This is a genomic window from Plantactinospora sp. KLBMP9567 (assembly GCF_033446045.1).
Taxonomy (GTDB): domain Bacteria; phylum Actinomycetota; class Actinomycetes; order Mycobacteriales; family Micromonosporaceae; genus Plantactinospora.
Genome location: NZ_JAWQRR010000046.1, coordinates 1 through 57671 on the forward strand (window position 1 = coordinate 1; position 57671 = coordinate 57671).

The following is a 57671-nucleotide window of genomic DNA, read 5'->3' on the forward strand; positions in this document are numbered from 1 at the left end:
CCCCCCCCGACGGGTCGACCCGGGCGGTATGGCGGCCGATCTCGGTGTACGCGGCGACGCCGAGCCGGTCGGCCGCCCGGGTGCTGTCCACGGCTCGCAGCAGCCGCCAGTGCGCGGCATCCCACCGGCTCAGGTCGGTCAGCTCCGCCGGGACCCGGGCACCGACCTGCTCGGCGTAGCCCAGACAGGCGTGCACGTACGCGAGGACGAACTCCCAGTCCGGAAGCGACTTGGCGTTCAGCTTGTCGCTGAGTGTGGTCCGGGCGAGCGGCTTTCCCGACCGGGCGGCGACCGCGACCAGGTTGTTCAACGACGGCGCACCGGCGAGTTGCCGGAGCCGCGTCAGTTCGGCGACGAACCGGAGCAGTGCCCCCCGACCGGTCTCCCGCATCCCGCACCTTCTCCCGGCGTACCGCACCTTCGCTCGGCGTACCGGCACCCCGACCGGGCTTCGAGGAAGGTGCACCCAGGATAGTCCGGGCCGCCAATCGCATCGATCAGCGTCGTACCAGGCCAGCAGCGAGCGGAAGATCACCAACAGCAGCAGGAAGGCCGGGCCGAGCACGCCCGGCCCGAGGTCGGCGGCCAGCACCGGCCCGCCGACCTCCACCATGCGGTTGAGGCTGAAGGTTCAGTCGGGGACGCCGAGCCCGGCCAACTCGCGGCGCAGGTTGTCCCGGGCCGGCCGTTCGCCCCGGCGGGCCAGTTCCGGTGTGTGGTAGAGCGCCGGAAGGGCGAGCAGGTTCCGCAGTACGGCCGCACGACCGGCCCGGAACGACGAATCGGGGACGTGCGCGTACTCGGCGCGGATCGCGGCGGCGTAGCGGTCGTACTCGGCGGCGGGGGAGGCCAGGATCGCCAGGTCGGCGTCGCAGAGCAGGGTACCGTCCCGGTCCTCCGGCGCGGCCCGGTGCCCGGCGGTGAGCAGCACCAACCGGACCACCTCGTGCACCGCCTCCGCCGGTATGCCGAGCCCGGTCAGCAGGCCGGCGGCGAGTTCCGCGCTCGCCCGCTCGTTGGCGTCGCCGCCCGCCCGGGGGTCGTAGACCGCGTCGTGGCACCAGGCCGCCAGCCGGACCAGGTCGGGCCGGGCGGCCTGCCCGGCCGCCTCGTCCACCACCGCGAGTACGGCCGCCAGGTGCCGCACGTCGTGGTAGCGCCGGTGCGGCTCGCGCCAGCGCTGGAGCAACTCGGCACCGGCGGCGGTGGTGGTCGCCTCGTCCCGGATCGCTCCGGCCGCCACGGCCGCCGTACGCCACCGGGTCAGCAGTCCGGTCACCCGCCGAGTCTGGCAAGCTGTACCCGGCAACGGCAAGCACCCGCTGCCCACGGCGCCACCGCTGCCGGGCAGCCAGGACTGGGTACGGATGCTCAGGTACGCCCGGCCGGGCCGGCCGACACTGCTGTGATGACCGAGACGTTGCGTCGGTACCCCGCTCCGTCCACATTCATGTCACCAGGTCTGACCCTCCGCGAACGCTGGTGCCGGGCCCGCCTGTCGCTCGCCGGGCGGCTCCGCACAGCCGTGTTCCGGCTCGCCCTCCGGCACCCGGTCGGCTGGCGGTGGCTGGCCGGCCGGCACCACCCGGTCCTCGACCGGATCGCGGCGGCGAACGCGCGGGCGGTCTGCGCGCTCGCCGCGCTGGACGTCCCGGCGTACCGGGCCTTCCTGCGGGCCCGGCCGGCGCAGGGACGGGTCCGCCGCCGGCTCGACGAGTTCCCGGAGACCGACAAGGAGAACTACGTCGTGCCGCACGACGCCGCCCGACGCTGCTGGGGCGGCCGGCTACCGGCCCGGGGCGTGGTGGTGGACGAGTCGGCCGGCTCGTCGGGCCGGCCGTTCAACTGGCCGCGCGGCGAGCGCGAACTGCGCGCGGTGCACCACGACATCGCCGGCTACACCAGCCTGGTCTTCCCGATGCGCCGGCCGTTCGTCATCAACGCCTACTCGATGGGCGCCTGGGCGACCGGGACCACCACCGGCGCCGCGATGGCCCGGATCGCGGTGGTGAAGAACACCGGCCCCGACCTCGGCAAGATCATCGATACCCTTCACGAGTTCGGCCCGGACTTCGACTACCTGGTGACCGCGTACCCGCCGTTCCTGAAGCACCTGCGGGACCGGCTCGACGCCGACGGCTTCGCCTGGGCGAGCTACCGCATCTCGGCCAGTTGCGGTGGCGAGGGGATGACCGAGGCGTTGCGGAGCTATCTGGAAGAGCGGTTCACCCGGGTGCGGTCCGCGTACGGCGCCTCGGACCTGACGATCGGGATCGGCGCGGAGACCGCGTTCACGGTCTGGCTGCGGCGTCGACTGTGGACCGATCCCGGGTTCCGGGCGGCGCTGCTCGGCGAGCGGGAACAGCGGCTGCCGATGGTGTTCCAGTACAACCCGCTGGCCACCTATCTGGAGACCAACGAGCGGCGCGAACTGCTCTGCACGGTGACCAGCCTGGACGTGCTCCAGCCACGGCTGCGCTACAACGTCGGCGACGAGGCGGTGCTGCTCCCGTACCGGAGGATCCTCGACCTGGTCCGGGACGACCCGGCGCGCCGGGCCGAGTGCCGGGCGGCGGTGGCCGGCGAGCGGATGACCCTGCCGGTGCTGTTGCTCTTCGGCCGGCGCGACTCGACGGTCTCCTACCTCGGCGCCAACCTCTATCCACAGGACGTCGAGTACGGCCTCTACGCCGGCAACCCGTACGCGGCCGAGATCAGCCGGTTCCGGCTGGCGCTGGCCGAGGATGCGGGGCTGGAGACCCGGCCGGTGGTGCACCTGGAGTTGCGCCGCCCGCTGGCCGGACCGGTCCGGGACGCCCTCGCCGGGGCCTGCCGGGACGGGGTGCGCCGGCACCTCGCCGCCGTCTCCCGGGACTTCGCGCAGTCGTTGACCGAGGACCCGACCGCCGGTGAGCTGCGGATCGAACTGCACGAGCCGGGTACCGGCCCGTTCGCCGGAGAGCAGAAGATCAAGAACGTCTACCTGCTGGGAGGTTGAGGCGTGCGTACCCGGGATTTCTCCCAGGCCCCGGCGCAGGCCCGGGCCGGCGCGATGTTCATCGGCGCGACCCGCTACCGGAGCCCGCTGGCGATCCTGCGGCTCTGGCCGGTCTGGCTCCGGATGGTCCGCGACCTCCGGCGGATGTCCGGATACCGCTGGCACACCGTCTACTGGGAGTTTCCGTTCACCCTCGGCACCATCGCGTTCTTCGCCGACCGGGACGCGATGCTGCGGTTCGCCCGCTCCCGGCACCACCGGAGGCTGATGATGTGGGTTACCGACGGTACCCGGAACGCGACCGCCGGCTACATCCGGCTCTACACCGCCGAACCGGACGGCTACTCCAACGGGGCGTGGCGGGCCGAGTCCACCGAGATGGCGCACATCCCGACCTTCACCCCGCTGGGCGCCGAGACGACCGGACCGGCGGTGCGGCGGTGACCGGAGCGGCGACGATGGAACGCGTCGTCGACCGGCGCGGGCTGCGGGACTTCCTCGCCGTCTCCGACCGGGTGTACGCGGACGAGCCGCGCTTCGTGCCGCCGATGCGCGCGCAGGTCCGGCGCTGGTGGCGCGAGGGCGTGCCGATGTACCTGATCCGGGACGCCGACACCGGTGCGGCGGTGGGCCGGACCACGCTGCACACCGACGCCGGCCTCGACGCCAAACTCGGCCGGCGGTGCCAGCTCTTCGGGCTGACCGAGTTCACCGAGCCGGCGGCGGAACCGCTCTTCGAGGCGATCGCCGCGGCCGGCCGGGCCGCCGGTGACCGGGAGGTGCTCTTCGGGCCGGTGGCGTTGCTGCCCAACGAGGCCGGTGGGGTCATCACCTCCGGGTACGTCGACCGCGGCTTCGTCGACAGCGCCTACAACCCGCCGAGGTACGTGACCGCCTACGAGTCGTACGGCTTCGCCCGGCGGTTCGAGTCGGACACCTGGATCTGCCCGGTGACCCCCGCCCCGGCCGGCCCCGACCCGCTGCCGGAGGATCCGCAGCTACGGGTGCACCGGGGCGACCTGCGGCGGCTGGACGAGCAACTCGACATGTTGCGCGGGCTGCTGAACGGCTCCTTCGCCCAGCTCGGCTACTACACCGAGATCTCGGCCGAGCAGTTGCGCCAGCAGACCGACGGGCTGGCGTACCTGCTGGACGAGTCCTTGCTGCTCTATCTGACCCGGGCCGAGCGGCCGGTGGCCTTCGTGCTCTGCATCCCGGACATCAGCGAGTTCGTGATCCGGGTGCGCGGCAACCTCAACCTGGTCAACCAGCTCCGGCTGCTGGCGACCCGGCGGCGGTACCGGCGGGAGGCGGTACTGATCGTCAAGGGCGTGCTCCCGGAACACCAGGGGCGCGGCTACCAGCGGATGCTCTCCGCGCAACTGCACCGGAACCTGCACGCCGGGGGGTACAGCACGCTGCGCAGCACGTACGTCGGCCGGGACAACCCGGCCTCGGCCGCGCAGTTCCGGGCGATGGGTGGTCGACCGCTGCACGGGTACACCTTCTACGAGAAGGCGTTGTAGGTGGACGTCGCGGCGTTCCGGGCACTGGAGCCGCTCTGCTGGCGGGCGCCGAGCGCGCACAACACCCAGCCGTGGCGGCTCGACCACCGGGCCGCGGAGATCCGGGTGGGCTGGGATCCGGCGGACGCGCTGCCGGCGGCCGACCCGTCGGGCCGGGACCTGTGGCTGTCGCTCGGCGCGTTCGTGGAGACCTGCCTGATCGTCGCGGCCGACGCCGGACTGCGGGTCGGGTTCGTGCCGGACCACTGCGCCCAGGACCGTCGGGTGGGCTGGCTGCGGGCGTCCGGGAGCCGTTACGACACCCCGTTCGGGGCGGCGGAGGTGCGCGGGCGGCGTACCCATCGGGGTCGGTTCTCGGCGGGTCCGCCAACCGACGCGGTCGCGGCCGTCCACGAAGTGGCGCGGGCGGCCGGCGGAGCGGTACGGGTGGTGCCGGACGCCGACCAGCTGGCCCGACTGCTCCGGGTCGCCGACCGGCACCTGTATGCGGACCCGGCGGTCGTCGCCGAGCTGCGGTCCTGGCTGCGGCTCACCCCGGGACACCCCGACTACCACGCCGACGGGCTCACCGACCGCTGCCTGGGACTGTCCCGGGCCGAGGCGGCCGGACTGCGGGCGGCACTGGCGGCGTACCCGGTGCTGCGCCGGCTCGGATTGCCCCGGCTGCTCGCCGCGGCCGCCGGCAACCCTCTCGCGCTCGGCGGCGCGGTGCTGGTCCTCGTCGGACCGTCCGGAGTGGACGACGCGCGCCTGGTCGGGTTCGGGCGGGTGCTGATGCGGGTCTGGCTGACGTTGCACGCCGCCGGCCTGGCGGCGCATCCGTTGAGCCAGCTCGTCGACGCGCCCGCGACCCGCGACGCCCTGGGTCCGGTACTGGGCCTGCCGCCGGAACGGCTGCTGCACGTGGTCCGGGTCGGCCGACCGGCCGGTACGGCGCCGCGCTCGGCCCGCCGGACCGACGGCGCCGAGCACGCCGGCCACTGACCGCCCGGCTGTCGGTACGGTGGTGAGCCATGGACGGGGCGTGGCCTGCCGTGCTCGCCCTCGGGCTGGCCTGGCGGGCGGCGCCGGCCGCGACGGTGGCCAAACTGCTGCGGCCAAGTTGCCGAAAAACTTCCGGAAATATCAAGGGCAGCCGACCTATCGGGAGCCGATCTCGACCACCCGGGCCCAGGCCGGCGGCGCGTCCGGTACGTAGTCGGGATCGCGCTCGCTCCAGGAGCGGGTTGCCGCCGGCCGGGGAAACAGCCCCACCACCGTCCGGCACGCCGGCCGGGTGACCGGCCACGGGGTCTGGCCGTCGGTGAGTACCACCACGACGTCCGGAGCGGGCCGGCTCCGCAGCGCCGCCGCGAATCCGGTCCGCAGGTCCGTCCCGCCGCCGCCGAGCAGCGGAATCCCCTCGGCCCGGCACAGCCGGTGCACGGTCCCGGCCGCCGCGTCACACGGCAGCACGCTGACCAGGTCACGCCGGCCGCCCACGGCGCGACCGATCGCGGCGACCTCCAGGAGCGCACTGCCCAACTCGGCGTCGCTGACCGAGCCGGAGGTGTCGATCACCACGGAGACCCGGGGCGGCCTGCGGCGCAGGCTCGGCAGGATCACCCCGGGCAGGCTGGCGGAGCGCCGCGCCGGCCGGCCGTACGTGTAGTCGTCGCCCGCGCCGGGGCCGTTGGCCGCCGAGCGGATGGCCGCACCGAGCAGGTCCCGCCACGGCTGCGGTGGATGGAACGCCTGCTCCGCCCACCGCTGCCACCCCTTCGGCGCGGTACCCGGCCGGGCGGCGATGCCCTGGGCGACCCGGAACCGGACGGCGTCCCGCTCTTCGGCGGTGAGCCCGTGTGCGCCGTCCGGTCCCAGCTCCCACTCCCGGTCCAGCCCGTCGGCACCGCTGCCGCAGTCCAGCCAGACGAAGTCCTGGCTGTGCGGGCCGAGCCGGAACTGCCGCAGGTAGTCCTCCATCAGTTCGCCCGGGTGCAGGCCCAACCGCCCCGGATCGACGGCGCCGTCAGGTCGGGCCAGCCCGTCTCCGTACACGTCGTCGTTGATCTCGCAGTCCGCCGCGATGTTCATCCGCAGCCGTTCTCCCGGCCCGACCAGCCCGCGCCGCACGGCGACCCGGTCGCCGCGGCCGTGGTGGTCGCGCAGCAGGTGCGAGACCTCGTGCACCCACACCCCGGCCAACTCCTCCACCGGGGTCCGGTCCACGAACGCGGGCGAGACGTAACACCGCCAGTGCCGGTCCACGGCCATCGTCGGCACCCGCCCCGACTCCACCGCGTGCAGCGCGAAGAGCGCCGTCGCCAGGTAGGGCCGGACCCGGGCCGCGTGCAGCCGGGCGGTGAAGAGCTTCTCGGTGTCGAGGGTGCCGGTCGGGCGGGTCATCGGCCGGCCCCGGCGGTGGCGGCGGTCCGGGTCGCCACCCCGTCCGCCCGCCGGGTCAACGAGACCACCCCGGCGAGCCGGTCGATCGACTCCGGCAGGTCCCAGTCGGGCTGGCGGAGCGCGGCGAGGGTGGTCGCGGGTACCACCACCAGATCCGGAGCGCCGGTCTCCAGCGCCCGGACCAGCAGTTTCCAGGCCGCGTCCCAGCGGGACCGGTCGGGGAGCTTCCGGACCGCCTCGACCACCCCGTCGAGTACGGCCTGCCGCAGGTCGCCCCGCTCGGGCAGATCCGCCCGGGCCGGGTCGGCCAGCAGCGACTCGGGGTCCGGCAGGTCCAGCCGGTCCAGACTGGCCAGCAACTCCAGCCCCGGGCCGTCGCCGACGGTCCCCCTGACCAGCATGGACAGCACCTCCCGGGAGGTGTCGGCCGCGGTGGCGAAGGCGACCAGCCGCAGCGTCATGTCCCAACTGCGCGGTGACGGCCACGGACCGCCCCGGCGGGCCTCGTTGTCCGGCAGCCGGTGCACGAGCCCGGGGCGGGCGGTCAGGAACCCGCACACCGCGCGCCGGGCGAACGTCACCGCCTCGGGCAACCGCTCCGGGTCGAGTCGGGGCAGCACGGCGGTGGACCAGGTCCCGCCCAGCCCCCGGACCACGACCTGGTGGTCGTACGTCCACTGTAGATGTACGAACCGGTTGGCCAGCGGCGGGCTCAGCTCCCAGCCGTCGGCGGCCGAGGAGCGTGGGTTGGCGGCGGCCACGATCCGCACTCCGGGCGGCAGCCGCAGCGCCCCGACCCGCCGTTCCAGCACCACGCGGAGCAGCGCGGCCTGCACGGCCGGCGGCGCGGTGGAGAGCTCGTCCAGGAATAGCAGACCCCGGCCGGCCCGCACCAGGCGGACGGCCCAGTCCGGCGGGGCCATCGGCACACCCTGTACCGCCGGGTCGTCGCCGATCACGGGCAGCCCGGCGAAGTCGGACGGCTCGTGCACGCTGGCGATCACCGTGGTCAGCGGCAGGTCGAGGGCGGAGGCGAGTTGGTTCAGCACAGCCGTCTTGCCGATTCCCGGCTCTCCCCAGAGCAGCACCGGCAGGTCGGCGGCCACGGCCAGGGTCAGCGCCTCCAGTTGCGGGTCGGGTCGCGGCTCGGTCGCGGTGTCGCCCAGCAGGGCGAGCAGCTCGTGGGCCACGTCGAGCTGGCCGGTCCGGGACAGTCCGGCCGGGACACCGGGAGCGGCAACTGGAGCGCCCGGCGCGGCAGCCGAAGCACTCGCATCGGCAGCCGGAGCGGCAGTGGGAGTAACCGCGACGGCAGTGGGAGCGCCCGGAGGGCGCGCAACGGTAGCGGGCGGAGCGGGGGGTGGGGACGCGGAGCGGGCGGGGGAGGCGGGCGCGACGACGGCGGAGGAGGCGGACGGCATCGAGATACGCATGTGAGATCACCTTGAGGTCGAGTCGGGCCGGCAGGGGCCGGTCGGCGGCGGGGTCGGGCAGGGAGGAGTGCGGGGCGCGCGGGTCAGCGGGCGGTCGCGTGCCGCGGACGTGCCCGGGAGGAGGTACGCGACAGTCGGGCGGCCCGCCGGGACAGGTCACGGTGGCGCCCACCGAGCCCGCTGGCCGGGTGCGGCGCGGATCCGCCCAGCCCGGCCCGGTACAGCCCGTGCGAGACCCGGCGGAGCGCGGCCGTCTCCAGTTCGTCCCGCAGCGCGCCACCGCGGAGCAGCGCGTCCGCTCCGAGCAGCCGCTCGACGGCGGCGACGGCTCCGTCGGTGTCACCGTGGTCCAGCCGGGCCCGGATGTCGCCGAGGTTCTCCGGTTGACGGTGTGCCCCGTCGATTGCCTGGAGACAGGGCAGTGGCGTGCCGGTCAGCGCGGCCAGCAGCTCCTCGCGGCGGATCTCGGCGGGATCGTGGTCCAGTGCGACGAGTGTGCCCTCGACCAGGCCGATCCGGTGCCGGGCGCCACGGCACTCGACGTACCGGGGCGCGGAGTCGCCGACCGGGGCCGCCGGGGTCTCGGCGACCGGGCGGTCCGGTGCGAGCGCCGAGGCGACCAGCGGATGCAGTTGGTCGGGCCGGATCAGCCCGGCCCGGAGCAGCGCCAGGTCGGGCGGTACCCAGGTTGCCGCGTCCGGCAGCACCGGTAGCCCGGCGGGGTGGCTCTGCGCCGGCACCGTCCGGATCCGTAACCCGGCGGGGCCGCCGCCCGGATCCGGCAGCAGGTCCAGCAGCAGCCGGTGCCGGGAGCCGAGTCGGACGGTGACGGTGGCGCCGCTGCTGCCGTCCGCGTGCAGCAGCAGCTCCGCCTCGGCGGCCCAGTGCGGCACCGCGCAGTCGAAGCCGTGCGGCACGTCCCGTTCCGCGTCGAGCCGGCCGGCGCCGGGTTGCCGATCCGCACCGGACCTGGCCCGGAGCTCTCCGGTCCGGCGTACGTCCCAGAGGTGGCGGTGCAGGTCGAGCCGGAACCGCCGGTCCGGGCGGGGATGCGGATGTGGCCCGCCCGGTTCGGCCGGCCGCGCCGGGTCCCACAGTCCGAGGCTGATCCGCTGTCCGGCGTCCGCCCAGGCCGGCGGGGTCCGGGCCACCAGGTGCGGGCTGCCGGCGTCCGTCCCGGGGTACCGGGCCAGCGAGATGGTCAGGCCCGGGCGCAGCAACCCGTCCGGAGCCACCCGGGGCAGGTGCCAGCGCAGCAGGTCAGGGGCGAGATGGCCGAGGTCGGCCCGGAGTTGGGCCACCAGTTCGCGGCCGTAGGTGCGCGCCACGGAACGCAGTCGCAGATCCACGTCGACGCGTGCGGCGGCGCAGGCTCCGGCCCAGTCGCCGAGCGCGCGGCGGGCGGTAGCCAACTCGATCATGGGGGGCGGCACGGCGAACTCGCGCACGCGCTGCCAGAAGGAGAGCCGGGAGTCTCTGTCCACAGTCGATGGGTGCATCAGCACTCACCTTGCGTGGACTGGACCCCCAATCTGCGGAGAGAGGTTTTCATCGCCGAGCAGAATACCGCCTCCGGCATCGGCGGGCCAGGGGGCGGCCGGGTCGGTGCTCGGTCGGGTGGAGGCGGCGGGTCAGGGGCGGTCGTCGTTGAGGACACTGCTGCACCGCCGGATCGTCGCCAGGTGCAGCCTTCCGGTCAGGGCGGGGCTCAGCAGCCGGCCGGCGAGCCGGGTCAGCGCTCCGGGCGGCTGGTTGGTGACCTCGCTCGCCGCCAGCCGGGAGATCCGGCGTACCCGGCGGCTGCGGATCCGCTCGTACCGGCGCAGGGCGGCGGTCGGGTCGCCCGGCGTACCCAGTGCGCGGCGGAGCAGCCAGGCGTCCTCCAGGGCCTGGTTGGCGCCCTGGGCCTGGGACGGCGGGAACGCGTGCGCCGCGTCGCCGAGCAGGGTCACCGGCCCGGTTCCCCAGCGTGCGGGCACCCGGTGCAGCACGTGCGGGTACGCCTGCACGTCCGACTCGCCGAGTCCGGCCAGCAACTCGCCGACCGGCTCGGCGTACGAGGCGAACCGGATCCGCAGCCACTCGACGACGGGCCGGTCGTCCGGTGCCGGCTCCGGTACGTCGAACCACCACTGGAGCAGACCGTCGCCGGCCGGCATCAGCCCGCAGAGTCCGGCGGAACCGACCAGGCAGCGGGCGTGCACGTCACCGGCCAACTCGGGCAGTGCCCTGGTCAGCCCCTGCCAGCTCACCCAGCCGTTCCGGGTCGCCGGTGCCTCGTCGAGCACGGCCCGGCGTACCACCGACCGGTAGCCGTCGGCGCCGACCAGTACATCCGCGGGCTCCCCGGCGACGGTCACGCCGTCGGGTCCCACCCGCAGGTCGGTCACCGCGCGGCCGTACCGGACGGTGCCCGGCGGCAGTGCCCCGGTGAACCGTTCGAGGATCGCGGCGCGCGGCACGGTGGCCACCCCGAAGCCGGTGCCACGGCGGGTCACCCGCAGGTCCGCCCGGGCGAAGGGCCGCCCGTCCGGGGTGCAGAACTCCAGCGTCTCGACGTCGCCACCGAGCCCGTCCAGGGGTACCCCGAGGTCGGCCGCTGCCGCCGCACCGTTGCCGAAGACGGTCACCGCCGCGCCGTCGGTACGCGGCCCCGGCGCCCGTTCGAGCACCCGGACCCGGTGCCCGTCGGCCAGCAGGCCGTTCGCCAGGGCCAGCCCGCCGATGCCGGCGCCGACGATGACCACGTCCATGACACGCCCCGTTCACTACGATCGTTGTACTACGCATGTTGGCATACCATCGGGACGTGCCACCACCCAACCAACGGCGCCGGGCCGAACTCGCCGACGCCGCCATCGCGCTGCTCGCCGAGACCGGGGTGCACGGGGTCACCCACCGCGCGGTCGAGAAACGGGCCGGCCTGCCCACCGGCACCGCCGCCAACTACTTCCGCAGCCGGGAGGCGCTGCTGGTCGCGGCGGCGGACCGGGTCGGCGAGCTGCACTACGCCGACATGGACGCGGCCGGGGCGGCGTACCGGCCGTCCTCGGCGGGCACCCGCGACCGGGCGGTGGACCTGATCGCCGGGTCGCTGTTCACCGCCGCCACCGATCACCGGGACCGCTACCTGGCGATCTTCGAACTCCGGCTGGAGAGCCTGCGCCGGCCGGTACTCGCCGACGCGTTGCGCGGGCTGCTCCAGCGCTCGGTCGCGTTCACCACCGGGCACCACACCGACCTCGACCTGCGGATTCCACCGGAGGCGGTGCCGACGCTCGTCGCGCTCTACGGCGGCGCGCTCTTCACCCTGGTCAGCAGCGTGCCAGGCGAGGTCACCCCCGAGCTGACCCGGGAGTTGGCCGGCGCGATCGTCCGGGCCGCGCTGGGCGGCGGCTGAACCCGCCGACGAGCAGCCGAATCAGCGGCCGGGCGGGGTCCGGTCCGGCAGCGCCAGCCCCCCAGCCCGGCTCGATGTCGCGGCGTACGACAACAGGGGACATCGACCCGCTTGACGTTGCACCCTCGCCGGTCGACGATCGGAGTCCGGGCAACAACGTGCAACTATCGGTGAGAGGCAGAGGGATGCGGCTAACGCTCCTGGGCAAGGAGTCGACAGGCGGACAGTCCCCGACGCTGTATGCGACCGACCGCGACAGCTACGTGGTCCAGGGGTGGCGGGTGGCGGATGCCGAACTCCTCGCAGGTGAAGAAACGCAAGACACGACCGTCGTTGAAGTGCCGTCGACCCTGATGGGGCACCTCGCAAAGAACGGTCTCGACGGGAGAGTGACCCACGTGGTGGCACCGATCGTGCGCGTCACCGCGAGTGGCAACTACACCATCCAGGGCACTCGGGTCGTCGACGGCACGGCACTCCTCCAGATGGACATTCCTGCGCACGAAACCTGCGTCGAGGTGTCCGCCCCGAAGATGCGGAGCCTGGTGACGGAATGAGGCCGATCACCGGGGCCGAGTTCGAGTCGCTGTTTCAGCTCGCCACGCGCGCCTGGCACCTGGAACTGCGCGACACCTATCGTGTCGTCGAGGAGGACGAGCCCTTCGCGAAGTGGCTCCAGGGCATTCCCGACGACTACGCGTGGCGAGAGGGCTGGTTGTCCTTCGTGCACGGAGTCGCGGACAACGGCACGCAGATCCAACGACTGAGGATTGTGACAGAGCCGCTGTCCGACTACATGCGCTGGGCACTCGAGATGGACCCGGCGAACATCACCGCCGGGGAGGAGATCCGGTACCTCCCTCGGCAGGCTGCAACCGGGACAAGCCTGCCCGCCGAGGACTGCTGGCTGTTCGACGACGACAAACTCCTGCTCAGCCTCTTCCAGCCTGACGGGCGGGGCGCCGGCTACGCGGATGCCAACGATCCGGAACTGCTGGCGACCTACCGTGCCGTACGCGACCAGCTTTGGCCACAGGCGACCCCGTACGCCCAGTACCGCCTCGCTTCGCGGTGAGCACGCTTGCCCGTCAGGCCCGCGAGGCCCTGGGTGTGAGGCTCAGGGATATCCGGGCCGACGCTGGCCTGACGGGCAGAGCGCTTGCCGCCGCTGCCGGATGGCACTACACAAAGGTTTCCAAGCTGGAGCATGGGGTCATCAACGCTTCCGAAGCCGACGTGACTACTTGGTGCCGGCTCTGCAACGCCCCCGACCAGTTACCCGACCTGGTAGCCGCTGTCCGCTCCATCGATACGCTGATCGTCGAGTGGCGTCGCCAACTCCGATCCGGCACCAAGCGCCGTCAGAAGGAGAGCGTTCGCTTCGAGGCCGAGACGACGCTCTTTCGTGTCTTCGAGCCGATGTTCGTCCCCGGCCTTCTACAGACTGCGGAGTACGCCGCAGCCGTACTGTCCAGCTTCGTCGAATTCCACGGACTCCCTCCCGACGTCGACGCCGGCGTTGAGGCGCGGCTAGAGCGACAACAGATTCTCTACCGAGGCGACCGCCGCTTTCACATGGTCATCTGCGAGTCGGCGCTGACGCTGGGGGTGGCCCCGACAGAGGTCTTGGTCGGCCAACTCGACCGCCTGCTCGCCGCGTCGACGCTGCCGCGCGTTCACCTGGGCATCATTCCGACGCGCGCTACCCACCTGTTCCTGCCAATTAACAACTTCTGGATCCTCGACAACAGCGCTGTGCTGGTCGAGACCATATCGGCAGAAATCAAGCTCACTCAGCCACGCGAAATCGCGGTCTACGCGAAGGCGTTCGAGAGATTCGCGTCCTCTGCGGTCTACGGACGCGACGCCCGCAGCTTGATCACGACGGCGCTCCGGGAGTTCCACGCCACGAGTTGAAGCAACATCGTGCAACATCCTCCCCTCCAACCCGGCTCGCCTCCTACCGTCGCCGGTGTGCATCAGCGCGGTGATCGTCCTATCACCGTCCGTGCCGCACATGACCTCATCCGAGAATCGCACCCCTGGGGGCATCTCATGGTCGATGTAGGAAACGAGCCTGGGGCAGCCCACAGGCGCCGATCGGCGATCAGGCTCGTCAGCCCCGATCCGAGGCCGTTGCCCGCAGGACCCAGCGACGTCGAGTTCCCGCCACCGCCCGGCGACGCGGTGCCCGGCTTCGTGTGTGGGTGTGGCTGGCCAGGCTGCCAATCTCGCTCCAACGCCGTCGCGGTCATCCGGGCCGCCGGAGTCGACCCGATGACAGTGACTCCCGCAGACACCGTGCCGCGACTGCGGCCCGAGCCGCAGGTCCAGACCGCGCAGGATCGGGCTGGGACGACCTCGACCGCGCGAAGAGGGCAGAGGCCACCCATGACAGCAGACATTGACACGATGTCCGCTGCGGCCTCTACGTCCGGAGAAGGGCGGTGGGGTGCGACCAGGGGTCAGGCACTCCACCCGCCGACACCAGCGAACAGCGGACCCGGCCGGTGACCGGCGACCCGCCCCGGCCGCCGTCGGGCATGGTGGCCAGCAGTGATCCGTACCTGCTCCGCGAACTACTCTGGTGCGGACCCTGCAACGTGTGGATGACAGCGACCCGGGCGGCCGGCGACCGGAGACGACGCACCTACAAATGCGCGATGGGCTGCCGCACCGCGCCGCCATTAACGCCATCCAACCCGCCTACCAGAAGTCGGTGCTCGAAATGCTGCTCACCAGGGTCATCGTCGGAGCCAACACCGACGACCTGACCTTTGTCTGGCGCAACTGACCCCCGTCGGCGGGCGTTTCTTCGGCGACGGCGGACGGACCCCAGACCCGCGCGTCCGGAGGTTCCCCTGGTGATCCTTGGGCGCGCCAGTGGGTGGCCGTCACGACCGAACGCCTCTGTCGGGACGGCCACCCACGGCGGGCGCGTCATCTTCCCCCGAGGCCCTTCGCAGTGCGGCGGCCGAGATCACCCCGGAGCTGACCCGGGAGTTGGCCGGCGCGATCGTCCGGGCCGCGCTGGGCGACGGCTGAACCCGCCGACGAACGGCCAGATCACCCGCCGGGCGGGGGCGGGACTGTCGATCCGGATGGCCGGTTGGCGGCCAGGAACTCGGCGAGTACCTGGGTGTGGGTGGCGAAGGCCAGCTCCGCCGGCTCGGTGAGCACCAGCCACTCGGTGGCCTCCTCGGTCGGTGCCGAGGCGGGCAGCGACTCGACCGGCCGCGCCGGCAGTACGCCGAAGATCAGGATCGTGTCACCCGCCGGCACGCTGTGCACCGCGTACAGGCTCGCGGTCCCGGCGTCGGCGACCAGGCCGGTCTCCTCGCGGAGTTCCCGGACCAGCGCGTCGCGCCAGTCCTCGCCGTGGTCGATGAACCCGCCCGGCAGCGCCAGCAGCCCCCGGCCCGGCTCGATGTCGCGGCGCTGCACCACCACGCCGATGCCGTCGGCGGTCAGCACCGGCAGGATCGCCAGTGCCACCGGTGACGGGTTGCGCCAGGTGGTCTGGCCGCAGCGGGCGCAGACCCGGGGCCAGGCAGGCGCCGAATAGGCGGTGCCGCAGTACGAGCAGTGCGAGTGCAGGACACCGGTCACGGCGAGCAGGCTACCGGCCGAGGCGGTCGGCGACGACGGGCGCCAGCGGCGGAGGGGCCGGGCAGCGGATATCGTGCGGGCAACGACCGCAAGGGACGAGGTGTTTCTCCGGTGGGAAGGCTCCGGTCCGTCGCCGACCGGCTGCGCCAGGGCTGGCTGCCGGTGGTCGAGGCGACGCTGGCCGCCACCGTCTCCTGGGCGATCGCGGCGGCGGTGCTCGGCCACCCGCAGCCGTTCTTCGCCCCGGCGGCGGCGCTGATCGTGCTGGGCCAGGCCCGGGGCCAGCGGATGCGCCGGGCCGTGGAGGTGGTGCTCGGGGTCGCCGCCGGGGTACTCGTCGCCGACCTCGTGGTGCAGGCGCTCGGCCGGACCACCTGGACGGTACTCACCGTCGTGCTGCTGACCGTCGGGCTCGCCACGGCGATCGGTGCCAGCAACGTCACCGTGGTGCAGGCTACGGTCTCCGCCCTCTATCTGGTGACGGTGCCGCCGTCGACAGACGCGCTGGTGCCGTTCCGGTTCGTCGACGCGCTGATCGGCGGGGTGGTGGCACTGGCCGCGAGCCAGTTGGCCAGCGCCCGGCAGCCGCTCGCCCCGCTGCTGGCCGAGTCGCGCCAGACCTTCGCCGCGCTGGCGGAGCTGCTCACCGAGATCAGCGAGGCGCTCGATCGCCGCGACGAGCCTGCGGCGCTCGCCGCGCTCGACCGGGCCCGCCGGCTGGACGCCGCGGTGGACCGGCTTCAGACGGCGGTACTTGCCGCCGGGGAGGCGCTGCGGCTGCACGTACGGCGGCGCCGGCACATCGGCCGGGTACACGCGCTCACCGCGTCGAGCCGGCAGGTCGACTACGCCGTACGCAACCTGCGGGTGCTGGCCCGGGCGGGGGTGGCGCTGACCCGGCTGCCGGTGGCCAGCCCGACGGAGTTGGGCGAGGCGCTGCGGTCGCTCGCCGAGGCGATGCGCTGTGCCGGCGAGGCGCTCGCCGCCGACCTGAGCGGGCAGGACGAGGCGGCCGACCGGTACGCCGAGCAGACCGATGCCGCCGCCCTGGACGCGGTCCGCACCGCCGGGCGGCTGCTCACCCGGAATCCGCCGCTGCCGATCATCATGATCGTGGGTCAGATCCGGGCGACCGCGATCGATCTGCTCCGCGGCGTGGGCGCGGACGACGTCGCGGTGCTGGGCCGGGTCGACGAGGCCCTCGGGCTGCCGCCGCTCTGAACAGACCGGCTCGCCGCCGCTGGAACGGAACGGGTTGCCGCCGCTGTGAACAGGACGGCTTGCCGCCGCTGTGAACAGGACGGCTTGCCGCCGCTGAGTGCGGAACGGCTATCCGGCGGGCGGGTGGCGGCGCAGCGCCAGCAGTGCCACGTCATCGACGGGCTGTTCGACGCCGAGCGCGGTCATGACGATCGCGCAGGCCACCTCGGCCGGTCCGGGTCGGACCGCCGCGCGTAGCCGCTCCAACCCGATGTCGATGAGTTCGCCCCGACGTTCGACGAGCCCGTCCGTGTAGCAGACCAGCAGGGCGCCCGGCGGGAAGTCGACGGCGGTGCTGCGGCGGGGCTTCGGGCGCCCGGTGCCGAGCGGCAGGTCGACGGGGAGCGACAGGGTGTCCGCCGGCTGGCCGGTCCGGGCCAGCATCGGCGGCAGGTGTCCGGCGAGCGAGACGCGCAGGCGAGTCCGATCGGGGCTGACCAGCGCGTAGAGCACCGTGGCCAGCTTGCCCGCCTCGAAGTGCTGGATCTTGCGGTCGAGCCGGGTCAGCGCGTCGGCGGGATCGTCGCACTCCAGGGCGTAGGCGCGCAGCGCGCTGCGTAGCCGCCCCATCACCACCGCTGCGGGTAGCCCGTGCCCGGAGACGTCGCCGACCACGATGCCGAGCCAGCCGGAGGGGAGGGTGAAGACGTCGTACCAGTCGCCGCCGACCCCGGTGTGGTGGCCGGGCACATAGCGGGCGGCCATGTCTACGCCGGGCGCCTCCGGTAGCCGGGTCGGCAGCAGGCTGCGTTGCAGGGCGAGTGCGGCGGTCCGGTCGATGCTGCCCAGTCGGGCCTGGCTGGCCAGGCTCGCGCGGTCGGCGACGAGTTGCAGCAGCCGGATGTCGTCGGCGCCGAACCGACGCCGGGCGAGGGTGCCGACGTGCAGCACGCCGACCAGTTCGGAGCCGGCGAACATGGGTACGCCGAGCATCGACCGGATGCCCTTGTCGGGCAGGATCGGGTTGACCACCTCGGCCGGAGTGACCCGTTCGAGCGCCACCGGCCGTTTCTCCTGGGCGATCCGGCCGGCGAACCCCCGGCCGACCGAGACCCGGAAACCCGGCGGGACCTCCTCCTCCAGCCCCTTCGTGGCGGCGGCCACGAGCTGCTGGGCGTGCTGGTCGAGCAGCAGGATCGCGGCCGTGTCGACCCCGAGCAGCTCACAGACCCGGGCGAGCAGTTCGTCGAGCAGGTCCTCCACGTCGAGCCGGGACAGCGCGGAGTCGGTCACCGCCTCGATCCGGCGCAGCCGTTCGTCGGCTCCGGAGTCGTCCGCCTCGATCACGCGGGAAAGCCTAGCCCCTGCCGTGTCCGGCGGGACCCTGGTCGACGGGCGGTTCGGCGCGGGTCTGGCGCAGGACAGTCAAATGGCGGCCATAACCGGAGAAAGGCCGCGATCGGCGGCGAGCGGGCGGGCACGGATACCGGGGCACTAGGATCTGCGGGCGCGACTCCGGTCGCGGGTGCCCGACCAGCCGTACGAGGAGATCCAATGATCTTTATCACCGCGAAGTTCCGAGTGCTGCCGGAGTACGCCGACAGGTGGCCCGAGATCGCCGGCGACTTCACCCGGGCGACCCGTGCCGAACCCGGCTGCCTGTGGTTCGAGTGGTCGCGCAGCGTCGACGACCCGACCGAGTACGTCCTGGTCGAGGCGTTCCGGGACGGTGACGCGGGTGCCGCGCACGTGCGGTCGGAGCACTTCCGGCAGGCGCAGGCCACCCTGCCGCCGCACCTCGCCGAGACGCCGAAGATCGTCAACACCACGATCCCGCAGGACGGCTGGTCGATCCTCGGCGAGATGACCGTACCCGAGCGGAGCTGAACCTCCTGCCGGGCGGGACGGCGCGACCGGCGCCACCCCGGCCCGGGCCGGGGTGGCGCGGCGGTCAGCCGTGCGACCCGCTCTCCTCCTCGACCAGGTCCCGGCCGTAGCCGTAGTAGCTGGTGCCGAGCTTGGCCCCCCACTCGACGGTGAGTACCGGCGCCGGCTCGTCGTCCGGCTCGCGCAGCGGGAAGCCCGCGCTGAGCAGCGGTCCCCACTGCACCGTCAGGAACGCTCCGGTCATCGCCACGCCTCCTCGGCCACCAGCGGATCGTTGGAGAGCTCCGGCGGCACCACCTCGTCGGCCGCCACCTGCGGCGCGCGCCGGGCCGCCGGATCGAAGACCGGATCGGCCGGAGCCGCCCGGTGGTGTTCCGGATGGCGGTCCTGGTAGTCGACGGCCGCCGCGACCAGGGTCGGCTCGGAGAACCGCGGTCCCCAGAAGGCGGCGTTGATCGGCAGCCCCTCGGTCGAGTCGTAACCGATCGGGAACGACACCATCGGCCAGGTCAGCGCGTTCGGAAGCTGGTAGAAGGTGCGGTAGTTCGGCAACTGCGTACCGCCGAACCGGGGGCCGATCGTGCCGCCGATCGGCAGCACCAGCATGAAGTCGACCCCGGCGTCGTCCAGCGCCCGCTGGTAGTTGGCCTGGAGGGTACGCCGCCGCCGCTCGCCCTCGTCGCGTACCGCCGCCGGGATGGCACCGGCGGTGGCGGCGGCAGCGGCCAGGTCACCGAACTGCCGCCGCAGCGCCTCGGCGTTGCCCGGGTGCGACTCGGCGAACGCCGCCACCGCCTGCCAGTAGCGGATCTCGTACCGGTTCGGGCTGAGTACGGCGGTGGCCGGCGACACCGCGTTGCCGGCCGGCACCGGCAGCCGGTCCGCCGTCCGGAAGTACGGGTCGTTCTCCGGCACGGTGACGTCGAGGCCGGCGAAGTCCTGCACCCGGGCGCCCATCCCGACCAGTTCCCGCTTGAACCGCTCGAAGGCGGCCCGGTGGTCGGGATCGTAGGTCTGCGCCGGTGGGATGCCGGTGCCGCCCCGGGTCATCCAGTCGGTCTGCGGGACCCCGATGGTCAGCCCGGCCAGCGGCCGGTGCCCCCGCCGGGCGGCGACCGGCAGCGCCGGGAACGGGTGCGGTGCGGCGAGCGTCAGCGGGTCGGGCGCGGGGTCGGGGCCGAGGATGGCGGTGAGCACCAGCGAGGCGTCCCGGACCGAACGGGCGATCGGCCCGAGTACGTCGTAGCCGGGGGAGAGCGGCATCACCCCGGCGGTCGAGACCAGGCCGAGCGACGGCTTGATCGCGCTGGCCCCGTTCGCGGCGGCCGGCATCATGATCGAGCCGCCGGTCTCCTCGCCGATGGTGGCCGCCGCGAGCCGGGCGGCGGTGGCCACCCCGGAACCCTGGCTGGAGCCGCCGGGGACGAACCGGGGGTTCCAGGCGTTGCCGGCGAAGGTGCCGGCGATCGAGCCGGAGAAGGCCGAGGCGACGGTGTGGCCGATGATCACGGCGCCCTGCTCGCGGAGCCGGGCCACCACCGTGGAGTCCCGGTACGCCAGGTTGCCGCTGTACGCGTGTGTGCCGTTCTTGGCCTCCAGGCCCCTGATCCCGACCGAGTCCTTGATGCCGAACGGGATGCCGCAGAGCGGCGGTACCGCCCAGGACGGTCCCTTGCGCAGTCGCTTGTCGGCGGCGGCGGCCTGGGCCAGCGCTCCGGCCCGGTCGATCCGGACGAACGCGTTGTAGCCCCCGTTGTCGCCGTACGTCTCGAAGGGGCCGTTGAGCCGGTCGATCCGCTCAAGGTAGGCCCGGGTCAGCTCGACCGCGCTGAGTCGCCGGGCCCGGAGCAGGACGATCAGCTCGGCGATCTCGTAGTCCACGATCCGCGTCCGCCGCGGGATCTGCCCGGCCGACGGCAGCTCGTCGAGGAGCCGGCGCACCGGGTCGGTGCCGGCCGGCTCGTGGGTGGCGCCGGCCGGTTCCGCCGCGACCAGGGTGACCGCGGTCGCGCCGGCCACCGCGGCACTGCCGCCGAGGAAGGTGCGCCGGCTGACCCGGTGTCGTACTCCGGCATCCGGTACGGGGGCGGTCCGGGAGGTGTCGTGCGTGTCAGGCATGGCAAGGCTCCGGTCTACAGAATCGGTGGGCACCGGAGGTGGGGTGCCGCCAGCCGCCGGACGGCGGTGGGCCAAGATCGTCACAGCGCGCCGTCTCGACCGTGTTCCCGAGCGCTTTCCACGCGGTTAACCGGCAAGCCGACCAGGATGGACGATGCCCGGCCGGCGGTTCGGCCGAACCGACCTCCTCGACCGCAACCGCCCCGGCGGACGGTTGGTCCCCGGCCCGCGACTTCTCGGCGTGGCCGGTCGTGAACCGGGCCGCCCCGGCGGCCGGGCGGTTAGGGTTGCGGAGGGATATGTCCGTTGGGGCATGTCGAGAGGAGACGAGCGGACGTTATGCGGCTTGGCCTACAGATTCCCAACCTGACCTGGCCGAACGGGCCGGCGGGGCTCGGCGCCGACCTGGCCGCCGTGGCCCGTACGGCGGACCGGGTCGGGTTCGACTATCTCGCCCTGATGGACCACTTCTTCCAGATCCAGACCGTCGGCCCGCCCGAGGCGGAGATGCTGGAGGCGTACACCACGCTGGGCTTTCTCGCCGCGCACACCGAGCGGGCCACCCTGCTCACCCTGATCACCGGGGTGCACCACCGGCCGCCGGGGCTGCTCGCCAAGATCGTGACGACCCTGGACGTCCTCTCCGGCGGGCGGGCGATGCTCGGCATCGGCGCCGGCTGGAACGAGGAGGAGTCCAAGGGGCTCGGCTTCCCGTTCCCGCCGATCGCCGAGCGCTTCGAACTGCTCGAGGAGACGCTCCGCTACGTGCTCCAGATGTGGTCCGACGACGACGGGACGTTCCACGGCCGGCACATCCACGCCGAGCGGCTGCTGAACTCGCCGCAGCCGCTGAGCCGGCCCCACCCGCCGATCATGATCGGCGGTGGTGGCGAGAAGAAGACCCTGCGGCTGGTCGCCAGATACGCCCAGGCGTGCAACCTGTTCAACACCCCGGAACTGGAGCGCAAACTGGCCGTGCTGCGCGAGCACTGCGAGCGGGAGGGCCGCGACTACGCCGAGATCACCAAGACCGTCTACCAGTTCATGGACATCGGGGAGAACGGCGAGAAGACCGGCCAACTCCTCGACGAGCTGCGCCGACTGCACGACCTCGGCTTCGACGTGGCGATCGGCGCGGTGCCGCAACTGCCCCGGCTGGACGTACTGGAACGGATCGGCACCGACGTCATTCCGGTGGTACGCCAGTTCTGAACCCCGCCGACCCGGCCGGCCGGTACCGGCCGGGTCGGCGGGGAGTGGTCAGCGCGTCGGGCGGGCGTCGAAATCCCGTTGCAGCGCGTCGAGGTCGTCGTCGATCTCCGCTCCGGCGACCCCGTCCGGCAGGTCGTCCTCCAGCCGCCGCAGCGGCCGGTACGCCAGCCCCGCCGTGCTCCACAGCATCAGCAGCGCGCCGGTGCAGACCAGCAACACCGCGATGGCCCGGCCGGCGCCACCCGGCACCACCGGGTCGACGACCCGTTCCGCGATCGCCGGCGCGGTGACGAAGCCCAGCGGCATCATCGCGGCGGCCAGCATCTGGTTGACCGCCAGCACCCTTCCCTGGAGGTCCTGCACCACCTTCACCTGGATGATCGAGATCCAGTGCGCGTTCAGGATCGACAGCGACGCCCAGTAGAGGAACAGCCCGGCCGCGACCAGCGCCGGCTCGGGGCGTACGCCCATCAGCACCGTGCCGAGGCCGACCGGGACGGTGAAGCCGACCATGCCGACCGCCAGCCGCCGGGTGCCGCCCCAGACCACCATGGCCAGTGCGCCCACCGCCGCACCGAGCCCGCCGATCCCGGTGACCAGACCCAGGGTGGCCGGTGAGCCGAAGTCGAGCACCAGCGGGGTGACCAGGACCATCGCCACCGCCAGCAGGTAGTTCACCGGCACGTAGAAGACGATCATGACGATCATCGGGCGGCGCCGGGCGATGAACCGCCAGCCTCCGGCGAGCGCCCGGCCGAAGGTCTCCTCCCGGCGCCGGAACAGCCGGTCCGGGAAGCGGACCACCAGCAGCGTGCCGACCGCGACCAGGAAGCAGGCCACGTCCAGCGCGACCACACCGGGCAGGCCGAGCGCGGTGATCAGCACCCCACCGGCGAGCGGGCCGAGCAGCGTACCGACCCCGGTGCCGAGGTTGGCCAGCGCGTTCGCCTGCGGCAGGTACGGCTTCGGCACCAGTTGCGCCGTCGCTGCCAGGTACGCGGGCCGCTGCACCGCCGTGGCCAACGAGCCGACCGTGACCGCCAGCATCACCTGCCAGATCCGCAGCTCGCCGAGCCAGAGTTGCAGCGCCAGCGCGCCCATCGCGACGGCACCGGCCAGGTCGGCGCCGAGCATCACCCGCCGCCGGTCGAAGCGGTCGGTGACCGCACCGCCGATCGGCGCGGCGAAGACCGCCGGGACCAACGCCAGCATGGTGATCATCGCGAAGTCGAGCAGCCGGCCGGTCTGCTGGTAGACCCAGACCCCGAGCGCGAACGCGCTGAGCTGGCTGCCCACCATCGAGACGAACTGCCCACCGGCGAGCAGCCCGAACGCCCGCAGGTTGCGCCGGGTCTCCGCCCGGGCCAGCAACTCCGCCCCGCCGGCCGCCGGCAACTCACCGGTTCCCCAGGCGCGCAGCCGCGCGGCCACCAGGTCGCCCAGTCCGGCCGCCTGGTGCTTCAGGAAGTAGTGCCCGGCCCGGGGGATGGTGGCCAGCTCGACGCGCTCCGCGAAGGCGCCCCACTCGCGGTACCGCTCGGCGTACAGCTCGGTGCTGCGGTCCCGTTCGCCGACCACGGCGAGGACCGGGGCACGCAGCCGGGGTGCGTCCGGATCGCCGAGGCGGTCGCTGAACCACGCCTCGGCGTCCCGGGCGTCGTGCCGCAGCGCCCGCAGCATGGTGGCGGTGTCGGCGGCCGCCTCCGGGGTGTCCGCGACGTCCTCCAGCCCGCCCATCACGGTGAGGAAGTTCCGGTACGCCCGGTCGGAGAACCACCGGTCGGTCGGGAAGAGCCGGCCGATCCACCGGGACAGCCGGCCGGGCAGCCGGGCCATCGGGAAGCTCGCCCCGAGCACCAGCCCGACCACCTCCCGGCCGTCCCGTTCGAGTCGCTGGGCCAGCGCCAGTGCGGCGGCGGTGCCGACACAGTGGCCGTAGACCAGCAGCGGGCCGGGGATCGCGTCGAGTTCGGCGGCGCACCGGCGTACCAGGTCGGGCAGCGGGAGCAGCGGCTCGTCCGGGCGGGCCGGGTCGTGGCCGGGCAGCTCGACGGCGTACACCTGGGTGCCCGGGTGGGCAGTGGCGAGCGCCTCGGCGAAGGGCTGCAACGCCGCCGCCGAGCCGCCGCCGTACGGGACGCAGACCGCGGTCAGCGTTGTGGCGGTCCCCGGCGGCGGCCCGGCGAGCCGGTGCAGCAGTCCCGCCTCGGCACCGCCGTCCAGCCCGTCGAGATAGCGCGCCAGCAGCGCGACCGTCCGGTGGGTGAACAGGTCGATCACCCGCAGTCGGGGGTCGATCGCCCGGGCGGCCCGGACCGCCGTGAACGAGTCGCCGCCGAGGGCGAAGAAGTCGTCGTCGGCACCGACCCGCCCGGCACCGAGCAGTCCCGTCCAGACGGCGGCGATCCGGTGCTGGGTGTCGCCGGTCAACGGGGTGTGCCCGGCCGCGACCGGCGCCGGCAGCGCGGCCCGGTCAACCTTGCCGTTCGGGTTCAGCGGCAGCGCGTCGAGCACCACGTACGCGGTCGGGATCAGGTGGTCGGGGAGCTGCCCGTGCAGCGCGGTACGGACCGTCGCGACGTCGAGTTCCGCGTCCGGGCGCCGGACCAGCCAGGCCGCGAGCTGCCGCCGCGGCTCCTCGCCGACCGGCAGCACGTACGCGTCGGCGACCCCGGGTACGGCCCGGCAGGCGGCGGCCACCTCGCCGGGCTCCACCCGGTAACCCCGGATCTTCACCTGGTCGTCGACCCGGCCCAGGAAGTCCACCGTGCCGTCGGGGCGGATCCGCACCCGGTCGCCGGTCCGGTAGCAGCGTTCGCGGCCGTGCACCGGGTCGGGGACGAACGACGCGGCGGTCGCCTCCGGACGGTGCAGGTAGCCCCGGGCCACCCCGGGACCGCCGACGACCAGCTCGCCGGGTACCCCGGCCGGCAGCGGGCGCCCGGCCCGGTCCACCACGTACAGCCGGGCGCCGGCCAGCGGCCGGCCGAGCGGCAGGTTGCCGTCCCGCCGGGACTCCGGCACCTCGTCGGGGTCGCAGGCGAGCACGGCGACGGTGGTCTCGGTCGGACCGTAGTGGCTCTGCACCGCGAGGTCCGGCCGGGCCGCCCGGACCCGCGCCACCAGTTCCCACGGGCACGCCTCGCCGGCCAGCACCAGCAGCCGGCCGGGCAGCACCCCGGCCAGGTCGCCGTGCGCGTCCAGCAGGCGGAGCTGACTGGGTACCAGCTTGAGCACGTCCACCCGGTGCCGGCCGAGGTAGCCGGCGAGCGCGGCCGGGTCCAGCGAGGTCTCCCGGTCCACCAGGTGCAGCGTGCCGCCGGTGACCAGCGCGCCGAGCAGGCAGGTCAGCCCGAGATCCGCGGCGGGGGTGGAGACGAGCGCGAAGGACGCCCCGCCGCTCGCCGGCGGGCCGAGCCGGTCGAGTACGGCCCTCAGGTAGTGCACGATCGACCGGTGCGACACCGCGACGCCCTTCGGCGTGCCGGTGGAGCCCGAGGTGAAGATGACGTAGGCGAGCCGGTCCGCCTCGTCCGTCGTGCCCACCGCCCCCGTCCCGTCCGCCGATCCGGCCGGTTCCGCCGGCAGGGCTGGGCCGGGGGGCACGGGCGAATCCGGCGCGGGACCGTCGGCGGCGCCGTCGACGAGTACCACCGACAGCAGCCCGGCCCCGGCGGCGCCGCCGGGATCGTCGGCGAGCCTGGCCGCCAGCTCGGGCTGGGTGACCACGACCCGCCCGCGCACGGCGGCCAGCATGGCCCGCACCCGGGCCGTCGGATAGCCGGGATCCAGCGGCAGGTACGCCGCACCGGCCCGCAGCGCGCCGAGCAGCCCGACCACCAGGTCGGTACTCCGTTCGACCCAGACCGCCACCGGCTCGTCCGCGCCGACCCCGGCCGTCCGGAGCCGGCGGGCCAGCAGCTCCGCCCGGCGGTCCAACTCGGCGTAGCTCAGTACGCCGTCCGGCCCCACCACGGCGGGAGCCGCCGGGCGCTCCGCGATCCGCCGCTCGACCAGCGCGGTGAGGGTGGTCGCGTCGTCGGTCCAGGCCGGCTCGGGCCCGGTGAGCAGCGGTCCCGGCACCGGTGCCAGCGGAACTGCCGGCACCGGCCGGTCGAGGTCGGCGACCAGCCCGCCGAGCAGGGCGGTGAACCAGCCGACCAGGGCCCGCACCGTGCTCCGGTCGAAGAGCGCGCTGCGGTAGCCGAGCCAGCCGGGCAGCGGGCGCCCCGGCCCCGGGTCGACGACGTTGAGGCTCAGGTCGAGCTTTGCCGTCGGGGTGTCCAGCTCCACCGCCTCGGTGCGCAGGCCGGGCAGCCGGACCGCGCCGAGCGGGTCGTCGTAGACGTTCACCAGGGTCTGGAACAGCGGATGGGCGCCGGCCACCCGCTCCGGACGGACCTCGGTCAGCAGCTCCTCCAGCGACACGTCGGCGTGCTCGATGGCGTCCAGCACGGCCGTACGGGTCCGGGCCAGCAGCTCCCGTCCGGTCGGCTCGCCGGACAGCTCCGCCCGGACCGGCACCGTACGCACGAAGCACCCCACCACCGGCTCGGTCTCCGGATGCCGTCGACCGGCCGAGATCATGCCGACCGCGAGGTCGTCGGTGCCGGCGAGCCGGGCCAGCAGGGCCTGCCAGGCGGCGAGCAGCACCATGAACGGGGTGCTGCCGGTCTCGGCCGCGGCCCGGCGTACCCGGTCGGCGAACTCGGCGGGCAACTCGACCGGTACCCGGTCGCCGGCCGACTCGGCCACCGCCGGACGGGGCCGGTCGGCCGGCAGCGGGAGTACGGCCGGCAGCCCGGCGAGCCGCTCCCGCCACCAGTTCAGGGTGGCGGCGGACCGGGCCGGGTCGGCGCGTCGCCGTTCCCAGTCGAGCACGTCGGCGTACTGCAACGGTGCGGGTGGCACGGCCGCGGCGGCACCGGTCCGTACGGCGTAGCAGGCGGCCAGGTCGGTGACGATCAGGCGCAGCGACCAGGCGTCGACCGCGATGTGGTGGAAGGTGAGCGCGAGCAGGTGGTCGTCGTCGGCGAGCCGGTAGAGCACGGCACGGGTCGGCAGGTCCCGGTCCAGCGCGAACGGCTCGGCGCCGCACCGGGCCAACCGGTCCCGGACGACCGCCTCCGGGCACTCCTGCGTGGACAGGTCCACCACCTCGACCCGGAGTTCGCCCGCCGGCCGGGGTACGCAGACCGGCGCACCGCCGGAGGACTCGACGACGCTGCGCAGTACCGCGTGCCGGCCGACCAGGTCGACGACCGCCCCGCAGAGCGACTCCGGGTCGAGCGGGCCGCGCAGCCGCAACCCGGTCGGGACGTTGTAGGCCGGGCTCTCCGGCTCGTACTGGGCGGCGAACCACATCCCGGTCTGGCTGCCGGAAAGCGGCACCGGCGCGTCCGGGTCGGGCCGGCGCGGGATGGCGGGCGCGGACCCGGCCTGGCGGGCCCGGGCGAGCCGCTGCGCCAGCCGGCTCCGCAGCTCCTCGCCGCTACCGGCGGCCGCCCGGGCCTCCACCCCGGTCACCGCCGCCACCCCTCGGCCACCGGGCCGGCCCCGTTCGGCGACGGCGTCGCGGGTGCCGGCACGGCCCGGGACGGCGGCGCCGAACCGGGACCTCCGGCCAGTTCCGCCGGATGCGCTGGCGCCATCGGATGCGCCGGCTGCACCGGATGCGTCGGCTCCACCGGCTCCGACGGGTCGACGTCGGTCAGGTCGTCGAGGGCGGCCAGGTCGGCGAGGACCAGCTCCTCGACCCGGGCGGCGTAGTCGGCCAGCCGAGGGTGCTGGAACAGCAGCGGTACCGCGATGTCGCAGCCGAGCTGCTGGCGGAGCCGGCCGGTGAGCCGGGTGGCCGCGAGCGAGTGCCCGCCGACGGCGAAGAAGTCGTCGTCCCGACCCACCTCCGGGCGGTCCAGCACGACGGCCCAGAGTTCGGCGACGAACTTCTCCATCTCGGTGTGCGGGGGTGCCGGCGGGGCGGTCGGTCCGGCCGGGGCCGGCAGGGCGGCCCGGTCCACCTTGCCGGCCGTGGTCAGCGGCAGCCGGTCCAGTACGGTCCAGCGCGGCGGGACCATGTAGCCGGGCAGCCGGCTGCGGGCATGCCCGGCCACCGACTCCGGATCGAGGCCCGCGTCGCCGACCAGGTAGGCCGCGAGGTACGCGTCCGGCCCGCCCGGCTCGACGATCGTCACCGCCGCGTCGGCGACCGCCGGATGGCTCCGGAGCACGGTCTCGATCTCCTCCAGCTCGATCCGGTAACCGCGCAGCTTGACCTGGTTGTCCCGCCGGCCGAGGTAGTCGAGTACCCCGTCCGGTCGCCATCGGGCCAGGTCACCGGTGCGGTACCGGCGGCCGCCCGATGCGTACGGGTCGGTGTCGAAGACCGCCGCGCTCAGGTCCGGCCGGTTGCGGTAGCCCCTGGCCACCCCGGCGCCGCCGATCCACAGTTCCCCGACCACGCCGGGTGGGGCGAGCCGGCCCGCCCGGTCGAGCACGTAGAGTCGGGCGCCCCGGATCGGCCCGCCGATCGGCACCGGCCCGGCAATCCCGGGCGGGATCGGATGGCAGGTCACCAGGACGGTCGCCTCGGTCGGCCCGTACCCGTCGAAGAGCCGGCCGACCGCCTTGGTCAGCTCGTCGGCGAGGTCCGCGTCCAGCGGCTCCCCGCCGCTGATCACCCGGACCTCCGGGCCGCCGCGCCAGCCCGCCGCCAGCATCAGCCGCAGCGTCGACGGGGTGACCAGCATCGCCGTCACCCCGGTCGCCTCGACCCGGGCGGCCAGGGCCGGACCGTCGACGGCGGTGTCCCGGCCGACCACGACGGTCCGGGCCCCGACCACCAGGGCCAGCCACAGCTCGAAACAGGAGAGGTCGAAGGAGAGCGGGGCGACGGCCAGGAAGACGTCGGCCGGGCCGTACCCGGGATCGTCGCGCATCGCCGCGAGATAGCCGGCCAGGTTGCCGTGAGTGACCTCCACGCCCTTCGGCTTGCCGGTCGAGCCGGAGGTGTAGAGCACGTACGCCAGCGAGTCGGCGGCCGGCATCGGCGGCAGCGGGACCCCCGGGGCGGCCGGTACCGCGGTCACGTCGACCAGCCGGACGCCGGGCAGCCCGGCGACCACGGCGGTGGTGGCCGGGGTGACCAGGACGAGTCGTACCCCGCCCTCGGTGGCCTGGTGCCGGAGCCGGTCGACCGGCTGGTCCGGCTCCAGCGGCAGGTACGCGCCGCCGGCCCGGAGTACCCCGAGCAGCGTCGCCGGCAGCAGGTGGTCCCGGGGCAGGCAGACCCCGACCGGCGCGTCCGGCCCGGCACCGAGCGCGACCAGGTGCGCGGCGACCCGCTCGGCGTGCGCGGCGAGGCCGGCGTAGTCGAGGGTGCCCGCCGGGCCGACCACCGCGACCGCCTCCGGGGTGGCGGCCGCCTGCGCGAAGATCGCCGGCAGTACGGTCGGCGGGGTCGCCACGGACACCGGGCCACCGTCGCCGACCCGCAGCAGCCAGTTCCGTTCCGCGTCGTCGAGCAGCGGCAGTGTCGAGACCGGCCGGTCCGGCTCGGCGACCGCCGCGCCGAGCAGCCGGAGCAGCCGATCCGCCATCCGTTCCCCGTCGGCGGCCTCGAACCGGTCGGTGTCGTACTCGACGTGCAGTTCGGGGCCGTCCGCGCCGGCGTTGACGTAGACGGTCAGCTCGTTCTGCGCGGCGGCGGTGTCCAACTCGCCGAGCAGGCGTACCGTGCCGCCGTCCTCGGTCACCTCCATCGGCAGGTCCTCCGGTTGCACCGAGAGCACGACCGGGGTGAGCCCGGCACCGAGCGGGCGTACCACGCCGCTGAGCCGGGGCAGGTCCCCGACGGCCACGTCCCGATGCGCCAGCACCTGCGCGGTGTTCGCCGCCACCCGGGCGGCCAGGCCGGCGAAGGAGGGGTCGTCGGCACAGTCGACCCGGACCGGGAGCACGTCCATCAGCGCACCGATCAGCCGGTCCAGCCCGGGCCGGTCGCGGTTGGCGGCGGCGACGCCGAGCAGGGTGTCCGGCCGCCCGGTGAGCCCGTCCAGGAGCACGACCAGGGCGGCGGCCCACATCGCGTACGGGGTCAACCCGTCCCGCTCGCCCAGCGCCGCGATCCCGGCCCGCAGCCCGGCGCCGATCGGCCGGACCACCCGGCGCCCGGCGTGCCGGCTCGGTCCCGGTCGAGGCCTGCCCGGCAGGTCGTACGGCGGGGTGACACCGTCGAGTGTGGATTTCCAGAACTTTTCCACGGCCGGTCCGGCGCCTGATCGGGCCCGTTCGTCGGCGACCGCCACATCGGAGACCTGCACCGGCAGCGGCGGAAGTGCGGCAACGGGATCGGTGCCGGCCCGGACCGCCGCCAGGGTGACCGCCAGGTCCCGCATCAGCACACCGATCGACACGCCGTCGAAACCGGTGTGGTCGACCGCGAGCGCCAGTTCGGCCCGGTCCGGCCCGGTCCAGAGCACGCCTACCCGGATCATCGGCACGTCGCCGGCCAGCTCGAACGGCTGGGCCGCGAAGCCGGCGGCCAGCCGGCGCCGCTCGTCGTCCGGGCGCGGGTCGCCTCGGCGCCCCGGCGGCACCGAACCGGTGGGCCCGTCGCCCGTGGACGGATCGTCCGCCGCACCGGCTCTGCCGGTGGTGCCGTCCCGGTCCGTCAGCTCGGTCACCGGCACCGGGGCGGGCGGCGACACCACGGCGTACGGGCCGTCGGCGCCGTCGAGGATCCGGGTGCGCAGCGACTCGTGCCGGACCACCAGGGCGGCCAGCGCGGCGCGAAGCTGCTCCACGTCGGAGATCCCGCTGACCGCCAACCGGAGTCCCACGGTGGAGGCCCACGGCGTGCCGGTCACCTGGCGCAGCATCCAGAAGACCCGCTGCATGTCGGTGAGCGGATGCCTGTCGCGGTGCTCCCGGACCGGCACCGGCCGGGCCCGGTCCGGAGCCAGTTCCCGGGCCAGCGCGGCCACGGTCGGCGCGCCGAGGAACCGGCCGAGCGGCACCGCGACCCCGTGCTCGTCGGCGACCCGGGCCAGCAGCCGGGCGGCGGCCAGCGAGTGCCCGCCCAGCTCGGTGAAGCGGTCGTGCCGGCCGACCCGGGACACCCCCAGCAGCTCGGCCACCAACCGGGCCAGCCCGGCCTCGGTGTCGCCGTGCGGGGCGACGTACGCCTCGTCGTCGGCGCGGGCGAACTCGACCTCGGGCAGAGCGGTCCGGTCCACCTTGCCGGTCGGCCCCAGCGGCAGCCGGTCCAGCACCGCTATCCGGGACGGAACCATGAACCCGGGGAGCCGATCGCGCAGGTACGCCGTCAGTTCGGGCCCGGTCACCGGCGCGGACGGCTCGACGTAGCCCACCAGCCGGCGGGTCCCGTACGGGTCGACCGGGGCCAGCACCACCGCGGAGCGTACGTCGGGATGGCCGGCCAGCGCCGCCTGCACCTCGCCCGGCTCGACCCGGAACCCGCGTACCTTCACCTGGTCGTCCCGCCGGCCGACGAACGCGTACCGGCCGTCGCGGCGCCGGATCAGGTCGCCGGTCCGGTAGTGCCGCCGGCCGTCCCGCTCGACGTAGCGCTGAGCGGTCAGCTCGGGCCGGCGGAGGTAGCCGGTGCCGACCCCCGGGCCGGCGATCCACAGCTCCCCGGACTCGCCGTCGGCGACCGGGCGGCCGTCGTCGTCCCGGATCGACAGCACCGCCCCGGCGATCGGCCGGCCCAGGCAGGGGTCGCCGCCCGGCGGCACCTCGTCGGCGAGTACCGCGGTGGTGGTCTCGGTCGGCCCGTAGATGTTGACCACCCGGCGCAGCCCCGGGTTGGCGTATGCCCGGGCGCAGAGCGCCGAGGTGAGCACCTCGCCGCCGAAGGTGACGGTCCGGACCCCGGCCGGCAGCGCGCGGCCGAGCAGCACGGAGAGTGCGGACGGCGGCCCGCAGAGCATCGTCACCTCGTCCCGGGCCGGCAGGTCGGGCAGGGCGAAGACGGTCTCGGCCAGGATGACCGTGCCGCCGGTGACCAGCGGCGCGAAGATCTCCAGCACCGAGAAGTCGAAGCAGACCGAGGCGCCGGCCAGGCTGCCCCGCAACTCGTCCGGGCCGTACGCGGCGGCGGCCCAGCGCAGGAACGCCATGGTGTTGCGGTGGGCCAGCGGCACTCCCTTGGGCTGCCCGGTGGAGCCGGAGGTGTAGAGCAGGTACGCAAGGTCGTCGGATCCGCCCTCGACCCGGTGCCGGACCGGCTCGGCGGGCAGCTCGGCGACGTCGAGTACGCCGACGCCGGCCGACGCCGCCAGGGCGGTGCTCGACCCGTCGCAGACCACCAGGCGCAGCCGGGCGTCCTCGGTGATCAGCCGCAGCCGGTCGGCGGGATAGCCGGGATCGAGCGGCACGTACGCCGCGCCGGACTTGAGTACGCCCAGCAGCGCCGGGACCAGCCAGGCGGTTCGGGGCAGGCAGACGCCGACCAGGTCGCCCCGGCCGACACCCCGGGCGCGCAACGCCGAGGCGACCCGCTCGGCGCGGATGTCGAGATCGGTGTAACTGAACCGATCCCGGTCCACGACGAGGGCGGTCGCCGTGGGCGATCGCCCGACCTGTGCTTCGAACGCCTCGTGGATGAGTCCGGCGGGTGCCTGCTCGGCCCGGAGCGACAACGGCGTCCCCTTTCGTTCGCCAGCAACGGTTCACGTGTGCGGCGGTGACGGATGCCTCGCCGTGGCGGTGGCCACGCCGGCCGATCTTTACACAACCGGACCACCCCCGAGTGACCGTGCGACAACGCTGGGCAACCGGCAGCAAAGCGGGAAACTGCGGTGTTGCCGTACTGGAGACGGGTTATCGCCATTCATTCGGCTATTGGGCCCATGCGCGGCCTCAACGCGACCGCCGCCGACCTGCTCGACCTGCGTTCGCCCTGTCCGGTGCACCATTGCCTCGGCGTCTACAGTGGCCCGCCGTCTGCCGTCGTGCGGACCCGGGCCGCGGTCCGGTGGTCGGCCGGGCCGATGCCGACGGCGGGCAGGATCGCCTGGTCCACGATGGCCGCGAGCACCTCGTCGCCCGGCAGGTGGTCGTTGTCGGTGCTGTACTTGAGCACCAGCGCCTCGCCGATGTCCATCACCACCGGGGTGAGCAGCGCGGGATCGACCTCGCCCCGGGTGGCGTAGTGCCGCAGGACGGTGCTGGTGAAGGTGCCGCCCCGGGCGTCGAAGACCCGGGTGTACAACGCCGCCACCAGGTCCGGGTGGCGGTGTCGCTCCATGACGATCGCCACCACGGCGGTGGCGGCCGGGGTGGTCATCCAGGCGACGAGTTGGCGCAGTGCCCGGATCAGGTCGCCGCGCAGGTCGTCCGCGCCGGGGGACGGCACCTCCTGCGGGTGCGCCTCGTGCAGCGCGTCGAGCAGCAGTTCGCGCGGAGAGGACCAGCGCCGGTACAGCGAGGTCTTGGCGGTGGCGGCCTCCTTGGCGATGCCCTCCATGGTGAGCCCGCCGACGCCGACCTCGGCCACCTGGCGGAGCACCGCGGCGTGGATGGCCCGGACCAGCTCGTCGCCGCGCCGCCGGGTACGCCGCTCCGGCTCCGGGCCGGCTTCCTTCTCGCGCATGCTGCCTCTCCAGTAAGAAACGCTTGCGTATCTTATTTATCGCGGGTTAGATACACATCCGTAGCTAATCGTCGCAGTCGACCCGGCGATTCTGCCGTCCGCCGGCCGATCCCGGCCCGTCGCGACCTGCCCTGCCCACATTCCTGGACCAACGGGGGAACCATGTCCAGCCACTCCGGCCCCACCGACCTCGCCGCCCTACCCCGGACATCCGGGCCGCCGGCCGTCCGATCCCTCGCCCCCGACCTCGCCCGGGGGGCGATGCTGCTGCTCATCGCGCTGGCCCACGCCCACATGTACCTCTACGGCCACCAGACCCTGTTCCGGGGCTACCGCACCGACGGCGGCACCCTCGATCGGGTGGTCGCCGGGCTCCAGGTGCTGCTGGTGGACGGCCGGGCGCTGCCGATGTTCGCCGCGCTCTTCGGCTATGGCATGGTCCGGCTGGCCGACCGGCGCGCCGCGTCCGGCGCCGACTGGCCGGAGGTACGCGGCCTGCTCCGCCGACGCAGCCGCTGGCTGATCGTGTTCGGCTTCGTACACGCGCTGCTGCTCTTCTTCGGCGACATCCTCGCCACCTACGGACTGCTCGGGCTGGTGCTGGTCGGCATGCTCCGGGCCCGGGACCGTACTCTGCTCTGCGTCGCCGGGCTCTGGACACTGGTCTTCGTCGCGGTCTCCGTCGTGCCGCCGCTCGGGATCATCGAGAACGGTTCGACACCGCTGCCAACCGGTTACGACTCCCCGCTCGCCGCGCTCGGCCCCCGGGTCGGGACCTGGGCGGTACTCGCCCCGATGCTGGCGCTGGACGTGGTCACCCCGATGCTGCTCGGTATCTGGGCCGCCCGGCGCCGGCTGCTCGACGAGCCCGGCCGGCACCGGCGACTGCTGGCCCGGGTCGCGCTGGGCGGGATCGGACTCGCGGTGCTCGGCGGTACCCCGCTGGCGCTGATCGACGCGCGGATCTGGACGGGCTGGAGCGCCGCCAGCGCCGTGCCGGCGTACGTCCTGCACAGCCTGACCGGCATCGGCGCCGGCCTCGGCTACGCCGCGCTGGCCGGCCTGGTCGCGCACCGGCTCGGCACCGCACCGGGCCGCCGCGGTACCCCCGGCCCGGTGGTCACCGCGCTCGCCGCCTGCGGGCAGCGCTCGCTCACCTGCTACCTGCTCCAGTCGGTGGCGTTCGTGGCGCTCTTCTCGCCCTGGACCGGCGGGCTCGGCGGGCGGCTCGGTGACGCCGGTGCCTCGGCGGTGGCCCTCGGCGTCTGGCTCGGCACCGTGCTGCTCGCCGAGCTGATGCGCCGGGCGGGGTGGCGCGGCCCGGCCGAGGTGCTGCTCCGCCGGCTCAGTTACCGGCACACCCCGCTGGCCGCCGCCGGCCAGACCGGGCCGGCGACCGGACGGTAGCGCAGAGTTGGGCGAACCGGGCCGACTACTATCGTGATCTCAGCGGCCTGTCACTGGAGCGGGCGCTCGATGCCCCAGGTGTCGGGCTCCCGGGCGTCCAGCTCGTGGAGGCCCGACCGGATGATCGAGGAAGGGGCCCCGGTGGCGGCCATAGAACGTACTCTTGTCCTGCTCAAGCCCGACGCGGTCGCGCGGGGGCTGACCGGACGCCTGGTGCAGCGCTTCGAGGACGCCGGCCTGAAGATCGTCGGCATCAAGATGAAGCAGATGGACGCGGACTTCACCCGCCGGCACTACTTCGATCTGGAGGAGCGGTTCGGCAAGGACGTCTACGACGCCACCGCCACCTACATGCAGCAGGGACCGGTGGTGGCGCTGCTGCTGGAGGGGGTCGAGGCGGTGGCGAACGTCCGCCGCATGATCGGCCCGACCTTCCCGGGGCAGGCGGCGCCGGGCACCATCCGGGGCGACTTCGCGCACATGTCGAAGGCGTACGCCGAGGCGACCGGCAAGGCCATCGCCAACCTGGTGCACGCCTCCGGCAACGTCGACGAGGCGAAGTACGAGTCCGAGCTCTGGTTCGGCGCCGACGAGCAGTTCGACTACCCGGGCCTCGCCGAGCGGTACGTCTTCTGACAGAGATGATGTTTCTGAGCACCTCCCGCCGGGGTCTGACCCATCTTCTGACTGACGTCGGGTCCTGAACCGGATTTGTCGGTCTCGGTCGGGAGGTGCTCGTGCACGCATCGGACCGGCGTTGTGACTTCATAGGAGCCTGGCCAGAGGCGCCATCTCTGTCTTGTCCGCGTTGCCCGGCTGGTGCGTGCCGCCCTGCCCCGCGGTCACGAACGACAGGACGACGATGCCCTCCAGTACGCCCGACACCGCCGCGTTCGACATCGCCGGTGGCGTCGACACCCACCAGGACACCCACACCGCCGCCGTGATCGACCTCGTCGGCCGGGTGTTGGGCATCCGGCAGTTTCCCCGCCACGACGGCCGGATACACCGCCCTGCCGGCCTGGATGCGCGGCTTCGGCCAGCTGCTAGGCATCGGGGTCGAGGGGACCGCCGGCTACACGACGAGAACGTCAACGTGATCGAGGTCGACCGCCCAGACCGCAAGACCCGCCGGTTCCAGGGCAAGTCCGACCCGATCGACGCCATCGCCGCAGCCAAGGCAGCCCTGGCCGGCGAACGGACCGGCACCCCAAGCAACGCGACGGCCGGGTCGAAGCCCTACGTAACCTGCGAATCGCCCGGCGCAGCGCCGCCGACCGGCGCGCCGACACCCAACGACAGATCAGAACTCTGATCGTCACCGCCCCCGACGAGCTACGCGCCCCCGGGGCGGCCCGGCGGAGGGTGGTACAGGCCGCCGCCACCGGGCGGCGACCCGGACCGGTCCCGGAGTCACGACGGGGTCGGGACCCGTCCCGGGTGGCGGCTCAGCCGGCGGCGGCCGCCGACATCGCCCGGCGGCTGCGCATCGCGTGTTCGAGCACGGCGATCAGCACCTCCTTGCCGGACTCCCGGCTCCGGGCGTCGCAGAGCACGACCGGTACGCCCGGATCGAGGCTCAGCGCCCGGGTCACCTCCTGGAGCTGGTACTGCCGGGCGCCCTCGAAGCAGTTGACCGCCACGATGAACGGCGTGCCGTGCTTCTCGAAGTAGTCGACCGACGGAAAGCAGTCGGCGAGCCGGCGGGTGTCGGCGAGCACCACCGCGCCGAGCGCGCCGAACGCCAGCTCGTCCCAGACGAACCAGAACCGGTCCTGCCCCGGTGTGCCGAAGAGATAGAGCACCAGTTCGTCGTTGATGCTGATCCGGCCGAAGTCCATCGCCACCGTGGTGGTGGTCTTGGCCTCCACCCCGGCGAGGTCGTCGACACTGACGCCCTCCTCGGTGAGGAGTTCCTCCGTCCGGAGCGGACGGGTCTCGCTGACGGCACCGACCAGGGTGGTCTTGCCGACGCCGAAGCCTCCCGCGATCAGGACCTTGACGCCGGTCGGCATCAGTTCGCCGGGCGTCGGAGTCTGGTCGGCACCGTCAGAGTGCGCGTAGCCCATTTATCACCTGTTCAAAAATGCTGTAGTCGGTCAGGACCGGTGCCGGCTGTGGCTCGAACACCCGGACGAGCTGTCGTTCGAGCAGATCGCCGAGCAGTACTCGGATGGTGCCGAGCGGCAGGTCCAGGTGCGCCGCGACCTCGGCGACCGAGAGCCGCCGCCGGCAGAGCGCGACGATCGCCAGGTGCTCCGGCCCGAGCCCGATGTCCTGGGAGGAGGCCCTGCGCACCGTGCTCACCTGTGAGATCAGGTCGAACTTACCGGTCACCGGCCGGGCTCGACCCCGGGTCACCGCATAGGGCCGGACCACCGGGCCGGCGTGCTCGTCGACCCAGTGGATTTCCGGAGGCTCCTCGTACTCGGTCATGGCCGGGAAATCACTGCCGTTGGACCGGCGCGTCGGGTGCCCGGCTGCTCGACGCGAGGTACTTGCCGGCCCGGGTCACCAGCATCGCCATCTCGTACGCGATCAGACCGACGTCCGCGTCCTCGGACGCGAGTACGGCCAGACAGGCGCCGTGCCCGGCTGCGGTGACGAAGAGGAACGCCGAGCGCATCTCGATGATGGTCTGCTGCACGGGCCCGCCGCCGAACCGCTTGCCGGCACCCCGGGCCAGGCTCTGCACGCCCGAGGCCACCGCGGCCAGGTGCTCCGCGTCGTCCCGGTCCAGCTCCCGCGACGAGGCCATGAGCAGCCCGTCGACGGAGAGCAGGACGGCGTGCTGGGTCTGTTTCACCCGACTGACCAGGTCATCCAGCAACCAGGTCAGGTCGAGGTTCGAGGCTGTCTTCTGCACGGGTTCGTCCCTCTCTACCGGTGATATCGCCATCTCGGACACGGTGCGCGGTCAGTCCTCGGGCGAAGCCGACCCGGTCCCGTCGTCGCGCGGGCGCGCGGCGTCGGACCGTCCGCGCCGGGTGCCCGATTGATAGGAACTCATCATCCGGCGGATCTGTTCAGGAGTACGGGGAGCGTGGTCCTCCGCCGGCTCCGGTTCGGTCCGGTCGTCACCGTCACGCAGCGGCGGGGCGAGGTTCGCCTGCCGGACCCGGACCGGCAGCCCGGACGGGGTCAGCGAGGCCGATCCGCTCGCCGGACCCTGCCCGGCCTCCGGCGAGGCAGAGCCCGCCGGCCGGGACGGTCCGGTCCCGGCCGCCGGTGCGGCGCCCGCACCAGGCCGGGCATCCGGCGACGCCACTTCGGACGGCCCGGTCGCCTGCCCCGGGGACCGGGAGACAAGTCCGGACCGCGCCGTCGGCTCCGCCGATCCCGAGAGGGCCGTCGGCCCGCCAGATTTCGGGATCGCCGTCGGCTCCGCCGATCCTGGGACGGCCGTCGGCTCCGCCGATCCCGGGAGCGCCGTCGACCCGGCCGACCCGGGAAACGCCCTGGCGTCCGGCTCCGCCGTGCCACCCTCCGGCCGGGTCGGGGCACGGTCGGGCCGGAGGGCCGGAAGCTCCGACACCCGCGGTGCGAGGCCCGGGGCCGGTGGCGCCAGGTCGGGCTTCGGCGGTGCGCCCGCCGGCCGCCCCGGAGTGTCGAGCGGGCTCCCGGCCACGGGCCACTCGACAGCCCGGCGCGACTGCTGGGCCGGATCCGGCTCCAGGCGCCGGCCCGGGCGCTGTCCCGGCTCCGGTCCGGGCGGGAGTACCGACTCCCGCTCCGCCAGGCGACCGATCTCCCGCCCCGGCGGTCGCCGTACGCTGCCGCCGATCGCGCTCGCCGCGAGCCGCTCGACCGGCATCGAGCCGGTGCTCGGCTCGCCCTCGGCGCTCCGGTCGGTGATCAGGTTCAGCGGGAGGAGTACCACCGCCGTGGTGCCGCCGTACGGCGACTCCTTGAGCCGGACCCGTACGCCGTGCCGCTCGGTGAGCCGGCTGACGACGTACAGGCCGAGTCGGGCGGCGCCGCCGGTGAGGGTGAACTCGTGCTGGGTGGCGATCCGCTCGTTGGCGGCGACCCGATCCTCGTTGCTCATGCCGAGCCCGCGGTCTTCGATCTCCACGGCGTAGCCGTTGGCGACCAGTTGACCGCTGACCTGCACCCCGGTGTGCGGGGGAGAGAAGGAGAGCGCGTTCTCGACCAGTTCCGCGAGCAGGTGGATAACGTCGCCGACCGCCCGGCCGGCGAGGTCCACCGCGCCGACCGGCAGCACGGTGACCCGGGCGTAGTCCTCGACCTCGGCCACCGCGCCCCGCAGTACGTCGATCATCGGGACGTTCCGCCGCCAGGCCCGGCCCGGGGTCGAACCGGAGAGCACGATCAGGTTCTCCGCGTTGCGCCGCATCCGGGTGGCGAGGTGGTCCACCCGGAACAGGTCCTCCAACTCCTCCGGGTCGTTCTCCCGGCGCTCCATCGCGTCCAGCAGGGTGAGCTGCCGGTGGATCAGCGCCTGGGTACGCCGGGCCAGGCTGAGGAAGATGTCCCGTACGCTGCGACGCAGCTCGGCCTGCTCGACCGCGGTCCGTACGGCGGTCTCCTGGGCGACGTTGAACGCCTGGGCCACCTGCCCGATCTCGTCCGGGCCGGCCTCCAGCGGCGGTGCCTCCGCGCGCACGTCGACCGTTTCGCCCCGGCCGAGCCGGCCGACCAGGTCGGGCAGCCGCTCGTGGGCGAGCTTGAGGGCCGCCTCGCGGAGCCGTTCGAGCTGGCGGACGATCGACCGTGCGGTGTTCACCGAGATGACGACGGCGACCAGGCCGAGGATGGCCATGATCAGCATCCGTACGAGGGTCCCGACGGCGCCGGGCGTGGCGGCCTTGACCACCTCGTCGCCGCCGGCGATCTGCAACCGGAGCAGCTCCTGCAACCCGGGGTCGATGGTGCCGCGCCACTCGTCCGCCGGAACCGCCGGGCGGCCGTTCGGCCGTCCGTTGAGGACGATCCGGTCCTCGGCCGCGCGCAGCCGGGCGAGCGGTCCCTGCCGGAGCGCCTGGCGGTAGCGGGCCTGGTCGGCCCGGGGCAGCTCGGCCATCGCCTCGTCCGCGATCAGCCGCTCGGTGCCGATCAACTGGATCACCCGGGCGTACTCGGTCGGGCTGATCCGGTTGGCGGCGTACGCCCCGGTCAGCAGCGCGTCGGCCTGGGAGGCCAGCTCCCGCGCCTTGGTGAACCGGATGAGGTTCTCGACCCGGCCGTCGATGTCGCCGGCGTCGAGGTTGCCGAGCGAGCCGTACATCCGGAAGACCGTGTCGATCGCCTCGGTGAACGCCTGCGCGGCGGCCAGCCGGTCGATGCGGCGGGCGTCGATCGCCTCCCGGACGGCGGCCAGCCCGTCGAGCTTGGCCAGTGCCTCGTCGACCCGTTGCTCCAGCTCCGGCCGCGCCGCCAGCTTCGTGAACCAGGCCTGCGTCTCGGCACGGAAGATCGCCACGTCCGCGCGTACCATGCGGCGCTCGGTCTCCAGCGGCTCCCGGTCCGGTGCCTCCGGTGCACCGAGGTAGCCCAGCGAGAGCCGCCGCTCGTTCTGCAGGTTCAGGACCAGCGGTTCGCTCGGGGCGTACATCTGGGCCTCGAGAGTCTGCACCCAGATCAGGTTCAACCCGTCGCGGAGGGTGACCCATGCGCCGAACGCCCAGAGCGCGGTCAGGGTGACCAGCAGGGCGACAACTTTGGTACGCAGGCGCGAAGCGCGAAAGCCCATTACACCGTCCCGTGCCGGTCGAAGGCCGAATGATCGACTACTCGCCATGCTCTTGCGTCGCGGGCGCGCTGGGTCGCATCCACGATCTTTGAGTACCCGGCGCACGCTAGCAGCGCCCGGTGTGATGCCTCAACCCCCGGTTTGAACGAAGATCACCTTTTTGGCCCTTACCGGGTGGTTGGCCTGCTGATCAAAGACTGACGGTGGCTCTGCCCGTCCGGATGTGTCCACTCTGGCCGGTCGCGCTGCCGAGATCGCCCCCGGCCCGCTCGGGGCCGGCTTCCATTGATAATCTTCGTTGAGATTGGGTTGACCGGACGGGGCCTGTCGGGGCCGGAGGTTGATCGGGAGGCGGGTGCATGCTCGACCAGCGGCTGCATCACCATCTGGTGACCTGGCTGGGCCAGTGGCCGGCCGGCGGATCGCTGGACGTGGTCGGCTCCGAGCGCCGGATCCAACCGGGCTGGGACGGTGAGCCGCACCCGGTGGTCGGAGTCGGCAGCCCGCTCGGGGCCGTACTCTCGGTGCCGCCGGCCCGGGCCGGCGCCGTGCGCGCGCTCGGAGCCCGGCCGATCGCGGCGCTGCTGGCCGAGTTGCCCGCCGTGGTGGGCCTGCCCGGCTGGGTGGGCTACCGGGCGGTGTTCCGCTACACGCTCGCGCCGGCGCCGTTGCCGGACCGTGGTGAGTGGGTCGACGCCGCGGATCCGGTGGTGCCGCTGTGGCTGCGGCCGTTCGGCGGCGAGGTGCTTGTGGTGCGGGACTCCGACGGCGGCTACCTCGCCGGAGTGGGCATCAAGCGGCACGACGGCTACGGGCGGGAGATCGCCGTCGGCACCGAGCCGGCGGGCCGGGGCCGGGGCTTGGCCCGCCGGCTGGTGGCACAGGCGGCCCGGCGGGTGCTGGACGAGGGCGCGGTGCCGACGTACCTGCACGATCCGGGCAACCTAGCCTCGGCCCGGGTCGCCGAGGCCGCCGGGTTCGACCACCGTGGCTGGTCCGCCTACGGACTGGAGAGGGCGGCCCGGCCGACGGCCCCGTGACCGGGAACTGTCCGACGAGGACGGTGGGTCTCAGCCGCAGACCTGGCCCACCCCGACCCCACCGGTGGGTCTCAGCCGCAGACCTTGCCCACCCCGACCCCACCGGAGACCATGCCCGGCAGGCTGGCCGGCGGATCCACGGTGTACGGATAGAACCCGCGCGGCTCGGCCACGGTGCCGGCGGTCTGCGGGGTACCCGAGTTGACGTAGACGTTGTTGCGCTCCACCACCCGGCCGGGGCCGCTCTTGTCGTATCCGACGTAGATCGGGTGCGCCACGTTCTCGAAGTAGTTGCCCTCGACCATCAGGCCGGCGTCCTCTGTGGAGGCGATGCCGTAGAGCGCGTTGTTCCGGTAGTAGTTGTTGAACACGTGTACCGGGTCGGCGAACCGCACCCGGGGATGCCGCTGATCCGTACCGTCGAAGAAGTTGTGGTGGTACGTCACCCGCAACTTCCCGACGTCGGCGGTGTACGTGTCTGAGTGGCCGACCAGCGACGACTTGCTGTGGTTGTGGAACCTGTTCCAGGAGACCGTCACGTAGTCCGACTCCCGTTTGATGTCGAGCAGGCCGTCGTAGCCGTCGGAGAGGTCGTTGTGGTCGATCCAGACGTGGTGGGCCTTGTTGGTGACGCTGATCGAGTCGTCCTCGGCGCCGGTGAACCGGATGTTCCGGATGATCACGTTGTTGCCGGGCCGGGTGGTGGAGCCCATCTGGAGGCCGCCACCGGTGATCTCGGCGGTGCTGCCGACACCCAGGATGCTCTTGTTCGCCACCACGGTCACCATGTCGTCGAGCGGGATCCGGCCGGAGATCCGGATGATGTACGGCCCGGGTCGCCCGGCGTAGTCCTCCAGCGCGGCGGCGGTGCTCACGGTCACCGTCGGTCCGCCCGCGCCACCGGTGGTGCCGCTGAAGCCGAGGGCGTTGACCGAGGCGAACCCGATCGGGGCGTCCGTACACAGGATCGTCGCGTTGCCCGCCGGAGCGGTCCGGTCCAACAGCCCGGCCTGGGCCGGGCCGGCGGCGCCGGGCGAGGTCAGCGCGAGTACCCCGACCAGCCCGGCGGCGAGCCTGGACCGGTGCCGGGTGTCCGGACTCCGCCGGGTGGCGGGGTGGGACGGGATGGTGGGGGGCCGATGGGCGGTCCGTACGGAGGCGGCTCCGGGGCGCGGGCCGCCGAGGCGTCGAGGTGTCATCTGCGATCTCGGTTTCTCGGTACGCGTCGCCGCCCGGGCGACACGGGCGTGGTGGAGACGGGTGGGGGAGTGCGCGGTGCGCTCGGGGTGGTGCCTCCGCCCGGGTGGCCGGTACGGAACGGACGGAGGCGGGAAAGCGCTTTCCTGGAACTTACGGTAAGCGTCCCACCGACGTTCGTCAATGAAGCCCGGCCTCGGTCAGCGCCCGGGGAGCCTGGATCGCCGTCATCCGCGGACCGTGGACCCGCGCCGGGTCCACGGTCCGCGTCCTCTCCCAGGCCGAGGTCCAGTGGTGACGCCGCTCGCGGTGTCGGTAACGCTACGTATTCGCTCCGATCGCGACAAGCCTTCGGTGGCCTCGTCCGAACTGTCCGTTCGGCGGATTTGACCTGGTATGGATCAAGATATGGCGCTCAGGGTGGCCGACGGCGATCGCCGACCCGGCCCCCGCCCGGCTCCGGCTCGGTCCGGGCTCGGCTCCGGCTCGGTCCGGGCTCGGCTCCGGCTCGGTCCGGGCTCGGCTCCGGCTCGGTCCGGGCTCGGCTCCGGCTCGGTCCGGGCTCGGCTCCGGCTCGGTCCGGGCTCGGCTCCGGGCTCGGCTCCGGGCTCGGCTCGGTCCCGGCTCGGCTCCGGCCCGGCTCAGTCCGGTCCGGGCTCGGCCCAGTCCGGTCCCGGCTCGGCTCCGGCCCGGCTCAGTCCGGTCCGGGCTCGGCCCAGTCCGGTCCCGGCTCGGCTGCGTCGCGGCTCAGTCCGGTCCGGGCTCGGCCCAGTCCGGTCCCGGCTCGGCTGCGTCGCGGAATTATCGCGGGGGCGTGCACGATCAGCCGGGAACCCGGCAGGACGGGCCACACCGGTTGACCGGACCGGTCCAGCCGTGGCGTCGCAGTGTGGAGGCGATCTGGACAGCCGTCTCGCACGGACGCTCGATCACGTCCGCGCTGCCGTAGCGGAGCACGTTCAACCCGTCGACGATCGCCGCGTTGTCGCGCCGCCGGTCCCGCGCTCGCGACGCCTCGGGGTGCGCGGCGCAGCCGTCCAGCTCCACCACCGTCGCGTGGTCGGCGTACCGCACGTCGTCGTACCAGCGACCGCCCCGACGGGTGCGGGCCTGTTGCCGTACTCCCCGGGGAAGCCCGTGCGGCCGTTCCACCTTGCGCAGGTAGCGCAGTTCGAGCCAGGAGTGGCAGCCCGTCGCCACGTCGGCGAGCGCGGTCAGCAGTTCGGGGCGCCACCGCATCCGGCGCCGCGACCGCAGTGCCCGACCGATCCGGTCGGACGTGGTCAGCCGCTGCGCACAGGCCCGAGTCAGCCAGCCCAGCGCCTGGTCGAGGTCACGGGCCGCGTGGGCGAGATCCAGTACCGTCTCCTCCACCCGGGTCTGCGGCGGCAGTCGGCTCGGGTGCCGCGCCCCGGCCGTACGTCTCGACCGGTGCACCACCACTCCGGCAACCGGTCGGAGTCGCCGGCCGTGCGGGATGGTGACATGCACGGCCGGCACCGGTGTGTCGACTAGCCCGACCAGTTCGCCGGCCGATGAATGACTGAGCATCGCCCCGTCACCGGCGTAGAGAAGTGCCGCCCAGAGCACTGCCGGCCGGGGGAGCGGTCCGGTGAACGTGGCGAAGACCCCCAGGTGCAGACGCCGCCACCGACCGCTGGTGATCCGCCACCGGATCGCTTCCGCGCTGAGGCCGGCTGCCCGGCACTGCGCGAAGCTCAGGATCCCCGCCTGGCGGTTGCCGACCTGGCGGAGCGGATGACCAGCGGGCAGATCGAGCGAACGATCGTCGGACATCCCGGCAGCCTGCCGCCCCCGAGAAGCCCTCGGCTCCCCCATACCCCACCTGTGCACAACCGCACCACCTGTGGACAACCCGTTCAAGCGGCATTGGGGAAACCCGGTGGGGTTATCACCCCGATGAGACTCCCCAAAACTCAAGAGGGGCCGGTCCCGCGAGGCGGCTAGGGGGTTAGGTGGAGGGCTTGGGCGGCGGCGCGGCCGTTGGCGTGGCTGGCGCCGTACGTGGTGACGAAGGCGCGTACGCCCGCGGGGCGCCAGCCGGAGGGCCAGCCCATCTCGACCACGGTCACCGGATGGCTGCCGGCCAGCGTCTCGACCAGTTCGGGCCCACCCGGCAGGCGGTGCAGGTGCCGGCCGACCAGCACGATCGGCCGCCCGGCGGCACGCTCCCGGAGCGTCTCCGCGTCGGTCTCGGCGGCGACGACCCGGAGCTGTTCGGTGCCGTTCAGGTGTGGCCCGAGCCCCCACGGCACCCGCCCCTCGGCGATCGTGGAGGCGCTGAAGAGCTGTACCACCAGCGGTGCGGTGAGCCCGTCGAGGCTGCCCTCGACCCGGACGGCGCGCCGCGCGGCGGCGTACCCGAGGTCGGTTCCGGTGGCCCGGACCGGCGCGGCGGCCCGGGTCCACGCGGCGAGCGCGGCGGTCCGTTCGGCGGCCTGCTCGACCCGGGCACGGTCGAGCCGGCCGTCGCGCAGCGCGGCGACGATCTCGGCGACCACCAGCTCGACCAGCTCGGCGTCGACCTGCGCGCCGATGCAGAGCAGATCCGCACCGGCGGCCAGCGCCCGGACGGCGCCCGGCCCGACGCCGCCGGCGGCCACCGCCGCACCCTTCATCTCCAGCGCGTCGGTCAGCACCACTCCGGTGAAGCCGTATTCGCCCCGGAGCAGGTCGCCCAGGACGGCGGAGCTGAACGTGGCCGGGGCGTCGCCGGTGAGCGCGGGTACCCGGATGTGCGCGGTCATGATCGCCCTGGCGCCCGCGTCGATCACCGCCGCGAAGGGCGGCAGGTCGCGGGCCCGGAGCAGCTCCACCGGTACGTCCACGGTAGGCAGTTCGAGGTGGGAGTCGGCGACCGTGGCGCCGTGCCCGGGGAAGTGCTTGGCGCAGGCGGCCACCCCGGCGGACTGCAACCCGGTGACCGCGGCGGCGGCGTGCATGGCGACCCGGGCCGGGTTGGCCCCGAACGCCCGGGTGCCGATGATCGGGTTGTCGTCGGCGGTGTTGACGTCGACGGTCGGCGCGAGGTTGAGGTTGATCCCGACCGCCACCAGGTCGTTGCCGATCGCGTGGTAGACCCGCTCGGTCAGCCCGACGTCGTGCACCGCGCCGAGCGCGGCGTTGCCCGGGTACGGGCTGCCGGTCGCGTGCGCCAGCCGGGTGACGTCGCCGCCCTCCTCGTCGATCGCGATCAGTACGTCCGGGCGGGCCTCCCGCAGCGCGGCGCTGGCGGCGGCGACCTGGTCGGGGTGCTCGATGTTCCGGCCGAACAGGGTGTGCCCGGCCAGCCCCTCGGTGAGCAGGTCGAGCGCCCAGCCGGGCGGGCTGGTGCCGGGGAAGGCGGCGAGCAGCGTACCCAGCGCCAGCCGGCGGATTCCTGGATCGGTCGTCGGCACGTTCCTCCCCCTTCGGCCCTTTTCCCGGCTCCGAGTGTCGCACCGGGGTGGACCGTCTCGCGGCCAAGCGCTACCGGATCGGCTTAACACTCCGGCCGCACCGGACCATTACGCTACGGCTACTCCCACGAAGGTTAGCCTAGCTATTAGGAAAGCTTCTTAAACAAGAGGGACAATGCATGGCGAGCACCCGGCTACCTGGTACACCCCGCCTGCTCCGCGCGCTCAACGACCGGGCGGCGCTGGAGCTGCTGCTCGCGCGGGGGCCGCTCACCCGCGCGCAGTTGGGTGAGCTGACCGGGTTGTCCAAGGTCACCGCGTCCCAACTCGTGGAACGCCTGGAGGAGCGCGGACTGGTCAGCCGGGTCGGCGAGCAGGCCGGCGGGCGCGGCCCGAACGCGCAGCTCTACGCCGTACGGCCGGGCACCGCGCACGTGGTCGGGGTCGACGTGGAACAGGACCGGGTGGTGGCGGCCTGCGCCGACATCACCGGCGAGGTGATCGGTCGGGTCGAGCAGTCCACCCGGGACACCGACGACCCGGTGGGCGTGGTGCACAACGCGGTGGTGCAGGCGGCGAGCGACGCCGGAGCCCAGTTGTCGACCGTACGCCGGGTGGTGCTCGGCACGCCCGGCCTGGTCGACCCGGCCACCGGGGACATCACCTTCGCGTTCAACCTGCCCCGCTGGCACCGGGGCCTGCTCGCCGCGCTCCGCGAGGACCTGGACACCCCGGTGGTCTTCGAGAACGACGTCAACCTGGCCGCGGTCGCCGAGGCGGAGTCCGGTGCGGCGCGCGGGGTGGACGACTTCGTGCTGGTCTGGCTCGGTGTCGGCGTCGGCCTGGCCATCGTGCTGAACGGCCGGCTGCACCACGGCAGCACCGGCGCGGCCGGCGAGATCGGCTACCTGCCGGTGCCCGGCGCGCCCATCCCCCGGGACGCCTCCCGGCGGGCGAAGCCGGCGTTCGGCCAGCTCGCCGGCTCCGACGCGGTCCGCGCGGTGGCCCGCGAGCACGGCTTCCGGGCCGGCTCGGCGGCGGACGCGATCCGGGCCGCCATCGCGGCCGGCACCGAGGGCGGGCCGGTGCTCGACGAGGTCGCCCGGCGCTTGGCGCTCGGGGTGGCCAGCAGTTGCGTGGTGCTCGACCCGCCGCTGGTGGTGCTGGCCGGCGAGGTCGGCCAGGCCGGCGGCACCGCTCTGGCCGAGCGGGTGCAGCACGAGGTCGCGGCGATCACCCTGGTCACGCCCCGGGTGGTGCCGACCGAGCTGACCGACGAGCCGGTGTTGCGCGGTGCCCTCCGGGTGGCGCTCGACGCCGTCCGCGACGAGGTGTTCGGCTCCACGCTCGGCTGACCCGCCGTGCCCGAGGGTGTCGGCCCGGGGCATCCGTCGCCTGGTCATGTAGATATTTTTCATTACCCGTGGGTTGAGTGCAAGGTCTCGACATAGACAGATGTGAGGCTATACGGTACGGCCACCCGGCGTCCCGATTTCCGGGACGTCCCTGCTCCGGGGAGGAGTGACGGTGACCGAACGGAACCCCCAGTCGCGTGCGAGCCACCTGCTCGGCGCCACCCTGATCGCGTCCCTCACCATCGGCCTCACCGGTCAGCCAGCGCTGGCCGGACCATCCACTCCGGTCGACCTGCCGGCGGCACCCGCCCCGGCCACGGCGACCGGACCGCTGGCCGCCGCCTTCGACGCGGCGGCGTCCAGGTACGACGTGCCCCGTGACCTGCTCGTGGCGCTCGGTTACGCCGAGACGCACCTCGACGGGCACGCCGGGGCACCCAGCGCCTCCGGCGGGTACGGCGTCATGCACCTGACCAGCAACCCGAAGCTGCACACCCTGGACGAGGCGGTCGCGCTGACCGGCCTGGGCCGGGAGACCCTGCGCACCGACTCCACCGCCAACGTCACCGGTGCGGCGGCGGTGCTGCGGTCGTACGCCGACGCCGCCGGGCTCACCGCCGGGCAGCGCCGCGACGTGAACCGCTGGTACGGCCAGGTCGTCCGGTACGGCGGCGCCAGCACCCCGGCCGTCGCCCGGCTCTACGCCGACACCGTCTACGAGCTGCTCGGCACCGGCATCGACGTCACCACCACCGGTGGGCCGGTACGGGTGCCCGCCCGCAAGGCCGCCCCGGACCGGGGAGCCCTGCGCGACGTGGCCCCGCTCGGCAGTCCCGGCGGGATGGGCATCATGAGCACCGACTACGGGCCGGCGGCCTGGGCACCGGCGCACTCGGCCAACTTCACCGTCTCGAACCGCGAGTCGACGTACCCGATCAACTACGTGGTGATCCACGTGACCCAGGGCTCGTACGCCGGCTCGATCAGCTGGTTCCAGAACCCGGCCGCGCAGGTCAGCGCCCACTACACGATCCGCTCCTCGGACGGCGCGGTGACCCAGTCGGTGCGGGAGAAGGACGTCGCCTGGCACGCCGGCAACTGGACCTACAACACCCAGTCGATCGGCATCGAGCACGAGGGCTACGTCACCCAGCCCTCCTGGTTCACCGACGCGATGTACCGCTCCTCGGCCGCGCTGACCCGGCACCTCTGCGACCGGTACGGCATCCCGAAGGACCGGTCCCGGATCATCGGGCACAACCAGGTCCCGGGCGCCACCCACACCGACCCGGGGCCGCACTGGAACTGGACCTACTACATGCAGCTCGTCACCGGCTCGACCCCGCCGCCCGGCGGCTGGTCGCAGACGGTGGACAACTCCACCGCCGGCCGGTTCACCGCCAGCGCCAACTGGGGTATCTCGGCGTACTCGTCCCAGAAGCAGGGCGCGGACTACCGGTTCGTCGACCCGGTCGAGTCGAGCGACCCGGCCTGGTACAAGGTGGCCGTCCCGGAGACCGGCAGCTACCGGGTGGACGCCTGGTATCCGGCCGACTCCGGCTACAACAGCTCGGCGCCGTACATCATCGTCACCACCACCGGCAACCAGACCGTATATGTCGACCAGCGCTCCGGCGGTGGTGCGTGGCGGACCCTGGGCACCTTCACGCTGGCCGCCGGTGACGCGGACAAGGTGGCGGTGAGCCGGTGGACCGGCGGCACCGGACTGGTCATCGCGGACGCCATCCGGGTCACCCGGGTCTGACGCCAGAGGGCTGGGCAGGGGCCGCGACCGGGGCCGCCGCCCAGCCGTCCGGACCGGTCAGGCTGTCCGGACCGGTCAGGCTGTCCCGACCGGTCAGGCCAGGTCGCGGCGGCGGAAGGCGGCGAACGCGCCGCCGAGGGCCAGCAGCGTCAGCCCGAGCAGCACGACGAGCCCGGCGGGCCAGAGAATCGAGTACGACCGGTCGCAGTAGCCCGACCCGGGCACCGGGGCGCAGTCGCCGGCCAGTGCCCAGAGCCGGATCTCGCCACCGACCCAGGCGATCACGTAACTGCTCAGCATCAGCCGGTCCGGTCGGGCGACGTCGATGATGCCCATCACGATCCGGCCGCCCACCTCCCACAGCACGCCGTACCCGGCCGCCACGCCGAGCGCCGCCGAGGTGTGCCGACCCAGCGTGGCCGTCGCGAAACCCAGCGCGGTGACCATCAGCACCAGCAACAGGCCCCGGGTGACGGCGCCGGCCAGGTCGGTCCAGAACGCACTGCCCGGACTGCCGGGCAGGCCGCGTACCTCCGCGATGAGCCGGAACGCGCCGAGGTAGGCCGCCGAGGCGACCACCGACAGCCCCAGTACGCCGCCGAGCAGGGTGCCGAGCTTGGTGCCGAGTACGACCATCCGCTGTGGACGCCACAGCAGCAGGTTGGTCATTCCGCCGGAGGTGAGGTCCGCGCCGATGTAGGAGGCGCCGACCAGGAAGCCGAAGAGGCAGAGGAAGGCGATCAGGAAGTACGTCAGGTCGAGGATCTGCCGGTCGAAGACGAAGACCCCGGTCAGGAAGTCGGACGCGTCGATCCGGTCCGGATGGATGTCCGCGCAGTCGCCCTGGTACCGCACCTCCCGGTCGGGTACGCCGGCCCGTTCGGCCCGCAGGCACTCGGCGTACCACAGCCGCGCGTCCGCCCGCTGCTGCTCGGCCCGGGCCTCGGCCACCCTGATCTCCACTGCGGTGGGCTGGTGCGAGCCGGCCAGCGTGGTGGCGACGGTGACCCCGAACGCGGTGACCAGCAGCACCAGCATGAGCTGTACGAAGCGACGTGCGGCGAGCCGGCCGATCTCGGCGCGTACCAGGTTCACGGCTCTGCCCTCTTGGCGTCGGTGCTGACAGTGATCTCGATCGGCGCGTCCGCCGGGCCGTCCGGCAGCACCGACTCGTCGACCTGGCGCGGGACCCCGGGACGGGGCCGGGTGCCGGTGAGTTCCAGGAAGACGCTCTCCAGGTCCGGGGTGAGCGGGGTCAGTTCGCGCAGCCAGACGCCCTGCTCGCCGAGGACCCGGCTGATCCGGGCCGGATCGTCGACCTCGGACACCACCAGATGGTCGGGGTGTACCGCCACCGGCAGCCCGGCCGCCCGGACGAGTTCGACCGCCCGGGACTGGTCGTCGGTGACCCGGATCCGGAACTCGCGGTGGTCGAAGCCGGCCAGCACCGCCTCGACGGGACCGGCGGCCACCCGGCGGCCCCGGGAGATAATTGTCACGTGGTCGCAGATCTGCTGGATCTCGCCCAGGATGTGGCTGGAGACCAGCACGGTGACCCCGGCGGCGGAGAGCCCGCGCATCAGGTCCCGCATCTCGCGGATGCCCGCCGGGTCCAGCCCGTTGGCCGGCTCGTCCAGGATCAGCAGCTCCGGCTCCTTGAGCAGGGCGGAGGCGACTGCCAGCCGCTGCTTCATGCCCAGCGAGTACGCCTTCACCCGCTCGTCGGCCCGGTCCCGCAGCCCGACCTGCTCCAGCACCTCGTCGACCCGGGTCTGCGGCACACCGCCCGCGACGGCGAGCAGCCGCAGGGTGCGCCGGCCACTGAAGTTGCCGAAGAACTGCGGGCTCTCCACGATGGCCCCGAACCGGCCGACCACGGCGGGCAGCCGGTGCGGCGCCGGCTCGCCGAACAGGGCCATCCGGCCGCCGTCCGCGCGGACCAGGCCGAGCAGCGTACGCAGCGTGGTCGTCTTGCCGGACCCGTTCGGGCCGAGGAAGCCGTGCACCTGGCCCGGCTCGACGCGCATGTCGAAGCCGTCCAGCGCGATCCGGCTGCCCCGGCGCAGGCTCGTGAACGTCTTGCGCAGACCGTCGATCTCGATCACCGCCGGCACGCCCCACCTCCCGGCAACGTGACATACGACACGGCGCCTCACCCTACGGCCCGGACGCTGCTCGTGGGGGGAACGGCGCTGCGTGGTTGGATGGTCGGGTGCGTGATGATCCGGTTTCCATCTCCGCCGACGCCGGCTCCCCGGCACCGGTACCCCCGGACGTGGTGATCGACTTCCACGGGGTCGGCGTACTGCGCTCCGGCACTCCACTGTTGCGTGACGTGACGTGGCGGGTGTGGCCGGACGAGCGCTGGGTGGTCCTCGGGCCCAACGGCGCGGGCAAGACGACTCTGCTCAACCTGGCGGCCGGGCGGTTGCATCCGACCACCGGCCTGGTGCACGCGCTCGGCGAGCGCATCGGGCGTACCGACCTGGCCGAGCTGCGTACCCGGATCGGGCTGACCACGGCGGCGCTGGCCGAGCGGGTACCGGCCGAGGAGCGGGTCCGGGACGTGGTGCTGACCGCCGCCTGGTCGGTGGTGGGCCGCTGGCGCGAGCAGTACGACGAGCTGGACGAGGCCCGGGCCAACGCCCTGCTCGGCCAGCTTGGCGTGCTGCCCCTGGCCGACCGCCGGTACGGGACCCTCTCCGAGGGCGAGCGGAAGCGGACCCAGATCGCCCGCGCGCTGATGACCGACCCGGAGCTGCTGCTGCTCGACGAGCCGGCGGCCGGGCTCGACCTCGGTGGCCGGGAGGACCTGGTGGCCCGACTCGCCGGTCTGGCCCACGACCCGGACGCTCCGGCGATGGTGCTGGTCACGCACCACGTGGAGGAGATCCCTCCCGGCTTCACCCACGCCCTGCTGATCCGCGAGGGCGGCATCGTGGCGCAGGGACCGCTTGCCGAGACGGTCACCGGCGAATACCTCTCCAAGACCTTCGGCGTACCGCTGGTGGTGGAGTACTCCGGCGACCGCTTCACCGCCCGCGCCGCCTGACCACCCACCGGGCCGGGCTGCCGTCGTTCGGTCGGTCGCCGTCGAGGGTGGCCAGCCCTTCACCTGGACGGTAGAGGCGTTACGGCGCACGCGTAGCGCATCTGATGTCCAGGTGAGGGGCGGCGGATCGGTGGTGGGCGGGTGTCAGCGGGCGGTGGCGGCGCGGAGCATCGGGAGCAGCGTCCCGGCCGCCAGGGTGATCTGGGCGACCGCCGACTGGGCGTCGCGGGGTGGGACGAAGACCACCGCGTCCGCGCTCGCCTCCCGGAGCCGGGTCACCGCCGTCGCGCACTGCTCGGCGCTGCCGGCCGCGGTGAACCGGTCGAGGTAGTGCTCGGGCAGAGCCGCCGCCAGCGCCTCGGCACCGGACGAGCCGGCCAGCATGGCGGTGATCTCGTCGGCCAGGTCGGCGTCGGCGGGTGGCAGCGTCCAGCCGCCGGCGAGCTGGGCGGCGAACTCGCGGCGGGCGCTGGCCCGGCCCTCGTCGAAGTCCAGGTGGGCGTAGACGGTGAGCCGGTGGTCGTCGGTACGGCCGGCCGCCCGGCGCCCCTCGTCGATCAACCCCCGGGCCCAGCGCACGTACGCCGGGCTGGCCCCCTCGGCCAGGATGGTGCCGTCGGCCACTCGGCCGGAGAGCCGCAGCGACTTCTCGGCGCGTACGCCGGTCGAGATCGGGGGCGGTTGCTCCGGTGGGAACTCCAGCGCCACCTCGCGCAGCCGGGCGTGCCGGCCGGCGACGGTGACCCGCTCCCCGGCCAGCAGGGCGCGTACCGCCGCCACGGTCTCCCCGAGCACCGCCAGCGGCGACGGGTGGTCGGCACCGACCTGGCGGACCCAGTCCGGCATGCCGTGCCCGAATCCGGGCAGGATCCGGCCGGGGAAGAGCCGGGCGAGGTTGGCCAGCTCCATGGCGGCCAGCGCCGGATTGCGGAACGCCGCCGGAAGGATGCCGATGCCGATCCTGAGTCGGTCGGTCACCGCTGCGGCAACGGCGGCGCTGGAGACCGCCCCGCCGAAGAAGCAGTCCTCGACCACCCACAGCTCGTCGTAGCCCAGCCGCTCCACCAGCCGGGCGTACGCCGGAAGTTGCTCCGGGGCGGTGTCACAGCGGTACATCACTCCGATCGGCATCTGTCCCATGTCTGGCAGCCTGCCAGACGACGCCGGTAACGGCCGGTTCTAGACTCAGGCGGTCGCCGAAACGGGAGGTGCTGCCGGTGAGCCGGCCGCGGGTCGTAGTCATGGGCAGCGCCAACATGGACCTGGTGGTCACCACCGGTGCCCTGCCGAAGCCCGGTGAGACCGTCTTCGGCACCGATTTCGTGATGGTGGCCGGCGGCAAGGGTGCCAACCAGGCGATCGCGGCCACCCGGGCCGGCGCCGACGGGGCACTGCTCGGCGCGATCGGCTCGGACTCGTTCGGCGTGACGCTCAAGGCCCGGATCTCGGCCGCCGGGGTGGACACCGAACGGGTCCGGGTGGTGTACGGCGCGTCCGGAGTGGCGGTCGTCACCGTCGATGCCGAGGGCGAGAACACCATCGTGGTCACCCCGGCCGCCAACTCGGCCTTCACCGGGCTCACCGAAAGCGAGCTGACCGCCGTGCGCGAGGCGGACGTGCTGGTCGCGCAGTTGGAGATTCCGGTCGGCACGGTGACCCAGGCGGCCCGGGCGGCCCGGTCCGCCGGTACCCGGGTGGTGCTGAACGCCGCGCCCGCCCAGCCGGTACCGGTCGAGCTGCTGGACTCCGTCGACCTGCTGGTGGTCAACGAGGCCGAGGCGCGGGCGATCACCGGGTGCGGCCGGGAGGATCCGGCGGCGCTGCTCGCCATGGTGCCCCGGGCGGTGCTGACCCTGGGCCGGCACGGCGCCTGGTACGGCGACCGCGACGGCACCGCCGTGCACGTACCCGCGGTCAAGGTGGACCTGGTCGACTCCACGGGGGCCGGTGACGCTTTCACCGGTGCGCTCGCGGTGGCCTGGGGCGAGGGCCGGGAGCCGGTCGACGCGGTGCGCTGGGCGAGCGCGGCCGGAGCCGCCTGCGCACGCCGGCTCGGTGCCTCGGTCTCGCTGCCGCTGCGGGCCGAGATCGACGCCCTCTACGTGCCGGCGGGCTGAGGCTCCGGTTACGTCGCGGCGGCTTGAGGCTCCGGTTACGTCGCGCTGGGTTGATCCGAGGGCGCACGATGGGGGCATGGTGCGATTCGTGCTCAACCTGCTCTGGCTGATCTTCGGAAGCGGCATCGCCCTTGCCATCGGGTACGGGATCGCGGCCCTGATCTGCTTCGTGCTGGTCGTGACCATCCCGTTCGGAGTTGCCGCGCTGCGGCTGGCGTACTACTCGCTCTGGCCGTTCGGCCGGACCCTGGTGGCGAAGCCCGGTGCCGGGCTCGGCTCGGGGCTGGCCAACCTGCTCTGGGTGGTGTTGGCCGGCTGGTGGCTGGCGCTGGCGCACATCGTCGCCGGGGTCGCGCTCTGCGTCACGATCATCGGAATCCCGTTCGGTATCGCCAACTTCAAGCTGGTCCCGGCGGCGTTCTGGCCGCTCGGGCGCGAGGTGGTGGAGGTCGACGACCTACGCCGCCCGTCGGCGTCGCCCGCCCCGGCGAGCTGACCCGAGACACCCCACCGAGGCGGGGTGTCGGTGCGTAGAGGCGGGCCGGTGGGTCGAGTCAGCCGGTGCCGCCCAGTGCCTGGCGACTGCGGCGCAGGAAGTCCTGCTCGACCGCGTTGCGGGTCAGCGCGGCGGCCGCGTCGTAGGCGAGCGCGGCTTCGGTGGTGCGGCCCAGCCGGCGCAGCAGGTCGGCCCGGACGGCGTGGAAGACGTGGTAGGTGCCGAGGTCGAGGTCGTCGACCAGGGCCAGTGCCGGGGCCGGCCCGGCGACCTCGGCGACCGCGACCGCGCGGTTCAGCGCCACGACCGGGCTCGGGGCGAGCGCCAGCAGGTGGTCGTAGAGCCGGAGGATCTGACCCCAGTCCGTCTCGGCGGCGGTCGGCGCGTCGCTGTGCACCGCGTTGATCGCCGCCTGGACCTGGTACGTGCCGGGCCGGTCGCGCCGCAGACAACGCCGGACCAGGGCCTGCCCCTCGGCCGCGAGTCGCCGGTCCCAGCGGGTACGGTCCTGCTCGGCCAGGCGTACCAGCCCGCCGCCCGGGTCGGTGCGGCTCGGCCGGCGCGACTCGACCAGCAGCATCAGGGCGAGCAGTCCCAGCACCTCCGGTTCGTCGGGCATGAGGTCGGCGAGCAGCCGGGCGAGCCGGATCGCCTCGACGGCGAGGTCCGGCCGGCCGAGCCGGTTGCCCGAGCTGGCGGTGTACCCCTCGTTGAACACCAGGTACAGCACGGCGAGTACGGCCTGGAGCCGGTCCGGCAGGTCGGCCTCGGCCGGCACCCGGTACGGAATCCGGGCGGCCCGGATCTTGCCTTTGGCGCGTACCAGCCGCTGCGCCATGGTCGGTTCGGGGACCAGGAAGGCGTGCGCGATCTGTGCGGTGCTCAGTCCGCCCAACAGCCGCAGGGTCAGTGCGACCCGGGCGGCCGGGGCGAGTGCCGGATGGCAGCAGGTGAAGATCAGGCGTAGCCGTTCGTCCCGCACGGGACCCTCCTCGTCCGATCCACCTCCGAGGGGCGACGCCGGTTCGTCGGTGGCGTGCAGCAGGGCGGCCTGGGCATGCCGGTCCGGCAGGGTGGACTCCCGCCGGAGCCGGTCGATCGCCCGGTTCCGGGCGGTGGTGATGATCCAGCCGGCCGGGCTCGGCGGTGTGCCGTCGGTGGGCCAGTTCCGGATCGCGGTGGCGAACGCGTCCTGCACCGCGTCCTCGGCGACGTCGATGTCGCCGAAGACGCGGATCAGGACGGCGACCGCCCGGCCGTACTCGGTGCGGAACACCCGCTCGACGTCGGTGACGGTTGCCGGTTCCCGTCCGGGGCGGGGCTCCGGGCCGGACGTCGGGCCCGACCCTGAACCCCGCCCCGGGTGAGGTGCTGGTGCCGGGTCGGGTGGTTCAGGCACGGGGTGGGTCGCAACTCTCGGCCTCGTCGGCCAGTGGCCGTACCTCGATCGGCAGCAGGCCGATCGCCCGGGCCAGCTTGCCGCCCCACTCCAGTGCGGCGTCGAGGTCGGGGGCGCGGATCACGGTGAACCCGCCGAGGTGTTCCTTCCCCTCGGTGTACGGCCCGTCGGTCATCAGCACCTCGCCGTCGCGGGGGCGGAGCACGGTCGCGGTGCTCGCCGGGTGCAGTCCGGCGGAGAAGACCCACGCTCCGGCGGCCTTCATCTCCTGGTTCAGGGCCGCCAGGTTCGTCATGACCGGATCCAGGATCTCCGGTCCCGGCGGCTCGCCGTCGGGCTGGTAGATGCTGAGCAGGTACTGCTGCATGGTGCGCGACCTCCTGTCCCGCCGCCGGCACGGCACCGGCGGCCTCTCCACCTCTACACGTTCGGCGGCCCGCCGGATCGACATGCCGGCCGGAGGAATCTGGCCGTCCCGGGCGGCGGCGTCCGGCCGCCATCACGCTGAGCAGGGACGAAACGTTTTCGTAACGGAGTCTTGACGGGTCGCGGGGAGCGGAGCAGACTCCCCGGAAACGTTTACAAGTCAGGAGCGGAGGTTCGGTGCATGGGTCGTAAACGTTTACAGCCCTCCGCCGACGGCCGGCCGACCGTGCACACGGTGGCCGCCCGGGCCGGCGTCTCGATCGCCTCGGCCTCGCGCGTCCTGAACGGCGTCGGCGGCAGCGCCGAGACGATCCGCCGGGTCCGCGAGGCGGCGGCCGAGGTCGGCTACGTGCCGAACGCCATCGCCCGGTCCCTCCAGGCCCAGCGCACCGGCCTGGTCGCACTCGCCGTCGCCGACATCGGCAACCCGGTCTACGTGGCGATGATGCGGGCCATCGAGGCCGTCGTCGCCTCCTCCGGCCGGCAACTCCTGGTGCACGCCACCGGCGGCGAGATCGACAGCGAGACCGACCTGCTGCGCCGGCTGGCCAACCGGTACGTGGACGGCATGATCATGTCGCCGATCCGGATCACCGACCGCCACCTCGACGCGATCGTGGTCAGCCCGGTACCGGTCGTCGTGGTCGGACAGTTGCCCGACGACGCACCGGTGGACAACGTCCGGACCGACTCCCGGGCCGGTGTGGCGCTCGCCGTCGATCACCTGGTCGCGGCCGGCCGGCAGCGGATCGGCTTCGTCAACGGCCCGCTGGACACGGTGCCGGGCGCGGCCCGGGACGCCGGCTTCCGCGCCGCGCTGGCCAGCCACGGCATCCCGGTCGACGAGCGGCTGATCGAGGTCGGCGACTTCCAGTACGCTGCCGGCCGGGACGCCGCCGC

At 73.6% G+C, this 57671-nt stretch carries 47 protein-coding genes and 1 pseudogene (1 of these 48 running past the window's edge); 22 read left to right on the forward strand and 26 right to left on the reverse strand.

Annotated features, from left to right (window positions below):
• Both R6Y94_RS34675 and R6Y94_RS34680 read right to left on the reverse strand, forming a co-directional pair.
• Positions 1 to 613: pseudogene (locus R6Y94_RS34675) on the reverse strand (hypothetical protein); the annotation flags it as partial.
• An 18-nt stretch (positions 614 to 631) separates the two neighbouring features.
• Entirely contained in the window at positions 632 to 1279 is a 648-nt protein-coding gene (locus tag R6Y94_RS34680; protein WP_318400584.1) for a metal-dependent phosphohydrolase, read from the reverse strand.
• 129 nt (positions 1280 to 1408) lie between these two features.
• Between R6Y94_RS34680 and R6Y94_RS34685 the strand changes: the two genes are divergently transcribed.
• Genes R6Y94_RS34685 through R6Y94_RS34700 form a run of 4 tightly spaced genes read left to right on the forward strand, consistent with a single transcriptional unit; the run spans position 1409 to position 5508 of the window.
• Entirely contained in the window at positions 1409 to 2998 is a 1590-nt protein-coding gene (locus tag R6Y94_RS34685; RefSeq protein WP_318400586.1) for a phenylacetate--CoA ligase family protein, read from the forward strand.
• A 3-nt stretch (positions 2999 to 3001) separates the two neighbouring features.
• Positions 3002 to 3442: a DUF4188 domain-containing protein gene (locus R6Y94_RS34690; RefSeq protein ID WP_318400588.1), complete on the forward strand. Its 441-nt coding sequence runs from the start codon at positions 3002 to 3004 to the stop codon at positions 3440 to 3442.
• A complete protein-coding gene (locus tag R6Y94_RS34695; protein WP_318400590.1) occupies positions 3439 to 4524 on the forward strand; it encodes a hypothetical protein in 1086 nt (361 codons plus the stop codon). The genes R6Y94_RS34690 and R6Y94_RS34695 overlap by 4 nt, the downstream gene beginning before the upstream one ends.
• Positions 4525 to 5508 (forward strand): nitroreductase, encoded by a 984-nt coding sequence (locus R6Y94_RS34700; RefSeq protein WP_318400592.1) that lies wholly within the window; start codon positions 4525 to 4527, stop codon positions 5506 to 5508.
• Between the two features lie 156 nt (positions 5509 to 5664).
• Here R6Y94_RS34700 and R6Y94_RS34705 read toward each other — a convergent pair whose 3' ends face one another.
• The 4 genes from R6Y94_RS34705 to R6Y94_RS34720 all read right to left on the reverse strand — a co-directional run bounded on the left by R6Y94_RS34705 (position 5665) and on the right by R6Y94_RS34720 (position 11095).
• Positions 5665 to 6909: a DUF2201 family putative metallopeptidase gene (locus tag R6Y94_RS34705; RefSeq protein WP_318400594.1), complete on the reverse strand. Its 1245-nt coding sequence runs from the start codon at positions 6907 to 6909 to the stop codon at positions 5665 to 5667.
• Entirely contained in the window at positions 6906 to 8123 is a 1218-nt protein-coding gene (locus tag R6Y94_RS34710; RefSeq protein ID WP_318400827.1) for an AAA family ATPase, read from the reverse strand. Before R6Y94_RS34710 ends, R6Y94_RS34705 begins: the two co-directional genes overlap by 4 nt.
• Positions 8124 to 8425: 302 nt before the next feature.
• Positions 8426 to 9841 (reverse strand): hypothetical protein, encoded by a 1416-nt coding sequence (locus R6Y94_RS34715; protein ID WP_318400595.1) that lies wholly within the window; start codon positions 9839 to 9841, stop codon positions 8426 to 8428.
• 132 nt (positions 9842 to 9973) lie between these two features.
• Positions 9974 to 11095 carry an FAD-dependent oxidoreductase gene (locus R6Y94_RS34720; protein WP_318400597.1) on the reverse strand — a complete coding sequence of 374 codons (1122 nt, stop codon included), beginning with the start codon at positions 11093 to 11095 and terminating at the stop codon, positions 9974 to 9976.
• A 56-nt stretch (positions 11096 to 11151) separates the two neighbouring features.
• On the opposite strand from R6Y94_RS34720, the gene R6Y94_RS34725 reads away from it, so the two are divergent.
• The 5 genes from R6Y94_RS34725 to R6Y94_RS34745 all read left to right on the forward strand — a co-directional run bounded on the left by R6Y94_RS34725 (position 11152) and on the right by R6Y94_RS34745 (position 14536).
• Complete coding sequence (locus R6Y94_RS34725; protein ID WP_318400599.1) at positions 11152 to 11742, forward strand: TetR/AcrR family transcriptional regulator; 591 nt, start codon at positions 11152 to 11154, stop codon at positions 11740 to 11742.
• A 185-nt stretch (positions 11743 to 11927) separates the two neighbouring features.
• Positions 11928 to 12299, forward strand: coding sequence for a hypothetical protein (locus tag R6Y94_RS34730; RefSeq protein ID WP_318400601.1), 372 nt, complete (start codon positions 11928 to 11930; stop codon positions 12297 to 12299).
• Entirely contained in the window at positions 12296 to 12817 is a 522-nt protein-coding gene (locus R6Y94_RS34735) for a DUF6879 family protein (RefSeq protein WP_318400603.1), read from the forward strand. Before R6Y94_RS34730 ends, R6Y94_RS34735 begins: the two co-directional genes overlap by 4 nt.
• On the forward strand, positions 12814 to 13659 hold the full coding sequence (locus tag R6Y94_RS34740; RefSeq protein WP_318400605.1) for a helix-turn-helix transcriptional regulator: 846 nt from the start codon (positions 12814 to 12816) through the stop codon (positions 13657 to 13659). Before R6Y94_RS34735 ends, R6Y94_RS34740 begins: the two co-directional genes overlap by 4 nt.
• Before the next feature lie 688 nt (positions 13660 to 14347).
• The gene (locus R6Y94_RS34745; RefSeq protein WP_318400607.1) at positions 14348 to 14536 is read left to right on the forward strand and encodes a hypothetical protein; all 189 of its coding nucleotides are present in this window, start codon (positions 14348 to 14350) and stop codon (positions 14534 to 14536) included.
• A gap of 272 nt (positions 14537 to 14808) precedes the next feature.
• Here the strand turns inward: R6Y94_RS34745 and R6Y94_RS34750 are convergent, their stop codons facing one another.
• Complete coding sequence (locus R6Y94_RS34750) at positions 14809 to 15351, reverse strand: NUDIX domain-containing protein (protein WP_318400609.1); 543 nt, start codon at positions 15349 to 15351, stop codon at positions 14809 to 14811.
• Positions 15352 to 15462: 111 nt separating this feature from the next.
• Here R6Y94_RS34750 and R6Y94_RS34755 point away from each other — a divergent pair, with 111 nt between their 5' ends.
• A complete protein-coding gene (locus R6Y94_RS34755) occupies positions 15463 to 16572 on the forward strand; it encodes an FUSC family protein (RefSeq protein ID WP_318400611.1) in 1110 nt (369 codons plus the stop codon).
• 108 nt (positions 16573 to 16680) lie between these two features.
• Here the strand turns inward: R6Y94_RS34755 and R6Y94_RS34760 are convergent, their stop codons facing one another.
• The gene (locus tag R6Y94_RS34760) at positions 16681 to 17898 is read right to left on the reverse strand and encodes a GAF domain-containing SpoIIE family protein phosphatase (protein ID WP_318400613.1); all 1218 of its coding nucleotides are present in this window, start codon (positions 17896 to 17898) and stop codon (positions 16681 to 16683) included.
• A 207-nt stretch (positions 17899 to 18105) separates the two neighbouring features.
• On the opposite strand from R6Y94_RS34760, the gene R6Y94_RS34765 reads away from it, so the two are divergent.
• Positions 18106 to 18438: a putative quinol monooxygenase gene (locus R6Y94_RS34765; protein WP_318400615.1), complete on the forward strand. Its 333-nt coding sequence runs from the start codon at positions 18106 to 18108 to the stop codon at positions 18436 to 18438.
• A gap of 64 nt (positions 18439 to 18502) precedes the next feature.
• Here R6Y94_RS34765 and R6Y94_RS34770 read toward each other — a convergent pair whose 3' ends face one another.
• Together R6Y94_RS34770 and R6Y94_RS34775 are read right to left on the reverse strand one after the other, a co-directional pair.
• The gene (locus R6Y94_RS34770; protein WP_318400617.1) at positions 18503 to 18682 is read right to left on the reverse strand and encodes a hypothetical protein; all 180 of its coding nucleotides are present in this window, start codon (positions 18680 to 18682) and stop codon (positions 18503 to 18505) included.
• Positions 18679 to 20556, reverse strand: coding sequence for an amidase (locus tag R6Y94_RS34775; RefSeq protein WP_318400619.1), 1878 nt, complete (start codon positions 20554 to 20556; stop codon positions 18679 to 18681). Before R6Y94_RS34775 ends, R6Y94_RS34770 begins: the two co-directional genes overlap by 4 nt.
• Positions 20557 to 20895: 339 nt before the next feature.
• On the opposite strand from R6Y94_RS34775, the gene R6Y94_RS34780 reads away from it, so the two are divergent.
• Positions 20896 to 21768 (forward strand): LLM class F420-dependent oxidoreductase, encoded by an 873-nt coding sequence (locus R6Y94_RS34780; RefSeq protein WP_318400621.1) that lies wholly within the window; start codon positions 20896 to 20898, stop codon positions 21766 to 21768.
• A gap of 48 nt (positions 21769 to 21816) precedes the next feature.
• On the opposite strand, the gene R6Y94_RS34785 is transcribed toward R6Y94_RS34780, so the two are convergent.
• The 3 genes from R6Y94_RS34785 to R6Y94_RS34795 form a co-directional block, all read right to left on the reverse strand.
• Positions 21817 to 27294, reverse strand: a complete 5478-nt coding sequence (locus tag R6Y94_RS34785) for a non-ribosomal peptide synthetase (RefSeq protein ID WP_318400623.1) — start codon at positions 27292 to 27294, stop codon at positions 21817 to 21819.
• A complete protein-coding gene (locus R6Y94_RS34790; RefSeq protein ID WP_318400625.1) occupies positions 27291 to 32432 on the reverse strand; it encodes a non-ribosomal peptide synthetase in 5142 nt (1713 codons plus the stop codon). The genes R6Y94_RS34785 and R6Y94_RS34790 overlap by 4 nt, the downstream gene beginning before the upstream one ends.
• Positions 32433 to 32719: 287 nt before the next feature.
• The gene (locus R6Y94_RS34795; RefSeq protein WP_318400627.1) at positions 32720 to 33385 is read right to left on the reverse strand and encodes a TetR/AcrR family transcriptional regulator; all 666 of its coding nucleotides are present in this window, start codon (positions 33383 to 33385) and stop codon (positions 32720 to 32722) included.
• 162 nt (positions 33386 to 33547) lie between these two features.
• Between R6Y94_RS34795 and R6Y94_RS34800 the strand changes: the two genes are divergently transcribed.
• Positions 33548 to 34792 (forward strand): DUF418 domain-containing protein, encoded by a 1245-nt coding sequence (locus tag R6Y94_RS34800; protein WP_318400629.1) that lies wholly within the window; start codon positions 33548 to 33550, stop codon positions 34790 to 34792.
• 120 nt (positions 34793 to 34912) lie between these two features.
• Positions 34913 to 35428: a nucleoside-diphosphate kinase gene (locus tag R6Y94_RS34805; RefSeq protein ID WP_318400631.1), complete on the forward strand. Its 516-nt coding sequence runs from the start codon at positions 34913 to 34915 to the stop codon at positions 35426 to 35428.
• Positions 35429 to 35557: 129 nt separating this feature from the next.
• Here R6Y94_RS34805 and R6Y94_RS34810 read toward each other — a convergent pair whose 3' ends face one another.
• Positions 35558 to 35767 carry a hypothetical protein gene (locus tag R6Y94_RS34810; RefSeq protein WP_318400633.1) on the reverse strand — a complete coding sequence of 70 codons (210 nt, stop codon included), beginning with the start codon at positions 35765 to 35767 and terminating at the stop codon, positions 35558 to 35560.
• 121 nt (positions 35768 to 35888) lie between these two features.
• Between R6Y94_RS34810 and R6Y94_RS34815 the strand changes: the two genes are divergently transcribed.
• A complete protein-coding gene (locus R6Y94_RS34815) occupies positions 35889 to 36107 on the forward strand; it encodes a hypothetical protein (RefSeq protein ID WP_318400634.1) in 219 nt (72 codons plus the stop codon).
• 133 nt (positions 36108 to 36240) lie between these two features.
• Here R6Y94_RS34815 and R6Y94_RS34820 read toward each other — a convergent pair whose 3' ends face one another.
• The 4 genes from R6Y94_RS34820 to R6Y94_RS34835 are packed head-to-tail and all read right to left on the reverse strand — an operon-like array spanning position 36241 to position 40505.
• The gene (locus tag R6Y94_RS34820) at positions 36241 to 36861 is read right to left on the reverse strand and encodes an ATP/GTP-binding protein (RefSeq protein ID WP_318400636.1); all 621 of its coding nucleotides are present in this window, start codon (positions 36859 to 36861) and stop codon (positions 36241 to 36243) included.
• Positions 36842 to 37228, reverse strand: coding sequence for a DUF742 domain-containing protein (locus R6Y94_RS34825; protein WP_318400637.1), 387 nt, complete (start codon positions 37226 to 37228; stop codon positions 36842 to 36844). Before R6Y94_RS34825 ends, R6Y94_RS34820 begins: the two co-directional genes overlap by 20 nt.
• 10 nt (positions 37229 to 37238) lie before the next feature.
• Positions 37239 to 37658: a roadblock/LC7 domain-containing protein gene (locus tag R6Y94_RS34830; protein WP_318400639.1), complete on the reverse strand. Its 420-nt coding sequence runs from the start codon at positions 37656 to 37658 to the stop codon at positions 37239 to 37241.
• 51 nt (positions 37659 to 37709) lie between these two features.
• Positions 37710 to 40505, reverse strand: a complete 2796-nt coding sequence (locus R6Y94_RS34835; RefSeq protein WP_318400641.1) for a nitrate- and nitrite sensing domain-containing protein — start codon at positions 40503 to 40505, stop codon at positions 37710 to 37712.
• A 359-nt stretch (positions 40506 to 40864) separates the two neighbouring features.
• Here R6Y94_RS34835 and R6Y94_RS34840 point away from each other — a divergent pair, with 359 nt between their 5' ends.
• On the forward strand, positions 40865 to 41545 hold the full coding sequence (locus tag R6Y94_RS34840; protein ID WP_318400643.1) for a GNAT family N-acetyltransferase: 681 nt from the start codon (positions 40865 to 40867) through the stop codon (positions 41543 to 41545).
• A gap of 71 nt (positions 41546 to 41616) precedes the next feature.
• On the opposite strand, the gene R6Y94_RS34845 is transcribed toward R6Y94_RS34840, so the two are convergent.
• The 3 genes from R6Y94_RS34845 to R6Y94_RS34855 all read right to left on the reverse strand — a co-directional run bounded on the left by R6Y94_RS34845 (position 41617) and on the right by R6Y94_RS34855 (position 46161).
• Entirely contained in the window at positions 41617 to 42744 is a 1128-nt protein-coding gene (locus R6Y94_RS34845; protein ID WP_318400646.1) for a pectate lyase, read from the reverse strand.
• Positions 42745 to 43564: 820 nt separating this feature from the next.
• Positions 43565 to 44539 carry a type IV toxin-antitoxin system AbiEi family antitoxin domain-containing protein gene (locus tag R6Y94_RS34850; RefSeq protein WP_318400648.1) on the reverse strand — a complete coding sequence of 325 codons (975 nt, stop codon included), beginning with the start codon at positions 44537 to 44539 and terminating at the stop codon, positions 43565 to 43567.
• Between the two features lie 167 nt (positions 44540 to 44706).
• Entirely contained in the window at positions 44707 to 46161 is a 1455-nt protein-coding gene (locus R6Y94_RS34855; protein WP_318400650.1) for a glycoside hydrolase family 3 protein, read from the reverse strand.
• A 179-nt stretch (positions 46162 to 46340) separates the two neighbouring features.
• Between R6Y94_RS34855 and R6Y94_RS34860 the strand changes: the two genes are divergently transcribed.
• Together R6Y94_RS34860 and R6Y94_RS45435 are read left to right on the forward strand one after the other, a co-directional pair.
• Positions 46341 to 47516: an ROK family transcriptional regulator gene (locus R6Y94_RS34860; RefSeq protein WP_107258288.1), complete on the forward strand. Its 1176-nt coding sequence runs from the start codon at positions 46341 to 46343 to the stop codon at positions 47514 to 47516.
• Between the two features lie 841 nt (positions 47517 to 48357).
• Positions 48358 to 49281, forward strand: a complete 924-nt coding sequence (locus R6Y94_RS45435; protein ID WP_412102954.1) for an N-acetylmuramoyl-L-alanine amidase — start codon at positions 48358 to 48360, stop codon at positions 49279 to 49281.
• Between the two features lie 93 nt (positions 49282 to 49374).
• Here R6Y94_RS45435 and R6Y94_RS34870 read toward each other — a convergent pair whose 3' ends face one another.
• Positions 49375 to 50376 (reverse strand): ABC transporter permease subunit, encoded by a 1002-nt coding sequence (locus R6Y94_RS34870; RefSeq protein ID WP_318400654.1) that lies wholly within the window; start codon positions 50374 to 50376, stop codon positions 49375 to 49377.
• On the reverse strand, positions 50373 to 51395 hold the full coding sequence (locus tag R6Y94_RS34875; protein WP_318400656.1) for an ATP-binding cassette domain-containing protein: 1023 nt from the start codon (positions 51393 to 51395) through the stop codon (positions 50373 to 50375). Before R6Y94_RS34875 ends, R6Y94_RS34870 begins: the two co-directional genes overlap by 4 nt.
• A 98-nt stretch (positions 51396 to 51493) precedes the next feature.
• Between R6Y94_RS34875 and R6Y94_RS34880 the strand changes: the two genes are divergently transcribed.
• Positions 51494 to 52333: an ABC transporter ATP-binding protein gene (locus R6Y94_RS34880; protein WP_318400658.1), complete on the forward strand. Its 840-nt coding sequence runs from the start codon at positions 51494 to 51496 to the stop codon at positions 52331 to 52333.
• A 144-nt stretch (positions 52334 to 52477) separates the two neighbouring features.
• Here R6Y94_RS34880 and R6Y94_RS34885 read toward each other — a convergent pair whose 3' ends face one another.
• A complete protein-coding gene (locus R6Y94_RS34885) occupies positions 52478 to 53473 on the reverse strand; it encodes an LLM class flavin-dependent oxidoreductase (RefSeq protein WP_318400660.1) in 996 nt (331 codons plus the stop codon).
• 77 nt (positions 53474 to 53550) lie between these two features.
• Between R6Y94_RS34885 and R6Y94_RS34890 the strand changes: the two genes are divergently transcribed.
• Together R6Y94_RS34890 and R6Y94_RS34895 are read left to right on the forward strand one after the other, a co-directional pair.
• Complete coding sequence (locus tag R6Y94_RS34890; RefSeq protein WP_318400662.1) at positions 53551 to 54450, forward strand: ribokinase; 900 nt, start codon at positions 53551 to 53553, stop codon at positions 54448 to 54450.
• A 76-nt stretch (positions 54451 to 54526) separates the two neighbouring features.
• A complete protein-coding gene (locus R6Y94_RS34895; RefSeq protein WP_318400664.1) occupies positions 54527 to 54946 on the forward strand; it encodes a YccF domain-containing protein in 420 nt (139 codons plus the stop codon).
• A gap of 58 nt (positions 54947 to 55004) precedes the next feature.
• Here R6Y94_RS34895 and R6Y94_RS34900 read toward each other — a convergent pair whose 3' ends face one another.
• Together R6Y94_RS34900 and R6Y94_RS34905 are read right to left on the reverse strand one after the other, a co-directional pair.
• On the reverse strand, positions 55005 to 56222 hold the full coding sequence (locus R6Y94_RS34900; protein WP_318400666.1) for an RNA polymerase sigma factor: 1218 nt from the start codon (positions 56220 to 56222) through the stop codon (positions 55005 to 55007).
• A gap of 115 nt (positions 56223 to 56337) precedes the next feature.
• A complete protein-coding gene (locus R6Y94_RS34905) occupies positions 56338 to 56712 on the reverse strand; it encodes a YciI family protein (RefSeq protein ID WP_318400667.1) in 375 nt (124 codons plus the stop codon).
• Positions 56713 to 56952: 240 nt separating this feature from the next.
• Between R6Y94_RS34905 and R6Y94_RS34910 the strand changes: the two genes are divergently transcribed.
• Positions 56953 to 57671, forward strand: the 5' portion of a protein-coding gene (locus R6Y94_RS34910; RefSeq protein WP_318400669.1) for a LacI family DNA-binding transcriptional regulator. It continues 412 nt past the right edge of the window; the window shows 719 of its 1131 coding nt (coding positions 1–719); its start codon is at positions 56953 to 56955; the stop codon falls past the right edge of the window.

Bases quoted from the DNA above. Each gene is read 5' to 3' on its own strand.
- R6Y94_RS34730 (WP_318400601.1), top strand. From the start codon at position 11,928: ATGCGGCTAACGCTCCTGGGCAAGGAGTCGACAGGCGGACAGTCCCCG.
- R6Y94_RS34720 (WP_318400597.1), bottom strand. From the start codon at position 11,095: ATGGACGTGGTCATCGTCGGCGCCGGCATCGGCGGGCTGGCCCTGGCG.
- R6Y94_RS34715 (WP_318400595.1), bottom strand. From the start codon at position 9,841: ATGCACCCATCGACTGTGGACAGAGACTCCCGGCTCTCCTTCTGGCAG.
- R6Y94_RS34840 (WP_318400643.1), top strand. From the start codon at position 40,865: ATGCTCGACCAGCGGCTGCATCACCATCTGGTGACCTGGCTGGGCCAG.
- R6Y94_RS34775 (WP_318400619.1), bottom strand. From the start codon at position 20,556: ATGCCTGACACGCACGACACCTCCCGGACCGCCCCCGTACCGGATGCC.
- R6Y94_RS34685 (WP_318400586.1), top strand. From the start codon at position 1,409: ATGACCGAGACGTTGCGTCGGTACCCCGCTCCGTCCACATTCATGTCA.
- R6Y94_RS34805 (WP_318400631.1), top strand. From the start codon at position 34,913: ATGATCGAGGAAGGGGCCCCGGTGGCGGCCATAGAACGTACTCTTGTC.
- R6Y94_RS34850 (WP_318400648.1), bottom strand. From the start codon at position 44,539: ATGTCCGACGATCGTTCGCTCGATCTGCCCGCTGGTCATCCGCTCCGC.
- R6Y94_RS34845 (WP_318400646.1), bottom strand. From the start codon at position 42,744: ATGACACCTCGACGCCTCGGCGGCCCGCGCCCCGGAGCCGCCTCCGTA.
- R6Y94_RS45435 (WP_412102954.1), top strand. From the start codon at position 48,358: ATGGGCATCATGAGCACCGACTACGGGCCGGCGGCCTGGGCACCGGCG.
- R6Y94_RS34905 (WP_318400667.1), bottom strand. From the start codon at position 56,712: ATGCAGCAGTACCTGCTCAGCATCTACCAGCCCGACGGCGAGCCGCCG.
- R6Y94_RS34810 (WP_318400633.1), bottom strand. From the start codon at position 35,767: ATGCCCAACACCCGGCCGACGAGGTCGATCACGGCGGCGGTGTGGGTG.
- R6Y94_RS34885 (WP_318400660.1), bottom strand. From the start codon at position 53,473: ATGGGACAGATGCCGATCGGAGTGATGTACCGCTGTGACACCGCCCCG.
- R6Y94_RS34780 (WP_318400621.1), top strand. From the start codon at position 20,896: ATGCGGCTTGGCCTACAGATTCCCAACCTGACCTGGCCGAACGGGCCG.
- R6Y94_RS34765 (WP_318400615.1), top strand. From the start codon at position 18,106: ATGATCTTTATCACCGCGAAGTTCCGAGTGCTGCCGGAGTACGCCGAC.
- R6Y94_RS34825 (WP_318400637.1), bottom strand. From the start codon at position 37,228: ATGACCGAGTACGAGGAGCCTCCGGAAATCCACTGGGTCGACGAGCAC.
- R6Y94_RS34770 (WP_318400617.1), bottom strand. From the start codon at position 18,682: ATGACCGGAGCGTTCCTGACGGTGCAGTGGGGACCGCTGCTCAGCGCG.
- R6Y94_RS34860 (WP_107258288.1), top strand. From the start codon at position 46,341: ATGGCGAGCACCCGGCTACCTGGTACACCCCGCCTGCTCCGCGCGCTC.
- R6Y94_RS34800 (WP_318400629.1), top strand. From the start codon at position 33,548: ATGTCCAGCCACTCCGGCCCCACCGACCTCGCCGCCCTACCCCGGACA.
- R6Y94_RS34795 (WP_318400627.1), bottom strand. From the start codon at position 33,385: ATGCGCGAGAAGGAAGCCGGCCCGGAGCCGGAGCGGCGTACCCGGCGG.
- R6Y94_RS34735 (WP_318400603.1), top strand. From the start codon at position 12,296: ATGAGGCCGATCACCGGGGCCGAGTTCGAGTCGCTGTTTCAGCTCGCC.
- R6Y94_RS34895 (WP_318400664.1), top strand. From the start codon at position 54,527: ATGGTGCGATTCGTGCTCAACCTGCTCTGGCTGATCTTCGGAAGCGGC.
- R6Y94_RS34705 (WP_318400594.1), bottom strand. From the start codon at position 6,909: ATGACCCGCCCGACCGGCACCCTCGACACCGAGAAGCTCTTCACCGCC.
- R6Y94_RS34835 (WP_318400641.1), bottom strand. From the start codon at position 40,505: ATGGGCTTTCGCGCTTCGCGCCTGCGTACCAAAGTTGTCGCCCTGCTG.
- R6Y94_RS34820 (WP_318400636.1), bottom strand. From the start codon at position 36,861: ATGGGCTACGCGCACTCTGACGGTGCCGACCAGACTCCGACGCCCGGC.